Annotated in this window: 48 protein-coding genes, 4 tRNA genes and 3 rRNA genes (1 of these 55 running past the window's edge); 10 read left to right on the top strand and 45 right to left on the bottom strand. The window is 33.3% G+C overall.

Annotation, left to right across the window (positions count from 1 at the left end; translation table 11 throughout):
- The 6 genes from hisB to BXU10_RS22995 all read right to left on the bottom strand — a co-directional run.
- Positions 1-342, bottom strand: partial view of a bifunctional histidinol-phosphatase/imidazoleglycerol-phosphate dehydratase HisB gene (hisB, locus tag BXU10_RS23020; RefSeq protein ID WP_078229789.1) — the 5' portion only. 795 nt of this gene lie to the left of the window's left edge; 342 of the gene's 1,137 nt are visible here — the first part of the coding sequence; the start codon lies at positions 340-342; the stop codon falls past the left edge of the window.
- 166 nt (positions 343-508) lie between these two features.
- On the bottom strand, positions 509-1,555 hold the full coding sequence (hisC, locus tag BXU10_RS23015) for a histidinol-phosphate transaminase (RefSeq protein WP_078229788.1): 1,047 nt from the start codon (positions 1,553-1,555) through the stop codon (positions 509-511).
- Between the two features lie 83 nt (positions 1,556-1,638).
- Entirely contained in the window at positions 1,639-2,925 is a 1,287-nt protein-coding gene (gene hisD / locus BXU10_RS23010; RefSeq protein ID WP_078229787.1) for a histidinol dehydrogenase, read from the bottom strand.
- 102 nt (positions 2,926-3,027) lie between these two features.
- A complete protein-coding gene (gene hisG, locus BXU10_RS23005) occupies positions 3,028-3,885 on the bottom strand; it encodes an ATP phosphoribosyltransferase (RefSeq protein ID WP_078229786.1) in 858 nt (285 codons plus the stop codon).
- Between the two features lie 311 nt (positions 3,886-4,196).
- Positions 4,197-5,588 carry a HAMP domain-containing sensor histidine kinase gene (locus BXU10_RS23000; protein ID WP_078229785.1) on the bottom strand — a complete coding sequence of 464 codons (1,392 nt, stop codon included), beginning with the start codon at positions 5,586-5,588 and terminating at the stop codon, positions 4,197-4,199.
- Between the two features lie 3 nt (positions 5,589-5,591).
- Positions 5,592-6,254: a response regulator transcription factor gene (locus BXU10_RS22995; RefSeq protein ID WP_078229912.1), complete on the bottom strand. Its 663-nt coding sequence runs from the start codon at positions 6,252-6,254 to the stop codon at positions 5,592-5,594.
- A 206-nt stretch (positions 6,255-6,460) separates the two neighbouring features.
- Between BXU10_RS22995 and BXU10_RS22990 the strand changes: the two genes are divergently transcribed.
- Positions 6,461-8,551: an LTA synthase family protein gene (locus BXU10_RS22990; RefSeq protein ID WP_078229784.1), complete on the top strand. Its 2,091-nt coding sequence runs from the start codon at positions 6,461-6,463 to the stop codon at positions 8,549-8,551.
- A 70-nt stretch (positions 8,552-8,621) separates the two neighbouring features.
- A complete protein-coding gene (locus BXU10_RS22985; protein ID WP_078229783.1) occupies positions 8,622-9,386 on the top strand; it encodes a phosphatase PAP2 family protein in 765 nt (254 codons plus the stop codon).
- A 261-nt stretch (positions 9,387-9,647) separates the two neighbouring features.
- On the opposite strand, the gene BXU10_RS22980 is transcribed toward BXU10_RS22985, so the two are convergent.
- Positions 9,648-12,062 (bottom strand): TonB-dependent receptor domain-containing protein, encoded by a 2,415-nt coding sequence (locus BXU10_RS22980; RefSeq protein ID WP_078229782.1) that lies wholly within the window; start codon positions 12,060-12,062, stop codon positions 9,648-9,650.
- Between the two features lie 332 nt (positions 12,063-12,394).
- On the opposite strand from BXU10_RS22980, the gene BXU10_RS22975 reads away from it, so the two are divergent.
- The gene (locus BXU10_RS22975; protein ID WP_078229781.1) at positions 12,395-13,027 is read left to right on the top strand and encodes an MCP four helix bundle domain-containing protein; all 633 of its coding nucleotides are present in this window, start codon (positions 12,395-12,397) and stop codon (positions 13,025-13,027) included.
- Positions 13,028-13,091: 64 nt separating this feature from the next.
- On the opposite strand, the gene BXU10_RS22970 is transcribed toward BXU10_RS22975, so the two are convergent.
- Positions 13,092-14,093 (bottom strand): zinc dependent phospholipase C family protein, encoded by a 1,002-nt coding sequence (locus tag BXU10_RS22970; protein WP_078229780.1) that lies wholly within the window; start codon positions 14,091-14,093, stop codon positions 13,092-13,094.
- Between the two features lie 181 nt (positions 14,094-14,274).
- Here BXU10_RS22970 and BXU10_RS22965 point away from each other — a divergent pair, with 181 nt between their 5' ends.
- Positions 14,275-15,234, top strand: a complete 960-nt coding sequence (locus BXU10_RS22965) for a hypothetical protein (protein WP_078229779.1) — start codon at positions 14,275-14,277, stop codon at positions 15,232-15,234.
- Positions 15,235-15,429: 195 nt separating this feature from the next.
- On the opposite strand, the gene BXU10_RS22960 is transcribed toward BXU10_RS22965, so the two are convergent.
- From BXU10_RS22960 to BXU10_RS22865, 20 genes are all read right to left on the bottom strand, one after another.
- Positions 15,430-16,395, bottom strand: a complete 966-nt coding sequence (locus tag BXU10_RS22960) for a YeiH family protein (protein ID WP_078229778.1) — start codon at positions 16,393-16,395, stop codon at positions 15,430-15,432.
- A 74-nt stretch (positions 16,396-16,469) separates the two neighbouring features.
- Positions 16,470-17,366, bottom strand: a complete 897-nt coding sequence (locus BXU10_RS22955; protein WP_078229777.1) for a LysR family transcriptional regulator — start codon at positions 17,364-17,366, stop codon at positions 16,470-16,472.
- Positions 17,367-17,489: 123 nt separating this feature from the next.
- Positions 17,490-19,517: a hypothetical protein gene (locus tag BXU10_RS22950; protein ID WP_078229776.1), complete on the bottom strand. Its 2,028-nt coding sequence runs from the start codon at positions 19,515-19,517 to the stop codon at positions 17,490-17,492.
- A gap of 101 nt (positions 19,518-19,618) precedes the next feature.
- Entirely contained in the window at positions 19,619-20,365 is a 747-nt protein-coding gene (fabG, locus tag BXU10_RS22945; RefSeq protein WP_078229775.1) for a 3-oxoacyl-[acyl-carrier-protein] reductase, read from the bottom strand.
- 267 nt (positions 20,366-20,632) lie between these two features.
- The gene (locus tag BXU10_RS22940; protein ID WP_078229774.1) at positions 20,633-21,979 is read right to left on the bottom strand and encodes a DUF4302 domain-containing protein; all 1,347 of its coding nucleotides are present in this window, start codon (positions 21,977-21,979) and stop codon (positions 20,633-20,635) included.
- Between the two features lie 34 nt (positions 21,980-22,013).
- Positions 22,014-22,877 carry a putative zinc-binding metallopeptidase gene (locus BXU10_RS22935; RefSeq protein ID WP_031455327.1) on the bottom strand — a complete coding sequence of 288 codons (864 nt, stop codon included), beginning with the start codon at positions 22,875-22,877 and terminating at the stop codon, positions 22,014-22,016.
- A gap of 22 nt (positions 22,878-22,899) precedes the next feature.
- A complete protein-coding gene (locus BXU10_RS22930; protein WP_078229773.1) occupies positions 22,900-24,378 on the bottom strand; it encodes a RagB/SusD family nutrient uptake outer membrane protein in 1,479 nt (492 codons plus the stop codon).
- Positions 24,379-24,389: 11 nt separating this feature from the next.
- Positions 24,390-28,100 carry a SusC/RagA family TonB-linked outer membrane protein gene (locus tag BXU10_RS22925; protein WP_078229772.1) on the bottom strand — a complete coding sequence of 1,237 codons (3,711 nt, stop codon included), beginning with the start codon at positions 28,098-28,100 and terminating at the stop codon, positions 24,390-24,392.
- Between the two features lie 190 nt (positions 28,101-28,290).
- Complete coding sequence (locus BXU10_RS22920; protein WP_078229771.1) at positions 28,291-29,400, bottom strand: FecR family protein; 1,110 nt, start codon at positions 29,398-29,400, stop codon at positions 28,291-28,293.
- A gap of 84 nt (positions 29,401-29,484) precedes the next feature.
- Entirely contained in the window at positions 29,485-30,099 is a 615-nt protein-coding gene (locus tag BXU10_RS22915; protein WP_078229770.1) for an RNA polymerase sigma factor, read from the bottom strand.
- A 265-nt stretch (positions 30,100-30,364) separates the two neighbouring features.
- Positions 30,365-31,267: an IS982 family transposase gene (locus tag BXU10_RS22910; RefSeq protein WP_078227759.1), complete on the bottom strand. Its 903-nt coding sequence runs from the start codon at positions 31,265-31,267 to the stop codon at positions 30,365-30,367.
- 202 nt (positions 31,268-31,469) lie between these two features.
- A complete protein-coding gene (locus tag BXU10_RS22905; protein ID WP_078229769.1) occupies positions 31,470-31,898 on the bottom strand; it encodes a hypothetical protein in 429 nt (142 codons plus the stop codon).
- Positions 31,899-32,038: 140 nt separating this feature from the next.
- Positions 32,039-32,911, bottom strand: coding sequence for a succinate--CoA ligase subunit alpha (gene sucD, locus BXU10_RS22900; protein WP_031455321.1), 873 nt, complete (start codon positions 32,909-32,911; stop codon positions 32,039-32,041).
- 86 nt (positions 32,912-32,997) lie between these two features.
- The gene (locus BXU10_RS22895) at positions 32,998-33,360 is read right to left on the bottom strand and encodes a nuclear transport factor 2 family protein (RefSeq protein ID WP_031455320.1); all 363 of its coding nucleotides are present in this window, start codon (positions 33,358-33,360) and stop codon (positions 32,998-33,000) included.
- Between the two features lie 2 nt (positions 33,361-33,362).
- Entirely contained in the window at positions 33,363-34,292 is a 930-nt protein-coding gene (locus tag BXU10_RS22890; RefSeq protein ID WP_078229768.1) for a UDP-3-O-(3-hydroxymyristoyl)glucosamine N-acyltransferase, read from the bottom strand.
- 120 nt (positions 34,293-34,412) lie between these two features.
- Positions 34,413-34,979, bottom strand: a complete 567-nt coding sequence (gene efp / locus BXU10_RS22885) for an elongation factor P (protein WP_031455318.1) — start codon at positions 34,977-34,979, stop codon at positions 34,413-34,415.
- A 95-nt stretch (positions 34,980-35,074) separates the two neighbouring features.
- Positions 35,075-35,860, bottom strand: coding sequence for an acyl-ACP--UDP-N-acetylglucosamine O-acyltransferase (lpxA, locus tag BXU10_RS22880; RefSeq protein ID WP_031455317.1), 786 nt, complete (start codon positions 35,858-35,860; stop codon positions 35,075-35,077).
- Between the two features lie 70 nt (positions 35,861-35,930).
- Positions 35,931-37,319 carry a bifunctional UDP-3-O-[3-hydroxymyristoyl] N-acetylglucosamine deacetylase/3-hydroxyacyl-ACP dehydratase gene (locus tag BXU10_RS22875; protein WP_078229911.1) on the bottom strand — a complete coding sequence of 463 codons (1,389 nt, stop codon included), beginning with the start codon at positions 37,317-37,319 and terminating at the stop codon, positions 35,931-35,933.
- Positions 37,312-38,355, bottom strand: coding sequence for a UDP-3-O-(3-hydroxymyristoyl)glucosamine N-acyltransferase (lpxD, locus tag BXU10_RS22870; RefSeq protein ID WP_031455315.1), 1,044 nt, complete (start codon positions 38,353-38,355; stop codon positions 37,312-37,314). Before lpxD ends, BXU10_RS22875 begins: the two co-directional genes overlap by 8 nt.
- 131 nt (positions 38,356-38,486) lie before the next feature.
- Entirely contained in the window at positions 38,487-39,716 is a 1,230-nt protein-coding gene (locus BXU10_RS22865; RefSeq protein WP_078229767.1) for an HD domain-containing protein, read from the bottom strand.
- Positions 39,717-39,986: 270 nt separating this feature from the next.
- Between BXU10_RS22865 and BXU10_RS22860 the strand changes: the two genes are divergently transcribed.
- Positions 39,987-41,027 (top strand): GMP reductase, encoded by a 1,041-nt coding sequence (locus BXU10_RS22860; RefSeq protein ID WP_078229766.1) that lies wholly within the window; start codon positions 39,987-39,989, stop codon positions 41,025-41,027.
- Between the two features lie 9 nt (positions 41,028-41,036).
- On the opposite strand, the gene BXU10_RS22855 is transcribed toward BXU10_RS22860, so the two are convergent.
- The gene (locus tag BXU10_RS22855) at positions 41,037-41,870 is read right to left on the bottom strand and encodes an IS982 family transposase (RefSeq protein WP_223255545.1); all 834 of its coding nucleotides are present in this window, start codon (positions 41,868-41,870) and stop codon (positions 41,037-41,039) included.
- Positions 41,871-41,995: 125 nt separating this feature from the next.
- On the opposite strand from BXU10_RS22855, the gene BXU10_RS22850 reads away from it, so the two are divergent.
- Complete coding sequence (locus tag BXU10_RS22850) at positions 41,996-42,493, top strand: GNAT family N-acetyltransferase (protein ID WP_078229764.1); 498 nt, start codon at positions 41,996-41,998, stop codon at positions 42,491-42,493.
- Here the strand turns inward: BXU10_RS22850 and BXU10_RS22845 are convergent, their stop codons facing one another.
- The 8 genes from BXU10_RS22845 to BXU10_RS22815 form a co-directional block, all read right to left on the bottom strand.
- Positions 42,494-43,066, bottom strand: a complete 573-nt coding sequence (locus BXU10_RS22845) for a pentapeptide repeat-containing protein (protein ID WP_078229763.1) — start codon at positions 43,064-43,066, stop codon at positions 42,494-42,496. It abuts the gene before it with no gap.
- 80 nt (positions 43,067-43,146) lie between these two features.
- Positions 43,147-44,463: an MFS transporter gene (locus BXU10_RS22840; RefSeq protein ID WP_078229762.1), complete on the bottom strand. Its 1,317-nt coding sequence runs from the start codon at positions 44,461-44,463 to the stop codon at positions 43,147-43,149.
- An 83-nt stretch (positions 44,464-44,546) separates the two neighbouring features.
- Positions 44,547-45,020, bottom strand: coding sequence for a 23S rRNA (pseudouridine(1915)-N(3))-methyltransferase RlmH (gene rlmH, locus BXU10_RS22835; RefSeq protein ID WP_078229761.1), 474 nt, complete (start codon positions 45,018-45,020; stop codon positions 44,547-44,549).
- 87 nt (positions 45,021-45,107) lie between these two features.
- A complete protein-coding gene (locus tag BXU10_RS22830) occupies positions 45,108-45,437 on the bottom strand; it encodes a chromate transporter (RefSeq protein WP_223255544.1) in 330 nt (109 codons plus the stop codon).
- Positions 45,438-45,447: 10 nt separating this feature from the next.
- A complete protein-coding gene (locus tag BXU10_RS22825) occupies positions 45,448-45,945 on the bottom strand; it encodes a hypothetical protein (RefSeq protein WP_078229760.1) in 498 nt (165 codons plus the stop codon).
- A gap of 60 nt (positions 45,946-46,005) precedes the next feature.
- Complete coding sequence (locus BXU10_RS25660) at positions 46,006-46,722, bottom strand: chromate resistance protein ChrB domain-containing protein (protein ID WP_255406265.1); 717 nt, start codon at positions 46,720-46,722, stop codon at positions 46,006-46,008.
- 17 nt (positions 46,723-46,739) lie between these two features.
- On the bottom strand, positions 46,740-46,874 hold the full coding sequence (locus tag BXU10_RS25655; RefSeq protein WP_255406244.1) for a chromate resistance protein ChrB domain-containing protein: 135 nt from the start codon (positions 46,872-46,874) through the stop codon (positions 46,740-46,742).
- Between the two features lie 3 nt (positions 46,875-46,877).
- Positions 46,878-48,224 (bottom strand): adenosine deaminase, encoded by a 1,347-nt coding sequence (locus BXU10_RS22815; RefSeq protein ID WP_223255543.1) that lies wholly within the window; start codon positions 48,222-48,224, stop codon positions 46,878-46,880.
- 426 nt (positions 48,225-48,650) lie between these two features.
- Here BXU10_RS22815 and BXU10_RS22810 point away from each other — a divergent pair, with 426 nt between their 5' ends.
- Entirely contained in the window at positions 48,651-49,154 is a 504-nt protein-coding gene (locus BXU10_RS22810) for a TlpA disulfide reductase family protein (protein ID WP_078229758.1), read from the top strand.
- Positions 49,155-49,198: 44 nt separating this feature from the next.
- Positions 49,199-49,951 (top strand): triose-phosphate isomerase, encoded by a 753-nt coding sequence (tpiA, locus tag BXU10_RS22805; RefSeq protein WP_078229757.1) that lies wholly within the window; start codon positions 49,199-49,201, stop codon positions 49,949-49,951.
- An 88-nt stretch (positions 49,952-50,039) separates the two neighbouring features.
- On the opposite strand, the gene BXU10_RS22800 is transcribed toward tpiA, so the two are convergent.
- Positions 50,040-51,692: a M1 family metallopeptidase gene (locus BXU10_RS22800; protein WP_078229756.1), complete on the bottom strand. Its 1,653-nt coding sequence runs from the start codon at positions 51,690-51,692 to the stop codon at positions 50,040-50,042.
- 411 nt (positions 51,693-52,103) lie between these two features.
- Between BXU10_RS22800 and BXU10_RS25430 the strand changes: the two genes are divergently transcribed.
- Entirely contained in the window at positions 52,104-52,511 is a 408-nt protein-coding gene (locus tag BXU10_RS25430) for a hypothetical protein (RefSeq protein WP_223255542.1), read from the top strand.
- Complete coding sequence (locus BXU10_RS22795) at positions 52,501-53,253, top strand: transposase (RefSeq protein ID WP_223255541.1); 753 nt, start codon at positions 52,501-52,503, stop codon at positions 53,251-53,253. The genes BXU10_RS25430 and BXU10_RS22795 overlap by 11 nt, the downstream gene beginning before the upstream one ends.
- A gap of 3 nt (positions 53,254-53,256) precedes the next feature.
- On the opposite strand, the gene BXU10_RS24905 is transcribed toward BXU10_RS22795, so the two are convergent.
- From BXU10_RS24905 to BXU10_RS22765, 7 genes are all read right to left on the bottom strand, one after another.
- A tRNA-Leu gene (locus BXU10_RS24905) sits at positions 53,257-53,342 on the bottom strand.
- A gap of 7 nt (positions 53,343-53,349) precedes the next feature.
- Positions 53,350-53,422, bottom strand: a tRNA-Phe gene (locus tag BXU10_RS22790).
- A gap of 49 nt (positions 53,423-53,471) precedes the next feature.
- A 5S ribosomal RNA gene (rrf, locus tag BXU10_RS22785) occupies positions 53,472-53,581 on the bottom strand.
- A gap of 181 nt (positions 53,582-53,762) precedes the next feature.
- Positions 53,763-56,644 (bottom strand): 23S ribosomal RNA (locus tag BXU10_RS22780).
- A 159-nt stretch (positions 56,645-56,803) separates the two neighbouring features.
- Positions 56,804-56,877, bottom strand: a tRNA-Ala gene (locus tag BXU10_RS22775).
- Between the two features lie 142 nt (positions 56,878-57,019).
- Positions 57,020-57,093 (bottom strand) — tRNA-Ile (locus tag BXU10_RS22770).
- Positions 57,094-57,219: 126 nt separating this feature from the next.
- Positions 57,220-57,671: ribosomal RNA gene (locus BXU10_RS22765) — 16S ribosomal RNA — on the bottom strand; the annotation flags it as partial.

Genomic DNA, 57,671 nt, shown 5'->3' with positions numbered 1-57,671 from the left:
AATGTATTTTGTCAGCATTCCTGTTCTTGGCTTGCGTGTTGGCGCATTATCTTCCGGAAACGATCTGTCTACAAAAATATCATCAAACAAAACGCCTTCGTTTTCAAAAGCTCTCAGAATAAAATTCTGTGTTGGCCAAAATGTATCTTCCGGAAAACTATCCGTTCCTAATCCGTCCTGATTGGTTACCATTGCCAGTTCGTAATCCAGTTCATTGGCAATTTTAGCAAGATACTGAAACGCTTTCGGATAAAACTCCAGTTTATCTAAACTGTCTAATTGATATCCTTCCGGTTCTAAAACAATCGTTCCGTCACGATCGATAAAAAGTACTTTTTTCATATTTTAATTCTATTTTGGGCGTGTCCCTCCGGGTCGGGCTTTCGGCTATATCTTTTGTTTCGTTTCTCTTCACAAAAGGATACCGCCTATATCCCTCACGCAAAACGGTTTTCGAGATATTTATAATTTCTAATTTCATCACTAATGAATTTGTGACAAAACTTTTTTACAGTGCCTTCAATTCCCTAATCAAAACAGCATTTTCTTCAGGAATACCAATCGTAAAACGAAGGCAGTTTTCGCATAAAGGCTGCGTTGTTCTGTTTCTGATAACAATTCCCTTTTCAATCAACTGATTGTATCTTTTATTGGCATCGTCAACTTTTACCAACACAAAATTAGCTTCTGTTGGATATACTTTTTCAACAAAAGCAACCTCTGCCAAAACTTTAAGCAATACTGACCTTTGTTCGATGATAGCAGCAATTTCCTGCTTTATTTTTTCACCATCCTTCAAACGCTCAATAGCTCTTTGCTGCGTTAGTTCATTTACATTATAAGGAGGTTTAATTTTATTTAAAACTGAAATTACAGCTTCGGAGGCATAACAAATTCCTAAACGAATTCCGGCTAAGCCATAGGCTTTTGAAAGTGTCTGTGTGATGACCAAATTTGGGTATTCCTCAATTTCAATCAGCCAGCTTTCTTTATCCGAAAAATCAATGTAAGCCTCATCAATTACCACCAAGCCCTTAAAGTTTTGAAGCAGTTTCACCACACTTTCATCCGAAAATGAATTTCCGGTTGGATTGTTTGGCGAGCATAAGAAGATAATTTTAGTATTATCGTCAACCGCTTCTAAAATTTTCTCAACCTGTGGCTGAAAATCTGTCGAAAGCAAAACTTCTCTGTTTTCTACGGCATTAATATTCGCCAGAACGCTGTACATTCCGTACGTTGGCGGCAATGAAATAATATTGTCTGTTTTTGGTTCGCAAAAAGCCCTGAAAAGCAAGTCCAAAACCTCATCGCTTCCGTTTCCTAATAAAATCTGACTTTGTTTTACCTTATTATTTTTAGCTAAAATTGCCTTAACCGAATTCTGCTGTGGATCCGGATAGCGGTTCACACCATTTTGAAACGGGTTTTCATTCGCATCCAGAAAAATCATTTCGGCTGTATCAAAATCTTCAAATTCATCACGTGCGGACGAATACGGTTTCAAAGATTTTACGTTTTCACGTGTTATTGTATTTATATCGAAGGTACTCATTGGTTTATTTTTTTAATTAGAAGAAAGAATCAAGAGGAAAGACTTTTGCCTAAAATACTCTGCTATTTACTATTCTTGCTTCTTTACTTATCTAGTTCATTCAATCGAAGTGTCACTGCATTTTTATGCGCCTGTAATCCTTCTGCTTCAGCCATAAGTTCAATTGCTGGCCCAATATTCTGAATTCCTTTTTCTGAAATTTTCTGAAAAGTCATGGATTTCATAAAACTATCCAGATTTACTCCGCTGTAATTTTTCGCATAACCATTTGTCGGCAAAGTGTGATTTGTTCCAGAAGCATAATCTCCGGCGCTTTCGGGAGTATAATTTCCAATAAAAACAGAACCTGCATTTACTATTCCGTTGCAATAGAAATCATCATATTCTGAGCAGATGATAAAGTGTTCCGGACCGTATTCATTGATTAAGTCTAAAGCAATTTTATCATTTTCAACAAAAATTAATTTAGAATTGGCAATGGCTTTTTGGGCAATCTCTTTTCTTGGAAGTGCTTCAAGTTGAATTTCTATTTCTTTTTCAACAGCATCAATCAGTTTTTTCGAAGTCGAAACCAAAATTACCTGACTGTCAGCTCCATGTTCTGCCTGTGACAGTAAATCTGACGCAACAAAAGCAGGAACGGCTGTATCATCAGCTACCACCAATAATTCTGATGGCCCTGCAGGCATGTCAATCGCCACACCAAATTGTGTTGCCAATTGTTTAGCCACCGTTACAAACTGATTTCCGGGACCGAAAATTTTATACACTTTAGGGATTGACTGTGTTCCAAACGTCATTCCGGCAATGGCCTGGATTCCGCCTACTTTTAATATTTTGGTTACCCCGCATAAATTGGCGGCATATAAAATTGCAGGATTTATTTTTCCATTTTTATCCGGAGGCGAGCATAAAACAATTTCTTTACTTCCGGCAATTTCAGCAGGAACAGCCAGCATTAAAACCGTTGAAAACAAAGGAGCTGTTCCGCCTGGGATATACAAACCAATTTTTTGGATTGGCCTTTTTTCCTGCCAGCAGTTAACACCTTCAATCGTTTCAATTGAGATTCTTTCTGTTTTTTGTGCTGAGTGGAATTTATAAATATTGTTTTTAGCCAGCTGAATCGCTTCTTTCAATTCGGATGAAACTAAATTAATTGCTTCCTGAATTTCTTCTGAAGTAACTTCATAACTGTCTAAAGCAATTCCGTCGAAAATAGAAGTATATTTTGCAACAGCTTCATCTCCTTTTTTCTGTACTTCCTTAAATATTTCTTTAACCGTAACTTCGATATCATCGATGGTTTTCGTAGGTCTTTTTAATATTTCTGACCAGGTATCCGGTTTTGGGCTATTTATTTTATTCATTTTTTTTATGCTTTAAGCTTTAAGCTATACGCAATAAGCTTTATTAACTTTATGTTTTTTTGGCTTAAAGCATATTGCCTAAAGCCTAAAGCGGACGAAGTCCTAAAGAACCATTTTCTCAATTGGGCAAACCAAAATTCCTTCGGCTCCGGCTTCTTTCAACTGATCGATTACGTCCCAAAAAGTATCTTTATCGATTACGGAGTGTACGCTGCTCCATCCTTCCTGAGCCAATGGCAAAACAGTAAGACTACGTAAAACCGGTAAAATTCTGCCAATTTCATCAATCTTGTCGTTTGGTACGTTCATCAAAATGTATTTTGAATTTCGGGCTCTCAAAACTGACTGAATTCTGAATTTTAAGGTATCAATGTGCTTTTGAATTTCAGGAGAAACTTTTGGTGAAACCGCTAAAACTGCTTCACTTTTCAAAATTACCTCAACTTCTTTCAAATTATTTTTAAACAAAGTACTTCCACTGGAAACAATATCAACAATGGCATCAGCAAGACCAATATTAGGCGCAATTTCTACCGATCCTGAAATCTGGTGAATATCAACCGTTAATCCGAATGAACCAAAATATTCATTAACTGTATTTGGATAAGAAGTTGCAACTCTCAAACCTGCCAGATCCTGAACCGAATTATATTCAAAAGTTTTAGGAACTGCTACAGAAACTTTGCATTTTGAGAATCCTAATTTCTGAACTACTTCAATACCTTTTCCTTTTTCTACCAAAAGATTGTCACCAACAATTGCCAAATCTACCACTCCATCAACTAAATATTGAGGAATATCAGAATTTCTTAAATATAAAACTTCAAGAGGAAAGTTGGAAGCTTCAGCTTTTAACTGGTCGATTCCGTTGTTGATTGAAATACCACAGTCTTTTAAGATCTGAATGCTGTCTTCGTTTAAACGACCTGATTTTTGAATTGCAATTTTTAAAGTACTCATTTTTCTTTTTTTGTTTAATTAATAGTTTTGAGTACAAAGAATAGGTAATAAAAAACCCGTTTGATGTACTCAAACGGGTTTTAAAATATGATGATTTACATCCATACATTAACACATCGCCTGAGAGCAATTATGAAAATGATGATGATGTAATTTATTTATAAACATTGTTGGTTGTTTTTATTCTTTGATTCGGTTGCAAATATACAGGTTAATTTCATAAAAAAGCAATTTTTATTTTAACTTAACTGTAGTTTATTGTTAAAAAAAAGCTTTAGTCCTTATTTTTAATAGATTTTATAAGTACAATACTATTTCATTTCTTCGTTAAATTCTAAAAGCACTACAGTTCCGGTATTAATTTTACTTTCCATTTGAAATGTAATATGAAGCAATTCCGTAAAGCGTTTCACAATAGATAATCCTAATCCCGTTCCTTTAATTTCAGGGTGTAGAGATGAATTTGATCTAAAAAAAGGATTAAAAACGGTCTCTAAATCTTCCTTAGCAATTCCTATTCCGTTATCTGAAATTTTACAAATTATTTTCCCGGTACGTTTAGAAAGAGAAACAGATACCTCACCGCCCTCGTTTGTATATTTGACAGCATTCGAAATAATATTTCTAAGAATGGTTACTACCAGATAATTGTCTGAATTGATATAAAAATCTTCATCAGCATTAAATTTCATATTGATTTTCTTGTTGTTTATTTTCTCTGAATTTAAGGTTATAACATCCAAAATCAATGCATTCAAATAAACAGATTCCCGTAAAATATTTTGTTTTTGATTCTCGAAACGGGCAAGCATGAGAAGCTCATCAACTAATATATTTAAATGATCTACTTCATTAATACAGTAATTTATTTTTTCTTCATATTCCTTGTGGTCCCGTGGTTTTCTAATTAGTACTTCGAGAGTTCCTTTTATGACTGTTAACGGTGTTCTTAGTTCATGAGAGGCATCCGAAGTAAACTGTTTTTCACGTTCAATCGCATCTTCAATTCGATTTAATAAGCTATTTATGGTTTCTGAAAGTGTGTGCAATTCGTCATGTTTTTTAGGCAACGGAATCCTTGATTTTAAATTATCTTTTGTAATCATTCCTGATATACTGGTAATTGCATTTATAGGTTTTATGCTTCTGCCTGCAAAAAAACGTGCAATAAAAAACAGTACTAATAAAATTATAGGAAAAGCCATTATCATAATATCGAATAATCTATCCAAGACTAATATTGAATCATTTAACGACATTGCTATTATTAAGTACCCTATTTTCTTAGATCGAACAATCAGGGGTGCCTGAACCTGGCGAATTGTATTGGCTCCAATTTTTGTATCAAATATTTTAAAATTTTCGACATTTTCATGAAATACAAGTCTTTTATTCTTAAGATTTGGTGATTTTTCAGAGATCTTTTTGTCTAAGTCTAAAAATTCAACAAAAACCGGATTAATATCTACCGTATTATGTTCACGTTCCTCCCATTCTTCTTCATCAACCAGGATTACAGCATTATTTACAACTTTGATTTCGTTAAAATGATTCTGAAGCTCAACCTTAATACCAGTATCAATATGACTGTAAACAGCATGTTTCACTATATAATACAGCGTAAAAAAAACAACCAAGATCAACAAACCGGTTGTAATAATGTAATTTAAGGCAATTCTGTTTTTAAAAGAAAGCTGTATCATTCTTTAATCATTTGCTATATATCCAACACCGCGGATTGTTTTGATGTAATCTTCCTCAATTTTTAATTTCAGTTTTTTTCGGATGGCGTTCATAAAAACATCAATAACACCGGTATCATATTCAAAATTTATATCCCAGACATCTTTTAAAATCTGGTTTCGGGTACATACTTTTCCTTTATTTTTAATCAAATAAACCAACAATTCAAATTCTCTTTGTGTAAGTGAAATTTCATGATCGTTTTTTAAAACCGTATACTTCGATAAATCAATTTTAATAGTTCCTAAAGTCAATATTTCTGAATCTTTTTGAACTCTGAAATGAACTTTTATACGTTCTACTAATTCTTCAAAACTAAACGGTTTTTTGATATAATCATTAGCTCCTGCTTTTAGACCTTCTATAGTTTCCTGAACTGTATCTTTTGCTGTCAAAAAAATAATTGGGGTATTACGATTTTTAATTCTGATGGATTTACATAAATCTAAACCACTAATTTTAGGCAGCATCCAGTCTAACAAAATCAAATCAAACTGCTGGTTTTGAATCAATTCAAAACCTATTAAACCATCACTGGCGGTAGTTATCTCATATCCTTCTTCCTCCAGACCCTGTTTCAAAAACTGAACAATACCCAGCTCATCTTCAACTATTAAAATATGCATTTCATTTTTTTTTATTAAGATTTTATTTATATATCTATAATTGATTTTTATCAAAGATAAAAAAAATTATATGGTATAAATGTTCAAAAACATCACAATAAAAAAATGCAGTCATCTTAAGTAAACTTTAAGACTGCACTAAGGAAGGAAATAGTTTTTCTTAATCTGGAATTAATCAATCGAAATTAATTTTACAAAAAAAATACATGATATTTTACAAGAAACTTTCCCCATTTTACAATCTTGCTTTATTCTATTTTATTGTCAGTTTCATACTGCGGATTGTTTTGCTTTTACATCCCATAACACAGAGCTCATTCAGTTTTACTGAAAGCCTTAAAATCTTTGGTTTAGGATTATTATCTGATTTTTTTGTCTTTGTAATTGCCAGTGTTTTTTTATGGCTTTATTTAATATTTATCTCAAATTCCAAATATAATAAACCGTCCGGATATATTATTCTGGGTGCTTTTATCATTTTATTTTTATATGTTGCTTCAGGTAAAAGTATTTTAGACGAGTACGGAGGTGGATTACCCAGGATTGCACTTATTTTCATCGGAATCAAAACTGCTTTATTTGTCGTACTATTATTTGTTCCAAAATTGAGAAACAAAATCAGGTTTTGGCTGTTTGCCTTTGTTATCTTCCTTTATGTTTTATTGATTCTCCAAAACGGAATAAGTGAATATTTCTTCTGGAATGAATTTGGTGTAAAATACAACTTCATCGCTGTAAATTATCTGATTTACACCAATGAAGTTATCGGAAACATTATGCAGTCTTATCCTGTTGTTCCAATATTTTCGGGGGTGTTTTTGATAACCGGTATTGTTACTTATTTTATTCTGAAAAAGTCAAGAATTTATATTGATGAGATTCCGTCCTTCAGCCAGAAAATAAAAATTTCGGTACTTTATATCGTTTTGTTCTTAGTTTCCTTATTTGTAATTCCAACTCTGGCTAAAACAGAAAATTCCAGAAATGTTTTCGTTAATGAATTACAGTCTAACGGGTTATACAAATTTTACTTAGCATTTAAAAACAGTGATCTGGATTATTTCAAGTTTTACAAAACGATGCCAAATACAAAAGCTTTTGCAATTTTAAAACAGCAGTTTCCAGCTATTTCAGGAGAAACTACTATCCGAAAAATAGAAAGTGATTCTGCAGAAAATCATAAAAATGTAGTTCTCATTACTATTGAAAGTTACAGCGCCGAATTCATGAAAATGTATGGCAACGAAAAGAACATAACTCCCTTTTTGGATAGTTTAGCACAAAAAAGCCTGCAGTTTACCAATTTATATGCTGCAGGAAACCGAACTGTACGCGGACTTGAGGCCGTAACTTTATGCCTTCCTCCAACTGCTGGTGAGAGCGTGGTAAAAAGAGAAGACAATAAGAATAAATTCTCAACCGGTGCTATTTTTAAACAAAAAGGATATAATGTAAAATTCATGTATGGCGGCGATGCTTTTTTTGATAATATGCAGGATTTTTATTCAGGAAATGGATATGAAATTGTTGACAAATCAAGCTTTACATCCGGGGAAATCACATTTTCTAATGTTTGGGGTGTATGTGATGAAGATATGTACAATAAAGCTATAAAGGTTATGAATGCTGAAGCTAAAGAAAATAAACCTTTTTTTAACCATATCATGACAGTGAGCAATCACAGGCCTTTTACTTATCCTAATAATAAGATTGATATTCCCGGCGATATAAAATCACGTGACGGAGGGGTAAAATATACTGATTATTCGCTAAGAAAATTCTTTGAAATGGCCAGCAAACAATACTGGTTTACCAATACTGTTTTTGTAATTGTTGCAGATCATTGTGCATCAAGCGCAGGGAAAACGGAATTACCAATGGATAAATACAGAATTCCGGCTTTTATTTACACTCCGGGAATCAAACCTGAAAAATGTACAAAGCTAATGTCGCAAATTGATCTTATGCCAACGCTTTTCGGATTATTGCATTTCGATTATCAAAGCAAGTTTTTTGGTCAGGATGTTTTAAAATCAGATTATAAACCAAGGGCATTTATTGCTACCTATCAGGATTTAGGATTCATAAAAGACAATGTTTTAACTATTTTATCGCCTAAACAACGAGTAAGACAATTTGAATTGCATTTGAATCAGAAAAAAGGTATTGCTCCGGAATATCAAATTTATTATGATGAAAAGCCATTAAAAACAGAAAGAACTGATTTGGTAAATGAAACAATTTCATTTTATCAAACAGCTTCCGATATGCTGAAACAAAAAAAATATCAGAAATAAAACTTCTATTTAATGAATTATAATCCGTAAAAATAATAATCGCTTTTATTTTTCATAACTAATAAAAAAGATGTTTTATAAAACTATTTTCCTTGTATTTTTATTGAGTGTTCCAGATGCAAATGCACAGCAAACAGACAGCATTGCAAAAATTGACACTACCGCTAACCATCATTTAAAATTTAATTATAAACAATTAATCATTCCGGGTGCGTTAATTGGTTATGGTGTAATTGGTCTTGAAAGCGACCAATTGCTGAGTTTCAATTCGCAAATTAAAAAAGAGGTGACCGAAGATATTGATCAAAAAGTCACCATTGATGACTTCTCTCGATATACTCCTGCAGCTTCTGTTTATGCGCTAAATGCTTTTGGTGTAAAAGGTAAAAATAATTTCAGAGATCGCTCAGTTATATTTGTTACATCATATGTGATAATGGCGACAACGGTCTTGAGTTTAAAATCAATTGTAAAAGAAGAGCGCCCCGACGGAAGTTCTAATAACTCTTTCCCATCAGGGCATACCGCAACCGCTTTTGCCGGGGCCGAATTTTTATGGCAGGAATACAAAGATAAATCGATTTGGTATGGAATTGCAGGTTATGCAGTAGCAACAGGAACAGGCCTTTTCAGGATTTATAACAATCGCCACTGGTTAACCGATGTAGCTGCCGGAGCCGGAATTGGTATTTTGAGTACCAAACTGGCTTATTGGATGAATCCATATATAACAAAAAAGATATTTAAATCTTCTTCTGAAACTAACTCAACATCTATGATTATGCCTTTCTATAACGGTCATCAATATGGGTTGTCTTTTGTAAAGGTATTTTAGGTTTAAACTGAAACAATTCATATTTATAAGATATCAGCTGAGTCCATTCCGGCTTCACTCAGAATAAACTTAGTCTAAACCTGTTCCAATTGACAAACCTTCGACTCCGCTCAGGATGACACTTGATTTAAAGAGATATTTAGTAATGACATTTGTCAGGCTGAACGGAGTCGAAGCCCTTTCAAAGTAAAAAACCTTCAACTAAATCCTAAGCGAAGCCAAATGACTCGCCTAACACCTATGTTGAATTATACCCGTAAATCAATACTCAGGGGTAAACTGATTTTCTAATAATTTTTCCCTGAATGCCGATTTAAAAGTATAAGCAAAAGTAACCATCAAAGCACGTGTATCTGATTTTGAAGTTCTGTTGTTTGTAAAATTGTAAGTGTTGTTTATATAACCGCTTTTTAACGTATTAAAAATATCAGTGACAACTAAGCCTAAACGTGCATTTCCGGAACCCAGTTTTTGCTGAAAACCCATATCAACATTATAAAGAGCAATTCTTTCTCCTTGTGGAGTTGCCAGTGCTGAATTATAATTTCCAATTATTTGAATTTTCCCTCCTGACCACGGTACAAAATTATTTATGATTTTTCCATACCAGTTAAAGGCCTTGCTTGCCAGATCCTCTGCTACATTTGATCCGTCAATATTTTGTTGAAAAGCTGTTAAACTAATATTTGCATCATAAAAGCCATCTGTCTTAAGACTAAAAATAGATTCTAATCCATAAGTAATTGTTTTTCCAAAATTCTTTGGTGATAACAACACAGAGCCATCATCCTGAAGTTCTGAATACTGTTTGATTGTATTTGTTGCATTTCTATAAAAAGCATTCATAGAAAAAGAATATTTAGACCATTCTTTATTATAATTTGCCTCTGCGATATTGATTATTTCAGGTTTAAGAAAGGGATTTCCAGTATGAGGATTCAGCGCATCAGTAATATCTACGAATGGATTAAGCTGACCTAATTGAGGGCGATTAATACGCTTGCTATAGGCGAATTTAATAAATTCATCCGTTTTCAAATTATACTGTAAGGATGCTGATGGAAACAATTTTAGATAATTATTTGAAAAACTATTACTATTCTTTTGTATTTTACCATCATTTGAAGCCTGTTCTGCGCGAATGCCTAAGTTATATTTCCATTGTGAAACTTCAGCATTGCCAATAACAGAATTAAACATTCCATAAACAGCATTTATTTGTTCATGAAATTTAAAAATATTGCTCGATGCCGGATTAACAATATATTCGCCATTGCTATTATCTGCACTTTCAAAATCAGAATTAAAAAACCGGAAAGTTCCTTTGTATCCCGTTTCAATAATTGATTTTTCAAAAACCGGGAAAGAATAATCGAAAATAACATTTGACACATTTCCGTTTTCATAATTGTGTGTTCTTTGTAAAAAAACATCACCTGTCTGATCCTTACTTTCATTATAATTATAAGTATCAATAGCTGTATTTTCGTGATCTCTGTTAAGGGATGAAGTGATACTGGCAGTAAGACTTTTTCTTTCATCTGAAAATTTTCGATCATAATTAAGTGCAAATTCTGCCACTTTTGATCGTTCGAGTTCCAGAGAATGTCTGGTATTATTTGAAAAAAAGTTGTTATTTTCTCTTTTCATCAAAGTCTTTAACGTCTCATCATTATTCTGACCTTCCATATTCCCTATAGCCTCAAAAGAAAAATTATTTTTTTCGTTGGGTGAGAAATCAATATTGAATTTTAGGTTCTGTAACTGTTCCGTTCGCTTATCATTCCTGTTTTGTTCAATATTATGTTCATCTTCAATAAAATAATTGGTCCTGCTTCCTTTTATTTCTTTAGTTCTACCTGCAAAACGATTATCATAGCTCAAACCAAAATTCCATTTATCAGTTTTATGATTCAAAATTGCCGAACTATTAAATCTGCCTTTAGCTCCAAAACCACCCCCCAGAGCTACAGCACCGTTAATACCGCTTTGATTGTTTTTTTTAAGCTTAATATTAATGACACCGCTTTCAGCATTGGCATCATATTTTGCAGTAGGGTTATTAATTACTTCAATGCTTTCAATACTTGTTGCCGCAATTTGATCCATATTTGTAATAGTCGAATTTTTCCCATTAATCAGGATCAGAGGCATTTTTCCTCTCATAGAAATTGCTCCATCTGCATCTACAACTATAGTTGGAATGCTTTTCAGCATATCAATTGCTGTTCCGCCAGTTTGAGAAATATTAGAGGCTGCGTTAAAAACAAACCCCACGGCTGTTTTTTGAATAAGTTTTTTTTGAGATGTAACCACAACACTATTCAATAAATTTGTGTCACTATGTAAAACAATAGTACCTAATGATATAAAATTATTGGATTCAGAAATCATTACTTTTTGACAAACTGTTTTATAGCCAATTAAGTTAAACTGCAATCCATAATTCCCGGCAGCAATTGATTCCATCATAAAATTTCCTAAGCTATCAGTTACTTTATGATTTATAACTTTTGTTGAATCATTTAAATTTTTCAAAATGACATCAACATAACCTAAGGGTGTTTTTTCATCTGAAATTGTTCCTTTTATCATTCCGGTTTTTTGGCAAAAAGATATTTGGCTAATAGTTAATAATAGAAAGGCTAAAGCTGTTTTCTGTATAGTAATTTTCATGACACAAATATATTTATATCAATAAATAGGCTTATGGAAGCTCCCTTAAGATATTATTAAATTATTCTTAGAAGTTGTTAAGCTAATTTTTTAATCAATCAAGATTCCCACTGTATTACTTTTATTTGTCTAATAAATCATTTAGCTCTTATGAAAGTGACATCCTTTTTTTGTACTGGTTTTTGAGACGAGTGTGCAAAAAATACAACGAACAGCAGGAAAATCTGCTTAAAAAAAATGTCTTATATATTCTAAATTACTGTATTCTAAAACCTTATCTTTATGTATCTTTTTAGATAACAGCTACACATTAATCATTATCATTATTTATAATGAAGAACGTTTTAAAGAAATACAGCAACAAGGCAAAAGCCGCTTTTATTTTACTGATTGTAATGCTGATTATTGTATTAAGTAACTTTAATACGCTGCGAAATTCTAAAAATATCAACGAAAATATCAACACTATTTATAATGACAGACTCGTTGTGGCTTATTATATCTTTCAATATGCAAATGAGCTCCACTATATAAAAGCGGAAGCACAGAAAGAGAATTTAAATGATATAACGAAAAATGACGAAATAAAAAATGCCCTGAAAATAATACATACAATTGATGATTTGTACTTTAAAACGGTTTTGACCCCGAAGGAAAAAATTCATTTTGACAATTTTCTGGCTTCCTGTTCTGCAATTAGTAGAGATGTGCAAAATAAAAACTGGAATCATATTGTACCTCTATGCGACAAGGCTTTAAACACACTGAATCAGCTTTCGGAAATTCAGGTAAAGGAAGGAAAAGTCAAACTCGCAAGTGCAAATGCGATGCATAGCGGTAACAATACACTTGGGCAGCTGGAAATTGCTTTGCTGATTGTTTTGGGTGGAATTACTTTTTACTTATTGATTATAAAAAAGCATAAAAGAAATATTAAAATTCCGGGATCACCGAGTCTTAATTAAAAACAGAAAGCCTGTGAAATAGAACTTCACAGGCTTTCTGTTTTATTGAATTATAATAAAATCCTTAATCATTTTGATTCTGCATTCCGAAAAGATTTCCTTTCTGAAATAACTTTAAATCCTGCTTTAAAGCTTTGCTGTTACGTTTTGTAAGTTCCTTTGAATCTAAGTCGTTTAAATCCGGTTTTCCTGCATTTACCCACGCTGTGTACCAAAAACTGGCTGTTGCTGTGATGGCCTTTTTCATCTGGCTTTCCACCATTCCGTTTAATTCCGTGTGCAATTTGGCAGCATATTCGTCTGAGAATTTAGCCGAATTGTATTTGCTCTTTACAATTTTGCCTTTAGCATCTACAACAAAAATCTGGTTTTCTGGAGTTGAAGTTCTTAACTTTTTGTCAACTGCCAATAGTGGCTCAACCAAGTTGTGTGTATCTCTGATCATGTCCCAGGTTGCTTTGTGAACATCATCATAATACTGCGCTTCAGGAACATTTAATTTATAATTTTTAACGAACAGCTCAGGCAGCCTGCTTTCCCAAAGTGAATGGATTCCTTTTTGATCCGTTAACTGACCATCATGATTGGCAGAAGTATGTAATGGCATGTGCGCATCTCCGATGTAATGACCTAAATCTGCAGCAAGAAATAAGATTTCGGCTCTGTTTTTTTCTTTGAAAGCTTTGGTTAATTTGGTCATCATGTCTTCAATGTACCAAGGTAAAATTCCGTTGTCGTTCAGGAATTTTGTATCGTACTTTTTAGTTGCTTCGTCCAGTGTTTTAGGTAAACTGTCAATTGGTACTTTAAAGTTCTCAAGATCAACATAATGTCTTGGGTTTTCATCTTTATACTTTAAGGCATATTTACGAATATCCGGAACAGAAGCTTCCTGTGTAATAAAATCAATATGATTATAAAAAAAGACTTGTAATTGTTGAGGCAGTGCCATTACAGCAGCTTTATTGATGCGTTCATGTCCCACAATTCCCCAGGATAAGGTCAAAAATCCAATTCCAATGGCAAAAAAAGCAATTAGTTTTGGTTTCATTTTAAAATTTTTCATTTGAAGTTTTATTTGAACTGCAAATTTATTTCTTTTAAAGATAATTTAAAAAAATACTAATTAATATTGTGTTAATTTAATTTTTATGATTTTTAAAACCTTTTAAATAATATAAATTTACATTTAACTCACGATGAAGTTTTTTCATAATTTTGTACTATTTTTACTTAAAAATTGCTGTATGCGCCTAATTCACTCTATTCTTTTTTCACTGATATTCATTTCAATTAGTTCTGCACAAGATGATATTGTGCAATTAAAAAATGTTAGTGATACGATTCTAAATCCTAAAAGAATATTAAAAATATCCGATTCTATGAATGGAATAAAAACCATGCAGCAGTTATTTCCCGGAAGATTATACAAGAAGTCTTCATACAACACTTTTATAAGCTGGAAATGCAATACCTGCAAACCCATAACCTACACAGATGTTAATGGCGTTGAAGAAGATCCATTATTTCCTTACAAAGAAGGAGTTGCAACACGACTTGATACCACAATTAATTATACAGATTCAAAAGGAAATCAATTCAAAATGTTGGTTTTTAATCATTCTGTTTATGATGCCGATGGATCACAAACCGGGCGCTTTAGCGGAGGACTTTTAGGATTAGCCAAATTTGCAAAAAATGAAAATGTCTGGGAAATGAAGTCGTATCAACCAGCAATTGCTGCCTTTGGTGCTTTCTCTCATATACCTGCTTTGAAACTTGTTGAAGTTGGTGAAGATCAATATGCTTTTTCGCTTATACATGCCAACGGAGGTGCTGGCGGACCTTACAACGCATACTTGTATCTAATTGTAGGTTTTAACGGCAAATACCAAACATTGATGGAACTGGGAGATTACAGACTTTCTAATAATGCCGAAGGCAGTACAGAGTGGTCAAGTACATACAAAGTTGTGAATGATGGCAAGAAAAAGTTTTTTAGGGATTTTGCCATTACAACCACCGGATTCTACAAAAAAGCAAAAGGAACTGAAGAAGACTTTGAAGTAGAAATGCCAAAGGAGTTAAGCGAAATGGTTAAAACGAAAAAACAATTTAATTTCACAATCGAAAAACGCTTTTCATTTGATGGTAAATGGTACACTATTGTTGGTAAACCTGTTGTCAAATATTATAATATTAAGTAATACTCCATTAAACCCTAACTTTAAAAGTTTAATTTAAACACATAGAATCATAGATTTTGTAAACGTAAGAAGGCGTTTCACTTGCTTTAAAACACATCGCTATGTGTCTTTTAAATTAGTGAAACGCCTTTTTAAGCTATGAAAAACTATGATTCTATGTGTTTAAACAATTTTAAGTAAGTAAATGAATAAAAATCATTTAAGATATAAAATCGACATCAAACCTAAACCTGCAATAAATATCCAAAGAAACACACCCTGCAATAATGGCTTTACTCCTACTGATTTTAAAGCATTACTATTTAAAGTTGCCCCGATTAGAAACAAAGTAATGGTTAAACCGATTTTTGCAATTCCAACGACATTTGGTGTAAAAATGGCTATTTGCGGCACATAAGAATTTAGAAGCATTGCCAAAACAAACAATCCGATAAAATACGGAATCTTAATTTTTGAGTTTTTATTTTTAAAAATAATTGCTGTCAAAATCGAAATAGGAATAATCCATAAAGCTCTTGCGAGTTTTACAGTAGTCGCAATCTGCAAGGCTTGGGCTCCATATTTATTGGCCGCCCCTACTACAGAACTGGTGTCATGAATGGCAATGGCACACCATAATCCAAAATCTTTCTGGGATAAATCAAGCTGATGCCCAATGAACGGAAACACAAACAGGGCAACCGAATTCAGAATAAAAATCACCCCCAATGCAATAGAAGTCTGATTTTCATTTGATTTGATTGTTGGAGAAATCGCCGCAATGGCACTTCCGCCACAGATTGCAGTTCCACACGAAATTAAGTGAGAAGTTTTTTTATCGGTTTTAAGCCATTTCCCTAAAAGTGTACCGAAAATTAATGTGCTGAAAATAGACAGGACTGTCAGCAAAAAACCTTCTTTACCAGCTGAAATTGCTGATGAAGTGTTCATTCCGAAACCTAAGCCTACTACAGAAAACTGCAATAAAAAAGTGATTGCTTTATGATTGAATTCTAAAAACGGGTTTCCAAAAACATTTACAATCAAAACCCCTAACAGCAAAGCAATTGGCGGTGAAATAATTGAAAACACACATAACAGGATTACTGCACCAAAAATAATTTGCTGAAGAAAAAGATTAACATCTATTAAATGCGACGCTGTATTTTGTTGTGTTTTCAAAATAGGGTACTTGATATTTACCCTGCAAAGTTCTGCCCTTTATTTTGAAAACACCAATCGTAAAATACAATCGACTATAACTTCAGGTTATAGTAAGAAGAAATATTCTGAATAAACAGTTCAGATAGAGCATTCGATTTTCCGAGTAATGTAATGATGTAAAAGTATCTTTCGATCGTTAAATTTTCTACATCTAAAACTATCAATTCATTATTTTTAAGCTCCTTGCCTACTGCGTGTATTGACATGAAAGCAAAACAATCTGAATTTAGTAAATAAGACTTGATACTTTCTGTATTTCCTAACTGCATTTCGATTTGAAGATTGGATAATTTTACACCTACTTGTTTCAAAGCATATTCAATAACTTCTAGTGTTCCTGAACCACGCTCGCGGGTGATAAATTTCATTGCTTTTAAATCCTCCAATGAAATTTCATTTTGCTTCACAAAAGGATTTTGAGTACTGCAGACCAAAACCAGTTCGTCTTTTATAAACGGAACATATTTAATCGACTGATTTTTAGATTGTCCTTCTACAATTCCAATTTCGATTTCTTTATTAATTAAGGCATTTTCAATCTGTTCGGTATTTCCGTTCAGTAGATTGACTTTAATTTCCTGCTGTTTTTGGTGAAATCTTGCTAAAACCGGCGAAATAATATATTGTGAAATGGTGGTACTTGAACCTAATCGCAGCAACCCCTGACGCTCGTTGCGAAACGAACTCATCTCAAAGTCGATGTCGCGATAAATTTCGAAGATATTTTTGGTATGTTCTAAAAGAATTTTTCCTGCAGGTGTTAAGGCTATTTTAGAACCGTTACGTTCAAAAAGCTTGGTTTTATAAGTTTCTTCGAGTTCCTGAATGTGTTTTGAAACTGCTGGCTGGGTAATGTACAATTCTGTTGCCGCTTTAGTAAAATTAAGGCGGAGTGCAACAGTGTAGAAAACTTTTAGCCTGAAGTCCATTATTACTTATTTTTAAATTCTTTGCGAATCTCTGTGAAATCTTTGAGAAACTTTGTGTTATAATTATTTCACTGAGATTCACAGAGCTTTCGAAAAGTTTCACTGAGATAAAATAAATATAAACTACAACATCCCATTATACTTCCTAATAAACCATTCCGTTGTCAATAAAACAGCAATTAAAACCAGTAGCCAAACCCAGTCAATTATTGGTGTTTTGGTTGAGATATTCTTTTCTATTGATTTGTATTCCTTATTTTCTAAAAGTGTCTGAATCAAATCATCTGCCTGATTTTCGAAAAAGGCTTTTCCATTAGTTTGTAACGCCAGTTGCTTCAGTTTTTGAACATCCGGATTTACAAATTGCTTTTCGATATCAAAATCCAAAATCTCAAAATGACTTGCATACGAAGTATTTGAATTTAATTCTTTTACTGTAAAATTATATTTTCCGGCAGCCAGACCGTCTAAGTTGACCGAGAAAGAATTGTTTCCCTTTAATAAATCGTAATTTTTGCTTTGCTTCGTTTTGGCATTTGTAACCGTGATGGTTAATCTGGCTTTTTCATCAAACTCATAGTTTTTATTGAAATACTGCGCATTGATTACAATAGCCTCTCCCGAATTGTAAAAACTTTCGTGCGTTACAACCAATGATTTTTTTGAAGCCGATGTTGCCAAATACTGAATGATCTTGTCTACAAAAACATCATATTTCTCAAACGACTGATTGTCAATATGACTTTGCAAACGCCATTTCCAGCTGTTTTCTCCTAAAAGAAAAGCAGTTCTTTTGCCTTGATTTTCGGCGAAAGCCAATAAAGGCGCATTGGTCGAAACATTCCTAATTTTAGACGAAAGCAAAACCGATACATTTCCACTGGTTGAAATACTCCCAAATAGATTTTGTAATGGCGGAAAGTTCTCAAAAGCAATATTTTCAATCGCAAACAAATTAAACTGCGACTGAAATTCGCTTAAATAATCTTCTCTTTGACCGCTCATTTTAAAAACCAGATTATTCTGTTTTTGGTTTAGGAAATTAAAGTCGGTATTGTTTCCGGTAATGATAAAACTATTTGTTCCGGCCAGTTTATTGTTGTCAAAAATAGGTTTGAAGGATCCATTTGGCTGATATAAAACCAAAACCGAGACATCGTTTAATTTATCAATTTCATTTGGTTTTGCCAGAATGACTTTTCGCTGTGCATTTGTTTCAATCGAACGTTTCAAAGCTCCGACGTCCGGATGGTTTATAGTGGAAACGATCGCGATAGTTGACTTTTGATCGATTACTTCAACTGCAAAGTTCTTGATATTGTTGTAACTGTTTTTCTCTTTTACATTCGATGAAATATTGGCTCTGAAAATTTGCAGCCCAACTTTATCAGCCGGTAACAATACATTTAAAGATGCTGTTTTTTTAGAGGGAGAAAAAGAAACTTTCTCTCTTGCTACAACAGAATTTCCCTGCGAAATTGTAAAATCGGCATTTACTGCTTTAGTACCTGCATATTGCAGAAAAACTTCAACCGGGAATTTATTTTTATGAAAAGCGTATTTGTTTACGTTTAACTGATTGATTTTTAAATCAAAAAAAGTGGTTGTATCTCCCACAACTAAAGGATACACTTTATTGACAGGATCAAAACGATATACGTAATCGTTTCCTGTAGTCTGATTTCCGTCGGTGATTATAACCGTTGGAAAAATCAGGTTTTTATTGATGCTTTTTAAATTCTTTGCAACCTCATCCAGATTGGTCTGTTTTCCTTTAAAATCAAAGTTGTCCGAAGGCCTAAAATCGGCATCAAACTGATAGGACTGGATTTCAAATTTATCCTGAAGGGCTGGATCCGAAATCAGTTTCTGATACAATTCAGTAACTTTTTTATCAGATTTCAAAGCGGTAATAGAACTCGAATTATCTACCGCAATTGCCAAAGGGGTTTTGGTTACTTCCAGCGAATTCTTAGTCATTACAGGATTAATTAGTAAAATCAATAATCCAAAAATGACTGAAAAACGCAAAAAAGCCAAAAGCATATTCACATTCGAATAACTTTTGGCTTTATAAAAATATTGAAAGTACGACAATCCACCAGCTATTACTAAAGAAAGTAATACTAATAGAATCGTGTTTGTAGTCATATAATTAATTTAAAGATTGAAAAATTAGAAGATTGAAAAATCAAAGTAGCTACGAATATAAGAATCTTTTAATTTTTAAATCATTAAATCTTTTTAATTATCTAAGTAAGCATTCCTCCGCAAACATTAAGCACTTGTCCGGTAACATAAGCACTCATATCAGATGCTAAGAAAAGACATGCATTAGCAACATCTTCAGTAGTTCCGCCACGTTTCAACGGAATTCCGTCTCTCCATCCTTTTACTACATCTTCAGGTAATTTTGCCGTCATTTCGGTTTCAATGAATCCCGGAGCAATTGCGTTACAGCGAATATTACGCGAACCCAGTTCTAAAGCTACTGATTTTGTAAAACCAATCGCACCAGCTTTTGAAGCTGCGTAGTTCGTTTGTCCCGCATTTCCTGAAACTCCAACTACAGAACTAATGTTAACAATAGAACCTGCACGTTGTTTTAAGAAAGTTTTCTGAATTGCTTTTGTCATATTAAAAACCGATTTCAAATTGACATCAATCACCTGATCAAAATCAGCTTCAGACATACGCATCAATAGGTTATCTTTTGTAATACCGGCATTGTTAATCAAGATATCAACTGTTCCAAAATCTGCCAGAACAGCATCAACAAAAGTCTGCGCTTCATTAAAATCCGCTGCATTCGACTGGTATCCTTTTGCTTTAATTCCCAAACCGTTCAATTCTGCTTCCAAAGCCTGAGCAGATTCTACAGATGAGCTGTATGTAAAAGCTACATTAGCACCATGTTTAGCAAAAACTACGGCAATTCCTCTACCTATTCCACGGCTTGCGCCTGTAATGATGGCTACTTTTCCTTCTAGTAATTTCATATTAAAAATTAATTTTATAATTATTTGTAGCTAATCCTGCTATCCGCTATATCTTTATTATCCGCAAAAAAGCGGCTAAAAAAGGATACCGCTTCTATCAGGGCTAAAAACGACTCGTCAAATATAGAAAAATTCCTTTTTTTAAAAAAATAACAATTACAATAACATTTTAATATCATAAAAAAACAAATCTTCCTAAATCTGATACAAATCAAAAAAGCAGTCCAAAATGAACTGCTTTTCCTATATAAAAATTAAACTATATTTTTAATTTAATGCATATGTAGTAATTCTAAAATTACTATTAGCACTGGTAAATGTCCAAATAACATTGCTGTAAGTAATTTTAAAATTTTCTCTTTTAACATATAAACCTTTAGAATTTGTTAATTCATCATCAATTTTTTTCAATAAGGCTGGTGCCGGAATTAATGCTGTTGCAGTCTGCCATGAATCATGAGTTAACACTATTGTTTTATCTACAGCATTTTCGCTCGTAGTCACATTGTGGTAAAGTGTTGGTCTTCCTCCTGAGAATCTGTATTCAATGTAATTCCATCCTCCATCATTAAAATAAAGCTGTACCCTTGTTAATTGCTGATTAGCAGGCAAGTTTGCATTAATCTCATTTAACAAAGACTTACATAAAGTAGATGTTGTAGGAGCATTTGTTAAAAAAGGAGAAATATATCCATAGACCTTGAAAGGATTTCCGTCTAATAATACCTTATAATCATCTGTCAGGATGAGTGGCTTATTTGTATATTTAATAGTTGCGCTCACTCCGCCAGTTCCAGTCGCAGTAAAACTTCCATCGGATTCATTATAAGCAAAATTAGTTAAGTTTTGACCTTTAACAACCACTGCCGGACTAACAGTGATTCCTGTTGGCGTGTAAGCAATCCCCATGTTATAGCTCATATTGTAGCCTGTTTCTACAGAATTTGCTGTTGCGAATCGAGGCGCTTCATCAAAAACAAAATCTAATTGGTGTTTTGTTGTACCATCATTCGTTTCTAACATTCTAAACAATGGACGATCATCTCCTCCTACAACATTTTCTGCCATAATAATGTTCTCAGATAAATTATTCCAGTCATCAGCGGTTGCTTTTACGAATCTTAATTCCTGAAAACTTCTATTGGTTTTAAAAATGATATCCCCGTTTTCCTGGCCGTAATACAAAAACTGAAAATCACCTTTGTATCCCTTACCTTCTAATGCTGCAGTTGGAAAATTATTTGAGTCCGATAAAAGATGAATTCTGTTTTTTGTAGAAAACAATAAACTTACCGTACTGCTAAGCTCTACACTGTAATCACTTACATACGAATCTGTATCTTCATCAAAATCAGAAGCCATTTCTACTTTTCCATCATTAGAGAATTTGAATAAATGAGTAAATCCTCCCAATTGCGTATTATCTGTAAAATATACTGCTTTCCAGCCATACTGTGATGTCAGCAATAAATCACTCAATTCTTTTTTCTGAGCATTTAATCTTTCAGTTGGTGTCTGATCAAACTTTTGTTCTGCATCTGTATTGGTACAAGAACCTAATTGTATTGCAATAAAAGCAAAAATTAGAAACTTAAATGTATTTTTTATTTTCATGATGTTTCTTGTTAAATTAATTTTTTAACTAATTTTAATTGCCATTAACAACCGCTGTGGTATTTTTTTCAGCTTCATCTCTTAAAGCATAAAAATCTAGATTAAAGGCTTCCTTGAAATATTTAACTACAATAGCTTCCTTAGCTCTAATTGCTGCCACTGCTTCATCACTATCAATTCCTGCTAAAATTGCATCATATTCAGCTTTAGAATTAATAAGCATAATAGAGGCCATTTCTGCAAAATCTTCATTAATGTTGGATCTTGCATAAGCAGTTATAAAGCCTTCTTCATTTGCTACGGCATCATTAGATGCGTACCAGTTTGCCGTATATCCGGAAGGTGTAATTTTAGACAGTGCTTTTTCGTCGTAAGGCTTAGTCTGATTTAAAATATGAATATATTCGTGCTGTATGGTATGAATAAACCTTTTTACATTTTCTCTATCTGTTTTATCTACATAATCTGTTTCAAAAAGTGTAACTCTTTGTCCACCTTCTGCCAAACCTAAAGTAATCGTTCCGGTTGAATTTAGGTTCACACCACCCACCAATACAATTTCTCGGGGTGCTATTTTTTTAACAAAATCCGGTCCTGCAATGGTTTTATAACTCTCTAACCAAATTTTTTGAATGATTTCCAGTACCGGTTTTACCTTGTCTTCTTGAGGTGGATATAAATAACGATTAAAATCAACTGTATTTTGATTCCACTTATACTGAACCTTCATATTGTAAGGATTCAAATAAGCTGTTGTAATCCATTTATCTAAATCAGTTTGAACAGGGTTACTTAAATCTAACTGACTCTCTTTTAGCAAATCTTCATGAGAACATCCGCTAAAGGCAATAAAAGCTAATGCTAAAATTGCAATTCTATATTTTTTGATGATTTTCATATTTTATATTTTATATTTTATATTACCTTGGATTTTTTTCAACACCATTTGATGATGCATGTAATGGAATTTGTAACGCTCTGCGTTTATCATTCTTGGTCAAGATATTTGTTGGATTATTATAGATTTCATGTCTAACTTCTAAATTAAAACGTTTAATATCAAACCATCTGATTCCCTCATGAATAAAATCTACTCTGCGAATCTGCGCAATTGCTTTTATATATGATTTTTGCTCATCTGAAGTATTATAAAACGGTGTATATTCATTTTGAATTACAGGATATGTATCAACAACTAACTCGTTTGTTACAATATCTGTTGCAGGATTGAATCCTTCAGTGATTGTCGATAAGTAATATTGTAATTCAATATTTGCTTCGGCAAAATTATTTTGCATAACAAGAGCTTCAATTCTGTTTAGATAAAACTCATTGTTGCTTATTAATACTTGCGAAACAAAACCATTTCCAATACCTGCATTCGGATTCGTATATTTAAAATATTCATCAAATTTTGGCACAAAAACTGTAATCTGGCCATTATACGATAAAATATCGAAAAGCCAATTTTTATTAAAAAGATTAGTCGAAGCCCCTACAATTTCATCTTGTCTGGCTCCTGTAAGCTGAAATCTATTTTGGTAAAAAGATCTTTTATACCAGGATTGCGCAGAGGTTACTAATAAATTGGTTTCTTCAGTTGCTTCACCATAAACCCTAAGACGTGTATTAAAGTCAAATGCTAAATAGGACTCATAATTTCTCAGCTTTCCATCAGGGTTAGCTGCTAATTGATCTGAAAGCGAAACGACTTTGGCCCAATTTCCTTTAATTAAGTAAAAACGGGATGCAAAAGCTTTCGCTGCTTCTACATTAAAATGAAATTTAGGTTGTTTATATTCATTTGTCACATATTTTAAACCTTCTTCAATATCTTGCTCCAGATATGAAAAAACTTCTGCCATAGAATTTCTTTTATACTTTTTAATCAGTACATCTTCGGGTTCTGTTACATATGGAATTCCTAAATCTGTATCAGCAGTAGCCGGATTATAACGATTAGCCCAAAAAGTAACCAACATAAAATGTGCATACGCCCTTGCCAATAATGCCTCCCCTTTTTGTGGATTAAGGCTAGCCGGACTGCCTAATTCTTCAATAGCCTGTAAGGCTTTATTTGCATGTGCGATGGCATTATAACAAGCATCCCAATAATTTGCCTGAGTATCTGTATCCACTGCCTCATTCATTTCCCAATTATAATTTTGCGTGTTATTGGGCTCAAACAAACCTGGATCAGCACTATCAAAAACATTATCCGACATCGTTTCAGCAAACTCCATATAAGAACCTTTTGGATAAGCATTAACAAGCAATTCAGTTATTTTTTCTGGTGTATCTATTTGTGTTCTATTATCCGGAGTTTCTGATAAGAATTCATCACAACTACTGATACTTATAAGTAACAATAGTGATAGTGTTATTTTTATTTTTTTCATAATACTATAAATTATAATGAAATGTTTAATGTAAATGTATATTGTGTTGTAACCGGTAATGCCACACCTCCTGTATTACGAAATTCAGGATCCTGACCATTTAGTCTTTTATCTGAATAAATCAATAATGGGTTAACCGCAGAACCTTTTAACGTAAAAGTCGATAATCCTAATTTTTTCTTGAAATCTTTAGGAAATTCCCAACTTAGGGATACATTTTTTAATCTGACAAAATCTCCGTCTGCGATACGTGCATCCGAAAAATTATAGGTATTATAAGCAATTTCAAGATCTCTTGACTGTTCATCATAATTAGCAATTAATCTTTTATCGGCTATTACAGGTATATTAGTAACATTTTCATCGCCAGGATTTATCCAACGGTTTGTATAATCTTTTGTAAATACTGTTAAGTCATCATATTCACTATCAAATATCGGGTTTAAACGGACTTTATTTCCGGAAGATGCTACTACAAAAACATATAATGACCAGTTTTTATAAGTAAAAGTGTTTGAAAGACCGAAAGATTTATTTGGCTCAATTGATCCTTCATATTTTAAATAGTCCGTAACATTTTCGGTGTCCTGAAAATTAGCACCTGCAATATTATCAGTTTCTCCTTCTTTCATTTGAAATGTTGGTAAACCCTGATTATTTAAACCTGTAAAATGATACGAAAAAAGTGAGTTTCTTGGGCGTCCTAATGCATTTCCTCCGGTTCCTTCAATCAAATCAAAAGCAGTAGGCTGATTTCCTAACTTTGTAACTTCCTGGTTGTAAACTGAGAAATTAAAATTAGTTGACCATTTAAAATCTTTAGCGTTGATATTAGTAGTTGTTAAACTAATCTCAAGACCTTTTGTTTCCATATCGGCATTGTTTCCTTGTTTTATTTTTTGTCCTCCTATTCCGGATGTCACTACATAATCTACCAGGTCAAATGCTTTTCGGCTGTAAATATCTGTTGTTAATTGTATCCTGTTATTAAACATTCCAAGATCAAAACCTAAATTGGTTTCAAATTGTTTTTCCCAAGTCAAGTCTCCATTCTGAAGTTCATCTATTTCAATACCAGATTCTCTGTCATCTAAGTTTAAACGGTCAGTAATAAAACTTTTATAAATAGCTAATGAATTTGTAGCAGGCCCCGCTGTAGCAGTAAGTCCATAAGATGCTCTTAAAGCAAGATTATTTATTACAGAAACGTTTTGCATAAAATCTTCCTCCTTCACATTCCATTTTCCACTAAAAGTATAAGTAGGAAGCCATCTTGAAGAATCACTATTACCTTGTCTGTTTGATCCGTCATAACGCCCGGTAAGAGATCCTGTATAACGACGATCATAAGTGTATCCTACTTTTCCAAAAAATCCCATTGTTCTTTCTCTTTCTTCATTAAAACCAAAATAAGAGCCCCCTTCCGTAATGATTTTTTCTAATAGTCTTGGGTCTGTAAAACCGGTAAGACCTTTATCATACTGCACACCAAAAGCAGTGAAATTATCGCTGTTTCTGTCTAAAGACCTTAATTCGGTACCAAATAAACCTTCTAATTCATGTGTATCATTTAAAGTACGTCTGTAATTAACACTATTTCTAATATTATAAGATGTTAAATCATTTGTAAATTTTCTAAGCATTCCCCCATTTGGCAGAACTGAAACTTTTGGTGCAGTCAGATCATCAGGATCTTGATATAAAAAAATATTTTCATCTCTGACAACTGTTGTTTCGGCAGCATTATAAGCACCTACTATATTCGAATTTTCAAGAATTTTGTGTTCTCTGCTTGTATTAGCATATCGGGCAGCTGCAGTCAGATTATAGGTCAAATAAGGATTTATTTTATAATCTAAATCCATTTGAAAACGTATATCTTTTACCTTAATCTCCATGAAATTATTCTCTAATTCATTTAAGATATTTATTGGTGCCCAATTGTTTCTGTAATATTCTAAATTGCCGTTATCATCATAAGGTCTTAAAGTTCTGCTTGTATTTAACACATAATTGAACGGATTAATATCAAAAGCTCTGGTAGTTGTTCCAAAGTATTCATCCTTTTCACTATCATAACTTCCAGGAGCTCCCTGATCTCTAATAGAAGCTTGTGTTGTTAGTGTAACATTCAATCTGTCATTAACATAAAAAGTTCCCTTTAAATTGGATGAAAGTTGTTTAACATTATCCGCAATACTCCAACCCGGATCAGTATAATAGGCTAATGATCCATAAAATGTATTGTTTTTTCCTCCTCCTGAAAAACTTAATGAATGATTTTGGGTAATTGAAGGTCTGAACAACGTTTTAAACCAATCTGTGTTTGCTAATTCATATTTTTTTAAAAAAGCATTACGACTAGCCGGATCATTATTTACTAAATAACTATCTGTTTCAGGTATATAGGTAGAAACAGCTCTTTCAAGAATATTATAAACTCCGCCATAACGTCCTTGTGTTGTTAATGGTCTTTCTAAGAATCCTTTTGCTTCAACCTCTTTTAAAATACTCATTGTTTCCTGAGAATTCAAAATATCATATTGATTATAATTTGGCACAGTTCTTACTGAATTTTCAACTGAATAAGTAACCTTTAATGGCGAATCTCTTCGTCCTTGTTTTGTAGTCACAACAATAACACCGTTTAATGATCTTGACCCATATATAGAAGTTGCCGATGCATCTTTCAAAATTTCGATACTTTGTATGTCATTCGAATTTAAACCCGCAACCGAAGAACTTAATAATGTTTCGGAATTTCCAGAGGCCAAGTCTGCTACAGAAACATTAATAATATCTTCCTGAACAACTCCGTCAATAACCCATAATGGTTTAGTATCTCCAAAAATAGATGATGATCCACGTACTGTAATTTTTGGTGCTGTTCCAAAAGTACCTGTAATATTCTGAACAGTTACCCCCGCTGCTTTACCTTCAATCATTCTACTGATATCCACTACACCGTCTACTTTAAGTTCAGAACCCGAAATTTTACTTATAGCTCCTGTAAAAGTTCTTTTAGAAGTTTTTTCATAACCTGTAGTAATGACCACTTCTTTTAAGTTTTGTCCTTCTTCTGTTAAGGCAATTGTTGGAGAAGTATTTTCTATCCCAATTTCTTTAGTTTCGAAACCTACATAAGAAATTAGTAACCTATTGCTGTTCGTTGGCATTTCAATAGAAAAATTTCCATCAAAATCAGTCAGCACCGATATCTTTGATCCTTTTGCAAGTACAGTAGCTCCAGGTAATGGACTACCACTTAAATCTGTTACTTTACCTCTGATAATAGGACCAGCCGATAAAATTTCGAATAATGGATTACGAGACTCATCGCTACTAAAACCATCTAATTTTGTTTTTTTTTGTAAAATAATCTGATTACTTATTTCTGCATAAGTAATATTGAATGGTTTTAAAATTCGGCTAAGTATACTTTCTAAAGTTTCCTGATTAGCTTCAAGACTAACTTTTTGATTTAGCTGTGGTAATCTGGAATTGTATGAAAATTTTACGTGTGCAGACTTTTCAAGTTTAGACAATGTATTATCCAAACTTAAATTTTCAACTGCAATGGTAACTTTCGTATCTAATTTTCTTTGTCCATTCACACTGTTTGCCATGGTAACACTTGAAAACACAAGTGCTAAGGCGAACTGAAATAGCGTTATTTTCATGATTCGATGGAGTAATCGTTGTTTAACAACTGGTTTTTTCATAATTTTGGTTTGTTTTGATTAATACTGTTCAAGGGTATTTTAGAAACGCAATAAATAACTCTTTACAGAGAGTCATTTAACTTTATTAAGTGTCGGATATGTTACAGCATTTCGGCACTTTTTATATATTTTCACATAGGCAACAATTGAATTTTATTTATACTTACTATTAAATCTGGTTATTAAAAATTTAATTACAACCTTGTGAGGTTATTGTAATTTGATTTCCATTCATTTCAAAACTGGTATCATTTCCAATGCTTTTGCAAATAATTTTAAGCTTCTCTGATAATGGCTGATCACTTAATGAAGTAGTTAAATGACAATCTTTTAATTTATCTTTAGGAAAGTCAATCTCAACCAGATAGGCTTGTTCTATCGTCTTCAAAATCTGTACTACAGGAATATCGGTAAATTCAAAACTTAATTGTTCAATATTTCCAACATTACTAACCAATGTTTTATCTTCTGTAATATTGGTTATCTTGGTAAAAATCAAATCTTCCCTCAAAAAACGTAAAGCTTCATTAGGCAACAAAACAATCTCTTTATTTGAGTTTCCGATTAATCCATTTGAACTTACCTTTACTTTACCGGTGCGAACAAGAATTTCAACATTTGGCTGGTCTGAATAAGCCCTTACCCGAAAACTAGTACCAACAACTTTTGTAATAATTTCGTTGGCATAAACAAGAAAAGGTTTTTGGGGATTTTTACTAATTTCAAAGAAACCTTCCCCGGATAAATAAACCTTCCTTTCGTTTCCTGTAAAAATTTTAGGGTAACTTAATTTACTATTTGGCTGTAATAAAACCGAACTGCCATCAGACAAAGTTATTATTTGCGGTTTGCCTGAATTATTTGTCTGTTCAACAAGTCCTTCGCTATTATCTTCAATAAGTTCTTTATAGGTAACCACTGTATGGCTTACATCAAATTGACCATGGTAAAACCAAATCGATAAAAAACCAAAAAATAAAGTAGCAGCAATTCCAAGCCAGTAATGCCTTAAATATTTAACTGGATAATGTTTAGTGGTTTTATTGTCTTTTTCTTTTTCTTCAATTTTAACCCAGGTCGATTGAAGTGCATTAGTAAGTTCTGATGAAGAAATTTTTTTAACAGGTGCTTTCATAGCCAGCAACAAAAGCCTGGAATCTTCTACTAATTTTGCTCGTTGCTGATTTTCTAAAGTCCATTCTTCCCAGCCTTGCTCATCAATTTTAGACAAAACCCACAATTGAAATGATTGATCGGCTAAAAAATCTTCAATTTCGATATAATAATTACGTTTTTGCATCTATGAAATAAGGTTACAAAAACATAGAGGACAGTTTTCTTATTATATACTCACTGATTTATGATTTTTTTTTATTTTTTTTAACTAAATATTAAAAATGCATGAAGATAGTAATACTAAAAGAGGAAAACTTCCTTTCCATTCCTTACGAAGCTTAAGTAAACCGCGGTGTAATAGATTATTTGCTGATTGATAATTTACGTCTAACATTTCTGCAATTTGTTCAACTGACAATCCTTGGTTATATCTTAAAAAAAGTGCTTCTTTTTGACGGGAAGGCAAATCATTTAAAAGTTTATTGAGATACAATACACGTTCTGCAGTTGCTTCATCATCTATAAAATCATGTTCTACTGAAAAATCAAAAAGAAATTCAATTGAATCAGTAGTAGTAATTTTTTTAAAAATATGATCACGCTCATACAACCTTGCAATTCTCTTTCGCACACTTGACAATAAATAAGCTTTTACCACATTAGGTTCTTGCAATGAATCCCGATACAACCAAATATCAGCAAATACATCCTGAACACAATCCTGTACTTTTTCTGCAAAGGGCGAAAATGAATTTCCATAATTAATTAAATCCGCATAGTACTTTTCAAAAAGTAACGAAAATGATTTTTCATCACCTGCCTTCAGTTTACTCCAAAGTTTATGGTCATCGTAGGTTTTTATTGTTAAGATTTGGGTTTTCATAAATATTCAGTATTTATATTAGAAACAACCACCCAACGTGCTTTTAAAATTTATCATTTTTTTTGCTTCAATAAATTATGTAAAAAATATTTTAAACTAATAAATAATAATTAAAACACAATATTGTGAGTTATTTTTTACAAAAAAAAAATATAATTTAACATTATTTTGTGTTTTTGTTTTATAAATATATGAAGCCCAAAGTTTAAAAACAATTTTTTTACAAAAAAGAAATGTTTTAACGTGAGTTCGATGTAAACAATAATTAAGCTACAAGCCTGTTGTTTTCAAAATCAATATTTATAGAAGGCTTTTTAGGGAAGAAAGAATAGGCTATTAGTGCTGATAATAAATTAGTTATAAAGTTATCAAAACTTCTGTGTCTTGTATGTTCTATTTGACAAATATTTTTCAATTGATCATAAACAGTTTCAATTAATGAGCGCTTTCTTAGCATAATTTTATCTTGTAAAAGCATCATACTATTTTTCATGTTCTTTTTGATTTTAGTAATCAAATGCACACCATCTATAAAAAGCTGTTCAAACAAATCTTTTCCAATATATCCTTTGTCACCAAAAAGTTTTCCAAAAATTCTTTTGTGAAAGTTATTGCTTTTTAAAGGTTCTCTATCATCAACATTGGCTTGAGTAAAGATAAAATCAAGAATTTCTCCCTTATCATTTATAATTAAGTGTAATTTAAACCCAAAGAACCATCCCGTTGAAGTATGCCCTTTTGTAGCTAAATCTTTGAATGTTTTATGCTGTTTTTCCCGTCTAATATGGCATGCTCTCAAAGGGGTAGAGTCAATTATAGAAATTCCTGTGCATTGACCTAAACAGCAGGTTTTCAAAAATAGGGCCATTGGTACAGCGGTTCTTTTTTGAAGTTCCACAAATCTATTGTAAGACACAAGGTTTGGAAATTCGTTATTCAAATGTTTTCCTATATAAAACAAGTAAAAATGTTTTAAGTTTTTGAAACCCATAGTGTGAAATAGCACTAAAATGGTTATAACTTCACTATCTGACATAATAAATTTTCGGTTTCTTTTCTTTGGAGCCTCTTTTTCTTTTAAGCTATGAGCAGCTATAGTTTTATCAAATTCTTTACAGAATTCGTCTATAAGAAAGTAAATTTCAGTAATTTTATTCGCATCTAACATAGAGGTGGTTTTAAATGTAATTAATTGTTTGTCAGGCTTTAATATACATAAACCATCTCTATTTTTCAAATATATCCTTCCTTTTTTATGTCGAACTCACGTTGTTTTATTTACAAAACAAAGAAACAAGTACAAAAAAGCACAAAAAAAGCCTTACTAAAGTTAGTAAGGCTTATTATGAAAAGTTTATTTAAAAAAGCTTTTAGAAAGCTACATTCCATCTTGGTAATTTACCATTATCATCTAAGAAATTTTGCAAAACTTGTCCTTCAACTGCAGTTGGAATAGCTTTAACATCTGCATTAAAAGTTTCATACCAAACAACTTCAAGAGCTGAAATACTTTCCAGTTTCATTTGTGCCGGCCAAGAGTATTTTCTTCCGGTTTTGGCAAATTGATGTCCGTTTACAATTTTATCATATAACCCGCCATTTTTGCTTTTCAATGTCCCATCATTTTGAACAGTTCCGGTAGAAGCTACCATGATTAATTCTTTTGCTTCAGCTTCAACAGCATACACAACAAAAATCCCTGCACTTCCTTCGGGAGCATTACAAACTTGCTCTAAACTGTCTTCTATCGCAAAAGTAAAACTATTGCTTACTTTAAACTTTTTTAATTCTTTACTCATTTTTCTTATTTTTAAGCTACTGCTATTTGAGAATTTCAGTAGCCAAGTTTTTAATTATATTCCAGCCATTTTAAAAATATAAAAAAGTCTCAACAAAATATTGAGACTTTTTTGGAATTTATTATTTTAAATATTGGAGATTATCCTAATACTTCTTTTACTTTTTTACCAATTTCAGCTGGTGAATCAACAACGTGGATTCCGTTGTCTCTCATGATTTGTTTTTTAGCGGCAGCGGTATCATCAGAACCACCAACAATAGCACCTGCGTGCCCCATTGTTCTACCTGCAGGAGCAGTTTCTCCGGCGATAAAACCAACAACTGGTTTACGGTTACCATCTGCTTTAACCCATTTAGCAGCATCTGCTTCTAACTGACCACCAATTTCACCAATCATGATGATGATTTCAGTTTCAGGATCGTTCATTAATAATTCTACAGCTTCTTTTGTAGTAGTTCCAATGATTGGATCTCCACCGATACCAATAGCAGTAGTAATTCCTAAACCTTGTTTTACAACCTGATCAGCAGCTTCATAAGTTAAAGTTCCAGATTTAGAAACGATACCAACAGTTCCTTTTTTGAAAACGAAACCTGGCATAATACCAACTTTAGCTTCACCCGGAGTAATGATACCAGGACAATTTGGACCAATTAATCTTGAATTTCTTTCTTTAACATAATTATTAGCCTTAATCATATCTGCTACAGGAATTCCTTCTGTAATTGCAATAATTACTTTAATTCCGGCATCAGCAGCTTCCATAATTGCATCAGCAGCAAAAGCCGGCGGTACAAAAATGATAGAAGTATCAGCTCCGGCCTGATCTACAGCATCTTTTACTGTGTTAAAAACCGGACGGTCCAAATGACTGGTTCCTCCTTTTCCAGGAGTAACACCACCCACAACATTAGTACCGTACTCAATCATTTGAGAAGCATGGAAAGTTCCTTCGCTTCCTGTAAATCCCTGAACAATTATTTTGGAATCTTTATTAACTAAAACACTCATGATATATATTTTATGTAGTTTTTAAAATTGTGATGCAAAAGTAAGGTTTTGTAACTTATTTTCACCTTTTTTATCGGCAAAAAATATCACGAAAATTGACTCATTTGATAACCCCTATACAATTTACCGTCTTTTATCTGCCAAATCGTAAAAAAATGTGCCAACAACATTTCTTCACGAGGATTTTCAATCGTTTTTACAAAGTGAGAATAACGTACTGAAACCAAATCATCTTCAGCTATTATATGACTAATTCTAACTTTTGAACGCACATAAGCGCGATTTAATTCATTTGCCATGTTTATTATCGAATCGTAATCCATGTGGATTAATCCTTTACTGCTATTCCACTCTATAGTTACATCGGGATGCAGATAGGTCTTAAAAATTTCACTATCAATCAGGGCATCCGATTTATAAAATTTTTGAACAAATTCTTTAATAGACATAGTTATTTTAATTTACTTAAAATTTCAGGAATCTTTTTGATATTAGCTAATTGTTTCAACTTTTCTCTTGATTCTTCGATTGGAGTTCCAAAATAAGATTTTCCTCCTTCAACCGATTTAGTGACTCCTGTCTGTCCCATAATAACTGCCTTCGTTCCTATTGTGATACCACTTGTTGTCCCAACTTGTCCCCAAATAGTTACTTCATCTTCAATAATAACACATCCGGCAATACCTGTTTGAGAAGCAATTAAACATTTTTTTCCTATTACAGAATCATGCCCAACGTGTACCTGATTATCGATTTTGGTTCCTTCACCAATTTTCGTATCACCTGTTACACCTTTGTCAATTGTACACAGAGCACCAATACCAACATTGTTTTCAATAACTACTCTTCCTCCGGAAATTAACTGATCAAAACCATCAGGACGTTTTTTATAATAAAAAGCATCTGCTCCTAAAATAGTTCCGGAATGAATAATTACATCATCACCAATTACAGTATGATCGTAAATAGAAACATTAGAATGTATCAGGCAATTTTTACCAATAGTAACGTGATTTCCAACAAAAGAATTTGGCTGAATAACAGTTCCTTCTCCTATTTTTGCAGATGGAGCAATAGCAACATTCGCATATTGAAAAGGCTTAAAATGTTTGGTTAAAGTATTGAAATCTCTGAAAGGATCATCAGAAATTAAAAGCGCTTTACCTTCAGGACAATCTACTTTCTTATTAATTAAAACAATAGTAGCAGCTGACTGTAAAGCTTTGTCATAATATTTGGGATGGTCAACAAAAACAATATCACCTGGTTCAACTACATGAATTTCGTTCATGCCTAAAACATCAAAGTCTTTGTCACCAATAAATTCGCAATTAAGCAAATTCGCAATTTCTTCTAAAGAGTGAACTTTTGGAAATTTCATATTTTATAATTAGAAAATGTGCCAATTAGAAAATGAGTCAATTAGAATGTGAATATACAAAATTATAACAATTCACAAATTACCTAATTGACTCATTGTCAAATTATCTCAATTAAAAAGTTACTCTTTTACACGCTCCATATAAGAACCTGAAGCGGTATCAATTTTAATTTTATCACCTTCATTGATGAATAACGGTACGTTTACAGTTGCTCCTGTTTCTACAGTAGCTGATTTTGTAGCATTTGTAGCTGTATTTCCTTTCACTCCAGGTTCAGCATAAGTTACTTCTAAAACAATTGAAGCTGGCATATCAACTGACAAAGGCAAATCTGTTTCTGTATTAACCTGAACCATTACGTTTGTTCCTTCTTTTAATAACCCTGGAGCATCTAAAATACTTTTATTCAAAGAAATTTGCTCGAAAGTTTCAGCATTCATGAAATGAAACTCTTCCCCTTCAGCATATAAAAACTGATACGTATGTGTTTCTACACGTACGTCTTCAATTTTGTGTCCTGCAGAAAAGGTATTATCCAATACTTTTCCTGTTGTTAAGCTTTTTAATTTTGTTCTCACGAAAGCGGGGCCTTTTCCTGGTTTTACGTGAAGAAATTCGATAATTTTATAAATATCGTGATTATATTTGATACATAATCCGTTTCTAATATCTGATGTAGACGCCATTTGTTTTTTATTTTATTTACTTTGGTTGAATCGTTGAATCGTTTAACTGTTTTTTCGATTTGAACGATTAAACAAATAAACAATTAAACTCTATTTTAATAATTTCCTGAATATCCTTTCATTACCCCTCTTGATGAATTTCGAATAAAATCTAAAATTTCATCTCTCTCCGGAGTAGCTTCCATTTCACCTTCAATAATACTCAAAGCTTGTGTTGTATTGTAATTTTTCTGGTAAAGAATTCTGTAAATATCCTGTATTTCTCTTATTTTTTCAGTGCTAAAACCTCTTCTTCTAAGTCCTACTGAATTTATTCCCACATATGATAATGGTTCTTTCGCAGCTTTAGTATATGGTGGAACGTCTTTTCTTAATAATGATCCTCCAGAAATCATAGCATGATCTCCCACACTGATAAATTGATGAACTGCTGATAATCCTCCAATAATTGCATAATTACCAATAGTAACGTGGCCTCCTAAAAGAACTCCGTTAACAATAATAGCATTATTACCTACATGACAATCATGAGCAATATGTGCAGTTGCCATTATTAAACAATTATTACCTATAACTGTCTGACCTGAAGCTATTGTTCCTCTATTGATAGTTACACATTCTCTTATCGTGCAATTATCACCAATGATAGCCAAAGAATCTTCTCCTCCAAATTTTAAATCCTGAGGAACTGCTGAAATTACTGCACCTGGAAAAATATTACAATTTTTTCCAATTCGGGCACCTTCCATAATGGTTACATTTGAACCTATCCAGGTACCATCACCAATAACAACGTTATTATGAATTGTTGTAAAAGGCTCAATTACAACATTTTTAGCGATTTTAGCGCCAGGATGAACATATGCTAATGGTTGATTCATCTGTATTTTTTATATTTTAATTTAAAATAGTCTAATTTGGGCAACAAACGTAAACAATAATTTTGATTAATTATTGTTTTCTTGCAATTTGCGCCATTAATTCTGCTTCAGCAACTAATTTTCCATTAGCATATGCGTTGGCCTGCATGTGACAAATCCCTCTTCTGATAGGAGAAATCAAATCACACTTAAATATTAAAGTATCACCTGGTAAAACTTTATGTTTGAATTTAACATTATCTATTTTCATGAAATAAGTCAAATAGTTTTCAGGATCCGGAACTGTACTTAGAACTAAAATTCCACCTGTTTGTGCCATTGCCTCAACAATTAATACACCCGGCATAACCGGAGCATCAGGAAAATGCCCAACGAAGAAATTTTCATTCATGGTAACATTTTTCAATCCCACAACATGGCTTGATGACATTTCAATAATTCTGTCAATTAACAAAAATGGAGGTCTGTGAGGCAAAACAGCCATAATTTTATGGATATCCATCAATGGCTCCTGGTTTAAATCGTAAACAGGGATATGGTTTCTTTGCTCAATTTTTATAATTTTTGCTAATTTTTTGGCAAATTGTGTATTCACATAATGTCCAGGTTTATTAGCAATAATTTTTCCCTGAATTCTAACTCCAATTAAAGATAAATCACCAATAACATCTAAAAGTTTATGTCTTGCCGCTTCATTTGGATAATGCAAAGTTAAATTATCAAGAACACCATTTGGTTTTACAGAAATTTCATCTTTACCAAAAGCTCTTTTTAAGTTTTCCATTGTAGCATCGGAAATCTCTTTATCTACATAAACAATAGCATTATTAAGATCACCACCTTTTATTAATCCATTTTCTAATAAAGACTCTAATTCATGCAAAAAACTAAAGGTTCTTGAATTTGAAATTTCATCTTTAAAATCAGTAATGCTTTTCAAAGTAGCATTTTGAGTACCTAAAACTTTAGTGCCAAAATCTACCATAGTTGTAACCTGATAATCATCGCTTGGCATAACCAAAATCTCGCTTCCTGTAGTTTCATCTGTAAATGAGATTACCTCTTTTACTACATAAACATTACGCTTTGCATCCTGCTCTTCGATCCCGGCTTTTTCAATAGCCTCAACAAAATATTTTGAAGAACCATCCATAATAGGAAGTTCTGAAGCATTTAATTCTATAATAACGTTATCCAGATCACAACCAACTAATGCTGCTAAAACATGTTCAGGAGTTTGAATTTTTACACCTAATTTTTCTAGATTGGTACCTCTTTGTGTGTTAACTACATAATTGGCGTCAGCCTCAATTACCGGTTGGCCTTGCAAGTCAATTCTAACAAAAGTGAAACCATTATTTATAGGAGCAGGTTTAAAAGTCATTGCAACTTCTTTTCCTGTATGTAATCCAACTCCTGTTAGTGAAATTTCATTCTTGATGGTTTTCTGTTTAACCATTATTTCCATTTTTTGGGTTTATTATTTGTTTCTTTAATTCTTCTAATTCCGCAACAATTTTAGGCAAGTTCTTGAAATGAACATAGGATTTACTAAAATCGCTATAACCAAATGTTGGACTTCCCTGCAAAACTTCGTCATCTTTAATGTTTCTTCCTATTCCGGATTGAGCCTGAACCCGAACATTATTTCCAATTACTAAATGCCCTGCAATACCAACCTGTCCGCCAATCATACAGTTTTCTCCAATTTTTGTAGAGCCTGCAACTCCTGTTTGAGCTGCAATTACTGTATTTTTACCAATCTCAACATTATGGGCAATCTGAATTTGATTGTCTAACTTTACGCCCTTTCTAATAATTGTAGATCCAAGTGTAGCTCTGTCTATTGTAGTATTCGCTCCAATATCTACATTGTCCTCAATAATAACATTACCAATTTGCGGTACTTTACTATATTCCCCATCTTCATTTGGAGCAAAACCAAAACCGTCTGCACCAATAATAGTTCCTGAATGAATGGTACAGTTATTACCAATTACAGTTTCAGAATAAATTTTAGCCCCTGCAAAAATGCACACATTATCACCAATAACAACATTATCACCAATAAAACTGTTTGGATATATTTTTACATTATTACCTAAACTCACATTTTGACCCACATAACTAAAACTTCCCAAATAAAGGTTTTCACCATATTTGGTTCCTTCAGTTATAAAAGCTTGCGGCTCGATTCCGCTTTTATTTAATTTTACCTGATTATAAAACTCTAAAAGTTTAGAAAAGGATACATATGCATCTTCTACTTTAATTAAAGTAGTTGTAATTTCAGATTCAGGCATAAAAGAATCATTGACAATCGTTACAGATGCTTTTGTAGTGTAAATGTGATTGATATATTTAGGATTTGCCAGAAAAGTAAGTGATCCCTCCTCTCCTTCTTCAATTTTAGACAGTCGAAAAACCTCGGCATTAGGATTCCCAACTACTTCGCCTTCTAAAATCCCCGCTATTTGTTCTGCTGTAAATTTCATCTTATTTGATTCTATTTTTTATACGAATAAGATGGAACTCTATATTAACGTTCTGCTTATATTCAAAAAAAATATACTAATTTGTTTTTATGTCCGACAAAAATATAAAAAATAGGTTTTAAATGTTAATTTTAGATAAGTTGTTTTGGAAAACATATGTAATATTTTGTAACCAATTTAGATAATGATTTCAAATTCAACTGGTCAGAAGCTTCAACAACATCTTCAATTGTTTTATCTTTTTTAAGTATTCTTATAGGTTCTGCTTCTTTACTGTAGGCCTGATTTTTAATTTTGCCCCTAAAAATAAAGTAACCTGCATCAAGAGCTGATATATGGTGTTGTTCTGCAAATTCTTCTTTTAAGGATTGCGATTCTTCCATCGGAATTTTTTCTGCACTTAATTTAATTTTCAATAAATCCCTGTTAATAATCATTTTACTTAGAGTGGAAAGAATAAAATCATCCTGTTTTTGCCAGGCTTTCAGAGCACTGATAATATCAAAATCATCCAATTGTGAAAATAAATCTAATTTTTCTGCATCAAAATATTCGAGGGTAATTTTGTTTTGCATAAAATAACGAAGAGGCTCACTACAGGGTAAAGACAAACCTTTTAAAGTTAATTCTTTGGCTCTTTTTAAAACTTTCATCAAAATCAATTCAGCTACAAGGCTGGTTTTATGCAAATACGCCTGCCAATACATCAATCTTCTTGACAACAAAAATTTTTCTACTGAATAAATTCCTTTTTCTTCAATAACCAAAATATCTTCAACGACATTCATCATCTGAATCAGACGTTCAGAATTGACATTCCCTTCTGCAACGCCTGTGTAAAAACTGTCACGTTTTAAATAATCCATTCGATCCATATCTAATTGACTGGAAATCAGCTGAAGCATAAACTTTCGATGATATTCACCCTTAAAAACCTGAATTGCCAGGCTTAATTTTCCGTCAAACTCATTATTCAACTGATTCATAAACAAAAGAGAAATGGCTTCGTGATGAACATCTTCTACAATGCTTTTCTCCATTGCATGCGAAAAAGGTCCGTGGCCAATATCATGCAGTAAAATAGCAATATACAATGCATTTTCTTCTTCAGATGAAATAGCAACATCTTTAAAACGAAGTGTGTCGATTGCTTTTTGCATCAAATGCATACAGCCCAATGCGTGATGAAAACGTGTATGATTAGCTCCCGGATAAACCAAATACGACAATCCCATTTGTGAAATACGTCGCAAACGCTGAAAATAAGGATGCTGGATTAAATCATAAATAAGCTCATTCGGAATAGAAATAAAGCCATAAATGGGGTCATTGAATATTTTTAACTTATTGATATGATTCACTATTCTGGTAATTTTTTAAGTCAACAAATATAAGTAATTAACTATAAAGAGTTTTCTGTTTTATCTTAAAAAACAAAAAGAAAATCATTCATCAAAAAAAGAAAAAAGCACTATTTACAAACACTTTTAACAAAACACAAATATATCTTGAAATTTCTTAAACTTTCATTTTTGTGAGATGTTGATAACTAAGGATTAGTTTTCATGTTGTTATAAAGCGTTTCATTTTCAAAATTAATATATTTGAAAGTAACAAAAATTTGGAAAATCATGAGAATAGAAACCGATATTAAATTAGGCTTTAAAGATGTAATGATCAGACCCAAAAGATCGACTTTAAAAAGCAGATCTGAAGTATCTTTAGAAAGAGGTTTCAAATTTTTGCATAGTACTACAGCATGGACAGGAATTCCAATTATGGCTGCGAATATGGATACTGTAGGTACTTTTGAAATGGCTGCTGTTTTAGCAAAAGAAAGGCTTTTTACCGCTATTCATAAACATTATTCGCTTCAGGAGTGGAATGATTTTTCACAAACCGTTTCCTCAGATTTTTATAATTATATTGCCATTAGCACAGGAACAGGGAAAGAAGATGCTGTTAAAATTGCTGAAATTATTAAAGCGAATCCCTCTCTGAAATTTATTTGTATTGATGTTGCCAATGGATATTCAGAACATTTTGTTCAGTTTTTAAAAAAAACCCGCGAACAATATCCAGACAAGGTTATTATTGCAGGAAATGTAGTAACCGGCGAAATGACAGAAGAATTATTATTAGCAGGAGCTGATATTGTTAAGGTCGGAATTGGACCTGGTTCCGTTTGTACAACACGTATAAAAACCGGTGTGGGCTATCCGCAGCTTTCAGCTATTATTGAATGCGCTGATGCAGCTCATGGCTTAGGCGGACATATCATCAGTGATGGAGGCTGTACAACTCCCGGTGATGTGGCAAAAGCTTTTGGTGCGGGTTCAGATTTTGTAATGCTTGGAGGAATGCTCGCCGGGCATACAGAAAGTGGCGGTGAACTGATCGAAATAAAAGGCGAAAAATTCAAACAGTTTTACGGAATGAGTTCTACAACTGCAATGGACAAACATTCCGGTGGAGTTGCTGAATATAGGGCCAGTGAAGGAAAAACGGTTCAGATTCCTTTTAAAGGCAACGTAATCAACACGGTTTTGGATATTTTAGGCGGCTTACGCAGTACATGCACTTATGTTGGTGCTTCCAGACTAAAAGAATTAACTAAGCGAACAACATTCATAAGAGTCAGTGAGCAGGAAAATCAAATTTTTACTAAATAATTTAAGTTGCTAGTTAATTGATTTGTTTAATTGTAGTGCGAATACAAAGAGTGTAAGCTTTATAATAAACCCATCGAGTGTCACCGCGTGTATTGTTCTTGGGAAAAGTTTTTTGATATCGCTAATTGTTGTTTCTACTCTTTTTCTCATTTTTAATTTTTCCCTTTTTTGTTCTAAAGTATCATTTCTTTTAGAATTCGACTTTCTTTGAATTTTCAATAAAATTGCTTTTCGTTCCAAAGCTTTATCTTCTAAACTATAATCTAAATAAGCACTATCGCCATATATTGAAGCTTCGGCAGGTAATTTGTCAATCATTCTTCCTAATGATTTTACATCAGCTGTTTTTCCTGGTGTAAAATGAAATGCTATTGGAATACCTGATTTTGTTGTTACTAATTGTACTTTGACACCGTAAAAGTAATTGCGCATACTTGCCGTGTAACCTCTCCACTTTTTATCTTTAAGAATTTTGCATTTTGAAATTCTCATATTATGGCATACCGCTACTGGAAAAGAATCAATTATATAATGCATTTCGCAACAAAAGTCTTTAAAATAAGAACTTATAATTTCAAATAATTCATAAAGAAGCTTACCTATTTTATGAAGCCGCCTATTGAATCTGCTTTTCTCAAGCATATTAGGGATATACCCATATTGCTTCATAAATTGAATTGCAGAACAATGATTACCATAAAAACTTGTCGAGGAAACTATGGCTGTTATTATTATTTCACTGTCACTTACTTGTCTTCTAATATCGTCTTTGTGCTCAATTCCTTGTAAAATATCATCCATTAAACAAAAAATTGAAATAATTTTGTCTTTTGTAAGCATCATATCTGTGAGTCTTTAGTTGTCGTAAACCAAATTTCTCACTTTTGATGCTTACTTTTTATATTTTATAACTAGCAACTTGAATTAAATAATTTAACTATTTTAGAATACATTTTTTCAAATTCAATATGATTACAATTTTAGAAGCAAAAGCAGAAAACATCAAAACCATTCAGGAAATAACCAATACAACCTGGCCAATTACGTATGGTAAAATCCTATCCGAAGAACAATTAGATTATATGTTGGATTTATTTTACTCTGATAAAGCGTTAAATAATCAATTGGAGAAAAAAGAACAATTATTTTATATGATTTCAGAAGACAAAACAACTTTGGGTTTTATTGGAATTGAGCATCATTACAAAAATGAACCTGCAACCCGAATTCATAAAATATATCTTTTGCCGGAGACACAAGGAAAAGGTATTGGCAAAAAAGTAATTGAATGGATTGAAAAAATGGCTTTAGAAAATCATTCAAACAGTTTATCCTTAAACGTAAACCGATTCAATTCAGCATTAAGTTTTTATAAAAAAATAGGATTTGAAATCATCGATGAAGTCAATATTGACATTGGAAATGGTTTCTTAATGGAAGATTATTTTATGGCGAAAAAGTTATAATCAGCTCACAATTATATCGTGTTTAAACAATAAGCCCTTTACTTCATTCAAAGCAAAAACAGCTTTTTTAAGTTTCGTTTTGGATGGATCAATGGTGTAATTATAACTCGTTTTGAAATCGGCTTTGTTGGCAATTGTCTTATCAAACTCTGATCGATATAAATCACAATTATCAAAAAGTACGCTTGTAAGATCGGCAGCCATAAAATCGACAGCAACCAGACTGCAGTTTGTAAATGTTGTTCCTTTTATTTTTAAAGTATAAAATTTCGAAAAATCTAAAATACAATCATTAAAATGAATTTCAAAAATGAGTTTGTCGCACATGGCAAAATTTACATCTTTGATTTTACATCGATTAAAAGATGCTGTTCTAAAAGCCACATAATTGATTTTTGCTTCAGAAAAAATGCAGTCATTAAAAACGCAGTCAATAAATGTAACGGCTAAAAAAGTACAGGCAGAAAAATTGCAATTATTAAAAACACAACATTCAAATTCCTTAAAATTAGCCCCATCCCTATCATAAATGATGCTATTAAATTCTTTATCAAGGAAATACTGACTAGTCATTAAAGGTTAATGTTATTAAATAAAAAACGCAAGAATCAAATGTATGATAATTGCGTTTAGACTGAAATATTATTTACTGATTATTTTCTATGTACCCTTCTTAAAAGAAAAATTGCAATCACAAAAAAAGCTGCTAAAAATACAATTGCCAACCGAGGGCTTCCTGTAATTTGATCGATAATTCCATAAAGACACATTCCTATAACGATTCCTATTTTTTCGGCAACATCATAAAAACTAAAAAATGATGCTGTATCTTCGGTCTCAGGTAATAACTTTGAATACGTTGAGCGTGACAAAGCCTGGATTCCTCCCATTACAAATCCGACTACCGTAGCCATTACATAAAAATGTATTGGTAAAGTAATAAAAAAGGCAAGAGCACAAAAGACTGCCCAGATAGTATTGATTACAATTAATGTTGGAATATTACCAAATTTTGCTGACGCTCTTGAAGTTAAAAAAGCACCAATAACAGCCACTAATTGAATAATTAAAATACACTTAATTAACCCAATAGTACTTTCTTCTTCAGATGCCCATTGAATTTCCTGAGCTCCAAAATAAGTCGCTACCAGCATTACAGTCTGAACTGCCATACTTGAAACAAAAAATCCTCCTAAATATCTTTTTAAAGGTACATTATCATTCAATAAACCCCATACCTTTTTCAATTCCTTGAAACCATTAAAAACAACAGATTTAGTTAGTTTTTCACCATTTTCTTTACTCCCTTTTGGTAAATAATAATACGTATACTGGCTAAATAAAATCCACCATGCACCTACCATTATAAAAGAATATCGCATCGCTATATCGCTAGCCGATTGAGTTCCGGTTCCTGTAATTTTGAACCAGTCAGGCTTCATAATCATCAACAAATTAATAACCAATAAAACAACACTTCCAATATATCCTAAAGAGTATCCTTTTGCGCTAATTTTATCCTGCTGCTCAGGAAATGCAATATCCGGCAAATAGGAATTATAGAAAACTAAACTTCCCCAATACCCAATAAGCCCCAGAAAGTAAAACAATAATCCAACATAAATATTTTCAAGATTAAACCAATACAATCCCATGCAGGATAAAGCTCCAAGATAGCAGAAAAACTTCATGAACATTTTTTTATTCCCAACATAATCTGCAATACCTGAAAGAAACGGGGAAAAAAAGGCTACAAATACAAAAGCAAATGCGGTTACAAAACTAATCAGGGCTGAATTTTTCAATTCTAACCCAAAAACTTCTATATAATGACTTCGCTTCAAAAATAAAGCTCCATAAAAAATAGGAAATACAGCGGATGAAATAGTAAGTGTATAAACTGAATTTGCCCAATCATAAAAGGCCCAGGCATTCAATAATTTTTTACTCCCTTTTTGCAGGTTTGTCATGGTTATGGTTTTGACGGCTAATTTATTTATTTTTTCTTATAAACATCATAAATCTTCATTAATAAATAATCAATGATTTATTTTTATTGATGATGATAAGGTTCGTTTCTTAAAATTGTAAAACCTCTGTATAATTGCTCTATAAAAAATAAACGTACCATCTGATGTGAAAAAGTCATCAATGAAAGCGAAATTTTTCCTTGTGCTTTACTATAAACCGTTTCTGAAAAACCATAGGGTCCGCCAATTACAAAAACTAAAGTTTTAATTCCTGAATTCATCTTTTTTTGTAATTCTTCAGAAAAACCAACGCTTGAAAAGTTTTTGCCATTTTCATCCAATAAAATTAATTGATCGGTGGGCGTTAATTTAGATAAAATCAACTCACCTTCTTTTTCTTTTTGCTGGCTTTCAGATAAGTTCTTTACATTCTTAATATCGGGAATGATTTCTAAATCAAATTTGATATAAAATGAAAGTCTTTTTGTGTAATCATCGATTAAAGTTTGCAATGATTTATTATCGGTTTTGCCAATGGCGATAAGTTTGATGTTCATATTAAATTGATTTATGAACAGCAAAGATAAAAATGATTCGTAGTTTCTATAGTATTAATTTTATTAGTATGCCTAAAAAAGCTGCTATCAAAATGATAACCGGCTAAGATATTTTTTTATAAATAGTAAACCTAAAATGGTCAGAATAGCAATTAATGCTGTCCATACATCAATAATACTTTTTGAAGCAATTATAATCACAGCTCCAACTAATGCACCAATGACCGCTGCTGTAATACCTGTAGCAAAATTTTTTATAGAATCATTTTTTGCAATCTTATGAAAGTAAGGAGCCGGAATAACTGTAAATAAATAACATGGCAAAAATGTCGCTAACGAAGAGACACATGCGCCTGAAAATCCGGTTGTTCCTAATTTTAAAAAATAATAAAAATTATAAGTTGGTTTTTCTGTCATGTCAATTCTTTTAAAATAAAACTCCTAATTGAAATCCAACAGTAAATGTTGCCGGTTTATCATTTGCAAATCGGACAGGCAAAGGCAAAGCAGCATAATAACTGCAATTTTCACTTTTGATGAGTGTTTTATTGAAAACAGGAGTAAAACCATATCTGCCGGAAGTTTCAAAAGCGACTCTGCCTGCAAAAGAAAATCCGCTTCCGAGAGGTACCAGAACTCCCGGATGAAAGGTTAAATTATTTGATTTACTTACTCCGTCTTCATCTTTGATTGTTGGAACAATTTCGAAGGAAAATCCTATTTTAGAAGTTTTCCATAAATTGATTCCTATTGGAAAAGCTACAACATAATGACCATCAAAGTTCGTTGTTGTTTCATCTTCACTGAAAGTAACAATTGGGTGCATAATCCCTATATAACCATTTATTTTTGGATAAGTAGTTTGAGAATAAGCTGTTCTAAAAAATAATAAAAAAAGAAGAATATTTTTTGTAATCCGTGTCATTGTTGTTTGTTTAATTAATTTAAACAAAGCTACGGAGCTTAAAAAGCAACAAATAGGATACTATCTACTTTTTGTATCTGAATTACTTTTTTGCTGTTTTTTTCTAAATGAAGAAGGATTTTCACCAGTATAAAGCTTAAAAATTCTGGTAAAATGACTTTGATCTGAAAAACCTGTTAAGTAAGAGATTTCAGTTAACGTATAATTTGAATTCTGAATAAGGTTTATAGCCTTTTCAATTCTGATTTTCCTAATATAATCCCCAAAATTGAGATCTTCAAAATATTTAGAAAATTCTCTTGATAAATAAGAAGGATTTAACTCTAAATCGGTTGATATTTTTTTGAGGTCAAATGTAAATTGAGCATCAATCTGATCCTGAATCATTTCTTTTAATTCGTTTACCCAACCCGGAATTTTCTTTTTCTCCGTTTTGTTTGCCTTTAAAAATTTGATATACACTTCATGAAGCAAATTTTCAAAAGGACTATTCTGTAAATGTTTTTGATGATATAAATAAGAAGCCCAGCTATATAAAGCATCATAAATCACCATTCCTATTTCTAAAAGTTTAGAATCATCAGTAATATTATGTGTCAATCCTGCTGAAATAGCCCAAAGTCCAGCCGACTCATTAGCAATATCATGCCTGTCTGTATCGGCTCCACGAACTATTTTTGAAATTACAGTAATAGCAGGGTCATCAATTTTGTGTTTTTTAATCATATAATCAAAAGTACATTGATCCTCATAATGCGTATATTCGACTCCCGGAATATCAAACGGAATTGCATTTAGTTTTTTGCTTCTTCAATAACATTATCAAAAGGAACATAAAAAAATTCTGCCTCAGAATCGACAAATTTCTGAATAAGCCACGAACAGGCTAATCGGTCTATTTTAGGGCGTTCACGCGTGATCCATTTCATTTGTTACTTTTTAGAAAATTGATTTTCGAAGATTTTAAATCGAACATCTAAATCTTTCAGTAATTCTTTTTTAACAGATACATCCTGAATAAAACTGTAATTAATACTGTTGTAGACATATTGTTTTATCGTTTCGTATGAAACATCCGGATATCTTTTTGCCAATAAAACATATTGTTCTGTCATATTAGTTCTTAAGATTCCTGCATCATCCGTACTAATTACAATCGGCACATTAAACTCTTTATAAAGTGAAAAAGGATGTCTCCCCTCTTTTACTTTTAAAATAAATTCGTTACTGGCCAAATTAATTTCAATAGGAATATTATTTTTTGACATATAACGCAATAAATCATACGAATTTGCTTCATAAGCAATATCAACTCCGTGACCAATTCTATTGGCTCCGGCTATATAAATCGCCGAATTAATATGCCAGGTTAAATCTTCTGGCTGAACCAATCCTAATGTCAATTCACCTGCGTGAAGCGTGAATTTTACGTTAGGAAATTGAGAATGGCAATATTTAAACATCATCATATGCAACCAATAATCTTTCATGGAAGTTTCTCCATCTTCAGGAGAAACAATGTTTACGCCAGCAACCAGTTTACTTTCATTTCCAGAAATAAAAGCAATCATAAGATTTTTAAACAAATCAACAGGTTCCATAAAACGCAATACAAAATTTTGATAACGCATCGTAAATCTATCATCATCAATTTTTAAATCTTTGTGAAGCTTTGCTATAAAATTGTTATTAAAATCTTCCGCATATTTTTTAGCATTTCTTTGTTGGATATTTTTATACAAATCATCCAGAAGTTTTAAAACAGCCTTTTCATCTTTTTGAACCGAAGCCTTACGAAGTTTTAAATTGAAATCATTCAGATCATCAACTTTCATATCACATGGAATTGTAGACAATTGTGTTTCAATATAACTTACATTTTCAGAAAGTGCACGGTTCTTTAGTTCTGTCAAGCCTTCTGCAAAATGACCTTCGATTGCAGGAGAAAACTTTTGAAAAGAATTAAAAAACAAATCATCAGAAGGAACTGACATACCATTAAAGTCCTTAGCAGACCAGGTTTGCAAAATTTTTTGTTTATAAAAAGACAGTTTACCTTTATTTTTAAGATATGACAATCTTTCCCAATTACCTTTTAATGATTCCACTTTCGAAACTTCCATCGTTTCTAAATTAAGATAAAAATCTTCTGCAATAACCCTTTCCAAAAGAGGTTCTGCATAAATAGATCCGGAAAAATGATGATGTAAATCGCCTCCTTTTGGCATTTGCTGAAAAAAAGCAGTTAGCGCGGCTTCATTGTTTCTTATTTTTTGCAAATAATTTTCAGCTGATTGAGAAAAATTTAATTGGGTTATCAGGAAGCAGAAAAGTGTAATTATCCTCATCATATTCTAAGTTTAAATTACAAGCAAATATAGTTATTTTTGAAAAAATCCGGAAGAATTAAATTTCATAATCAATATTATAAAATTTTGGATACCTAAAGAAACATTTTAAGCAGGATTTTTGATGTTTATTTTATAAATTATTGGATGAAAAACCAAATAAACAACCATTTGTCATTAGAATGATTTATAGAATTATCAAAAAATTAAAATTTAAGGGATAACTATTACGATTTCACTTTTCCTTTAATAAACAATTTTTCTCTTTTTCAATGCATTTCTGAACGTTTCCTGAATTTTTATAATCTGTATTTCTGTTTCAAATTGTTTGTTTAACTTTGTTTAAAACATATAAAAATGAAACAATTAGTTATATTACTTATTGCTTTTGCTACTTTTTCATGTACAAATGCGCAAAAAACAGAGAAACAAAGTTTTTCTGAAGAAGCTTTATCTCAAAAATTACTATCTGTTGACGAAAGTCAGGTTGTATTCAAGGATATTTTAAAAAGATATAAAGGAAAGACTCTAGTAATTGAAGTTTGGGCCTCTTGGTGCGGTGATTGTGTAAAAGCAATGCCTAAAGTAAAAGAACTTCAAGCCAACAATACTGGCGTATCCTATTTATTTATTTCTGCAGATAAAACAGCTGATAAATGGAAAATAGGAATTGAAAAACACGAATTAAAAGGTGATCATTACATGATGAATGACGGAATGAAAGGTGTTTTTGGAAAAGCAATTGATTTAGACTGGATTCCAAGATATATCATTATTGACAAAACTGGAAAAATTGTACTCTATCGTGCCATTGAAACCGATTTTGATAAAATTAACGAAACATTAAAAAGTCTAAAATAATATAAAAAAAATCTATAAAAAACAAAAAATTAATACTATCCAAAATGAGAAAACAAATTATTGCAGGAAACTGGAAAATGCATAAAAATGCTAATCAAACTGAAGAATTATTAAACGAATTAATTACAAAAATACCAGCAAAAACAAATGCTCAGGTTATCGTAGCACCAACATTTGTAAATTTAGCTGCTGCCGTTAATAAATTGAAAAATACTCCTATTGGAGTTTCAGCGCAAAATGTTCACCAAGCTGAAGGCGGAGCTTTTACGGGAGAAATTTCTGCTGATATGCTAAAAAGTATTGGAGTTGATACCGTAATATTAGGTCACTCAGAGCGCAGAGCTATTTTTAACGAAACTGATGCTTTAATTGCTAATAAAGTTGATACAGCCTTAAAGCATGAAATGACTGTTATTTTTTGTTTTGGAGAAGAATTAAAAGACCGTCAATCTGACAATCATTTTAATATCGTTGAAAATCAATTACGTGATGGATTATTTCACATTTCAAAAGAATCATGGTCAAATGTAGTTTTGGCGTATGAACCAGTTTGGGCTATTGGTACAGGTGAAACAGCTTCTCCTGAGCAGGCACAGGAAATGCACGAATTTATCAGAGAAACCATTCGTAAAGCTTTTGGAAATGATATAGCTGATGAAGTTTCTATCTTATACGGTGGTTCAGTAAAACCTGAAAATGCAAAGGAGATCTTCTCTAAACCAGACGTAGATGGTGGATTAATTGGGGGGGCTGCTCTAAAAGCTGATGATTTTCTTGCTATTGTAACAGCTATCTAAACATTCAATAATATATATTAAAGAATCCCGATTAATTAAAATTTATCGGGATTCTTTTTTTGGTAATATCTTTTTTTCTATTGAAAATCTATTCTGTAATATTAGAACTCGTTACATAAAAATCTTTACTTACTTCAATCGTTTTATTATCACCAATAATTTTCTCAGACTTCCATTCTGTTGTTGGTTTTAACCAAGTCTCCACTCCATTCAGTTTCACCTTTATCGGCATATCGAATTTAGCCACACAATTAGACCAATGATAACCAAAAGATCCGTCTTTAAAAATATATTCTAAAACCGGAATTTTAGTCGTCGTTAGATATTGTGCAAATACTCTGTTAAAATTAATTCCAGACTGGCTGTTAATATAATCTTCAATCTGTTTAGATGTAACCGTCTGATGATAAAATGTAGTGTTTAGTCCTCTTAAAATAGATTTCCATTTCGCATCATCATTAATTACTTCACGAATCATGTGCAGCATATTTGCTCCTTTCGGATACATATCACCTGATCCTTCGTTATTTACATCATAATGCCCTATAATTGGAATATCATTTTTAATATTTTTTCTACAACCTATCACATATTCAGCTCCAGCCTCTTTACCGTAATAATATTCCACAAAAAGGCTTTCCGAATAATTAGTAAAGCTCTCATGAATCCACATATCAGCAATGTCTTTATAGGTGATATTATTTGCAAACCATTCATGCCCAGATTCATGTATAATAATAAAGTCGAATTTTAATCCCCAGCCAGTTCCGCTCAAATCACGTCCTAAATATCCTTTTTTGTATTGATTCCCATAGGTTACACTACTTTGATGTTCCATTCCTAAATAAGGAGCCTCCACCAGTTTGTAACTATCTTCATAAAACGGATAAGGCCCGAAGCAGCTTTCAAAAGCTTTCAACATTTTTGGAGCATCTTTAAATTGTTCTTTTGCTAATGCTAAATTATCTCTTAAAACATAATAGTCACAATCTAAATTCCCTTTCTCTCCTTCATATTTTTCCGAAAAATTAACATAATCACCAATGTTAATATTTACACCGTAATTATTTATAGGATTAGAAACATACCAATTAAATGTTTTTGTGCCATCTTTTTGTTTTTTGACGCTTTGCAATCTTCCATTTGAAACGTCTGTTAAATCTCCCGGAACATTTACACTAATTAACATATTTTCTACTTCATCATACATGTGATCTTTACATGGCCACCAAACACTGGCTCCTAATCCCTGACATGATGAAGCTATAAAATCTTTTCCATTTTTATCTTTTTTCCAGGTAATTCCTCCATCCCATGGAGGATTAACAGCTTCTTTAGGTTTTCCTCCAAATGAAATAATAATTTCTTTTGTATCTCCTACTCTCTGATCTTCAGTTAACTGAATAAAAAAAGCATTTCCATCTCTTTTAAACTTCAATTCTTTTTCCCCTTGTATTACTTTATAAATTTGCATAGGTTCTTGCAAATCAATTTGCATTTTGTCATACTTGTTTAATACTGTATATCGAACTGTATTTGAACCTATAATAGTCTTATTAAATGGGTTAACTTTTACATCTAAATGGTAATATTTTAAATCCCACCAACTTCTTTCTTTAGTAATACTGCCACGCAAAGTATCCTGATGTGTAAATACTTTTTCAGATTTATTAAGAAGTCCTTGCGAGTACGATGAGGAGATAATAAAAAAAGTGATAAAAACGATTAGATATTTTTTCATTAATTTAAAATTTAGAAATTAAAAGGTTCAATTATTGAACAAAAGTAAACATTCAACTTCTGTTTAAATAAGATATTTTAATATTTTTATGGTGTTTCCCTGCGGGCCGGGCTGTACGCTTTATCTTTTGCGATTGGGTTTCGGGTTTAGAAAGAGGTTCAGTAAATCACAAAAGAATATCTCTGCCATCCCTAACGCGATTCATGGCAAACAAAAGTACTGTTCTCAGAAGAAATTACAAATTTTAAATTCCAATTCCAATTGTCTGAAACCTAAAATACTCCATTTCATAAAATAAAAAAAAAACTCCAATCAGCCATAGCCAATTGGAGTTTTCAGTAATCAGAGCAGGACTTGAACCATAAGTGTTCGAAACCTCAAAGTTATTATATTTGAGTCTAAAACAGACTTATGAAATTAGAAGAAGTTTTAGGTTATATTCCGAAAGGAGAATTAGAGAAACTATCACTTGCTTACAACGTAGATTATCAAGTAAAGAAACTTCATGGACAAACGATGTTTCAATTGTTACTTTTTTCTATGCTGAATATCAAACACAATAGTTTGAGAGTAATGGAAGAGTTTTATCATTCGTTGGCATTCAAAAGTATTGCAAATACTAGCTATCAAGGCGTAAAATATAATTCAATTAGGGATCGATTAGTAAATATAAATCCTGATTATTTTGAAGCAATATTCAATAGTTGCCTAAAAAAATATCAAGTTAAATATTTGAAGAAAAAGCATAATATTATTTCTTTTGATTCCACGCTGGTTAGTATTTCTTCTAAATTATTAAAAGTAAGGTATGCAAATTAATAAACAAGGAGACAAGAAATTTGTAAAATTCAGCATAGCTTTTTCCAACATACCAATCCATTCAAAAATCTTCACAGAACAGTCATTCGTTTCGGAAGATTTTGCATTAAAAGAGTTGGTAAAAGAATGTCCGCTAAGTGCAGACAATATTTTGGTTTTTGATAGGGGGCTTCAAGCAAGGGCAACATTTGAAGAGTTCAACGAGAATAATTTAACCTTTGTAACAAGATTGAATAATTACACTGGTTTTGAAACGGTTAAAAAATTTGAAATTGATGAAAATCAAACAGAAAGATTAATATTAGAACAAGATTTAGAGGTAAAATTATATGATAAACGAAATAAAAAAACTCAAAAATTCCTGCGTTTAATCATTGCAAAAGAAAAGGAAGATGGCGAAGTTTTTTATTTTTTAACCAACAGTAAAACCTTAACAGCAAAGGATGTGGCAGAAATTTATAGACAACGATGGGAAATTGAAGTGTTTTTTAAATTCATAAAACAGAATCTAAATTTTAGTCATTTGTTAAGCAGAAATATCAATGGCGTAAAAGTAGTAATGTATATGACTTTGATAACGGCTATTTTATTAGTGGTTTATAAAAAACTCAATGAACTCAAAGGATATAAAATTGCAAAATTGAAGTTTGCACAAGAATTAGAAGTTTTAATTATTAAAGACATAGTTGAAAAATGTGGAGGAGATCCAAACAAAGTAAATACAATTTTAAATCCGGAATGAGGTTTCGAACACTTATGGACTTGAACCCGCACGAACATTTCTGTTCACTGGATTTTAAGTCCAGCGTGTCTACCAATTTCACCATCCGAGCATTTGTGGTACCTCCAGGGATCGAACCAGGGACACATGGATTTTCAGTCCATTGCTCTACCATCTGAGCTAAGGTACCTCATTTTAAAACAAAAAACCCTGTTTCATCAGAAACAGGGTTTTCAAAAGAAAGGCGACGACATACTCTCCCACATAACTGCAGTACCATCTGCGCAGGCGGGCTTAACTACTCTGTTCGGGATGGGAAGAGGTGAGCCCCGCCGCAATAACCACCTTAAGGTTGTTAGTCTAAAGTCTAAGGTCATAAAGTCAAAAGTTTTCACTTTACGACTCTGGACTTTCGTCTTTAAGACTGCCCGCGACGGGCAAATATCTTAACATACTGAGATAAAGAAAAATATTTTTATTTACTATTTTTAGAAAGTTTCTTCCTCCGGGTTGACCCGGAGGAAAAGGGTGTACATAAGCTTACGGATTATTAGTACTACTCGACTATGACATTACTGCCTTTACATCTATAGCCTATCAACGTGGTCATCTTCCACGATCCTTAAAAGAAATCTCATCTTGTGGTGGGTTTCGCGCTTATATGCTTTCAGCGCTTATCCCTTCCCAACGTAGCTACTCTGCGGTGCCCCTGGCGGGACAACAGATACACTAGAGGTTAGTCCAATTCGGTCCTCTCGTACTAGAATCAGATCCACTCAAATTTCTAACGCCCACAGTAGATAGAGACCGAACTGTCTCACGACGTTCTGAACCCAGCTCGCGTGCCACTTTAATGGGCGAACAGCCCAACCCTTGGGACCTTCTCCAGCCCCAGGATGTGACGAGCCGACATCGAGGTGCCAAACCCCCCCGTCGATATGAGCTCTTGGGGGAGATCAGCCTGTTATCCCCGGCGTACCTTTTATCCTTTGAGCGATGGCCCTTCCATGCGGAACCACCGGATCACTATGCTCTACTTTCGTACCTGATCGACCTGTATGTCTCTCAGTCAAGCTCCCTTATGCCATTGCACTCTACGCACGGTTACCAAGCGTACTGAGGGAACCTTTAGAAGCCTCCGTTACTCTTTTGGAGGCGACCACCCCAGTCAAACTACCCACCAAGCACTGTCCCCCACAAAGCGGGGTTAGGCCTCAGATAAACAAAGGGTTGTATTTCAACAATGACTCCACAACGCCTGGCGACGCCGCTTCATAGTCTCCAACCTATCCTACACATCATTTATCCAAGGTCAATACTAAGCTATAGTAAAGGTGCACAGGGTCTTTTCGTCCCACTGCGGGTAAACGGCATCTTCACCGTTACTACAATTTCACCGAGCTCATGGCTGAGACAGTGTCCAGATCGTTACACCATTCGTGCAGGTCGGAACTTACCCGACAAGGAATTTCGCTACCTTAGGACCGTTATAGTTACGGCCGCCGTTTACTGGGGCTTCAATTCAATGCTTCTCCGAAGATAACATCTCCTCTTAACCTTCCAGCACCGGGCAGGTGTCAGGCCCTATACTTCATCTTACGATTTTGCAGAGCCCTGTGTTTTTGATAAACAGTCGCCTGGACCTCTTCACTGCGGCCAGCATTGCTGCTGGCGACCCTTCTCCCGAAGTTACGGGTCTATTTTGCCTAATTCCTTAGCCATGAATCTCTCGAGCACCTTAGGATTCTCTCCTCGACTACCTGTGTCGGTTTGCGGTACGGGTACTAATTACCTGAAGTTTAGAGGTTTTTCTTGGAAGCCCTTAGGCGCACTATCTCTTTGTCCGAAGACTCCGAGTACTATCGTATTTCCCCAAAACCCGTGGATTTGCCTGCGGGTCTTATAGGTAGGTACTTCAACGAACTATTCCGTCAGTTCGCGGCGCTTTCATCACTCCGTCACCCCATCACAGTAATCAGTAGTACGGGAATATTAACCCGTTGGCCATCGACTGTCCCTTTCGGGTTCGCCTTAGGTCCCGACTAACCCACAGCTGATTAGCATAGCTGTGGAAACCTTAGTCTTTCGGTGTGCGGGTTTCTCGCCCGCATTATCGTTACTTATGCCTACATTTTCTTTTCTAACCAGTCCAGAATACCTTACGATACACCTTCAACCCTGTTAGAATGCTCCCCTACCACTTACAATTGCTTGTAAATCCATAGCTTCGGTAATATGTTTATGCCCGATTATTATCCATGCTCGTCCGCTCGACTAGTGAGCTGTTACGCACTCTTTAAATGAATGGCTGCTTCCAAGCCAACATCCTAGCTGTCTGGGCAGACAAACCTCGTTCTTTCAACTTAACATATATTTGGGGACCTTAGCTGATGGTCTGGGTTCTTTCCCTCTCGGACTTGGACCTTAGCACCCAAGCCCTCACTGCTGGGAAACATTATATAGCATTCGGAGTTTGTCAGGAATTGGTAGGCGGTGAAGCCCCCGCATCCAATCAGTAGCTCTACCTCTATATAACTATCGCCAGCGCTGCACCTAAATGCATTTCGGGGAGTACGAGCTATTTCCGAGTTTGATTGGCCTTTCACCCCTACCCACAGGTCATCCGAAGACTTTTCAACGTCAACCGGTTCGGACCTCCACACTGTGTTACCAGCGCTTCATCCTGCCCATGGGTAGATCACACGGTTTCGCGTCTAACACTACTGACTAAAGCGCCCTATTCAGACTCGCTTTCGCTACGGATCCGTGGCTTAACCACTTAACCTTGCCAGCAACGTTAACTCGTAGGCTCATTATGCAAAAGGCACGCCGTCACCCCACGAAAGGGCTCCGACCGCTTGTAAGCGTATGGTTTCAGGATCTATTTCACTCCGTTATTCACGGTTCTTTTCACCTTTCCCTCACGGTACTGGTTCACTATCGGTCTCTCAGGAGTATTTAGCCTTAGCGGATGGTCCCGCCAAATTCAGACAGGGTTTCACGTGCCCCGCCCTACTCAGGATACCACTATCTATTATACTTGTTACCCATACGGGGCTATCACCCTCTATGGCCCGACTTTCCAGTCAGTTCCGGTTCCGTGTACATAAAATATCGTGGTCCTACAACCCCAACATTGCCGTAACAACATTGGTTTGGGCTAATCCGCGTTCGCTCGCCACTACTTACGGAATCACTTTTGTTTTCTTCTCCTCCGCCTACTTAGATGTTTCAGTTCAGCGGGTTTGCCCACCTATCGGTGTACTATGTCTTCAACATAGTGGGTTGCCCCATTCGGGTATCTACGGATCAATTCGTGTGTGCCGATCCCCGTAGCTTTTCGCAGCTTATCACGCCCTTCATCGCCTCTGAGAGCCTAGGCATCCCCCATACGCCCTTATTTTGCTTATTGTACCAATCATAAATTAATATGACCGTTTTTTTTTGTTTCTTGTTGTTTGTATCTCTACTATAACAAAAAACGCTTTCTACTTTTTATTATTTCTTATCTCAATATGTCAATGAACTTTAACAATTAATAATTATCAATTGATAATTGTCAATTATTTCGTGGAGAATAACGGAGTCGAACCGTTGACCTCCTGCGTGCAAGGCAGGCGCTCTAGCCAGCTGAGCTAATCCCCCATTTTTTAGTTGTCAGTTAACAGTTTTCAGTTAACAGTACTTAAAACGGTTACTCAACCTCTAAAATTTCCTTTTAATTAAGCTAATCAGTCTTTTTAATTATCAATTGTCAATTAATAATTGTCAATTTGATTTTAAAAAGTAGTCCCGGGCAGACTCGAACTGCCGACCCCTACATTATCAGTGTAGTACTCTAACCAGCTGAGCTACGAGACTCTGTTTTACTTAATTTTCATTTTTTTTTAAATTAACAGCAAGAGTAATACAATCTTTCAATTCAGAACTTTAAAGATCTTCATCTTTTTTCCTCAGCGTGCACAAATGCTAACACTAAGGCTCTAGAAAGGAGGTGTTCCAGCCGCACCTTCCGGTACGGCTACCTTGTTACGACTTAGCCCTAGTTACCAGTTTTACCCTAGGCAGCTCCTTGCGGTCACCGACTTCAGGCACCCCAGCTTCCATGGCTTGACGGGCGGTGTGTACAAGGCCCGGGAACGTATTCACCGGATCATGGCTGATATCCGATTACTAGCGATTCCAGCTTCACGGAGTCGAGTTGCAGACTCCGATCCGAACTGTGACCGGTTTTATAGATTCGCTCCTGGTCGCCCAGTGGCTGCTCTCTGTACCGGCCATTGTAGCACGTGTGTAGCCCAAGGCGTAAGGGCCGTGATGATTTGACGTCATCCCCACCTTCCTCACAGTTTGCACTGGCAGTCTTGTTAGAGTTCCCGACATGACTCGCTGGCAACTAACAACAGGGGTTGCGCTCGTTATAGGACTTAACCTGACAC

This window comes from Flavobacterium sp. LM4, assembly GCF_002017935.1.
Lineage (GTDB): Bacteria > Bacteroidota > Bacteroidia > Flavobacteriales > Flavobacteriaceae > Flavobacterium > Flavobacterium chungangense.
The sequence above is the reverse complement of the archived record's forward strand: the minus strand, read 5'-3'. Positions and strand labels throughout refer to the sequence as shown.

Bases quoted from the DNA above. Each gene is read 5' to 3' on its own strand.
- BXU10_RS22875 (WP_078229911.1), bottom strand. From the start codon at position 37,319: ATGGTTAAACAGAAAACCATCAAGAATGAAATTTCACTAACAGGAGTT.
- BXU10_RS22955 (WP_078229777.1), bottom strand. From the start codon at position 17,366: ATGGACTTCAGGCTAAAAGTTTTCTACACTGTTGCACTCCGCCTTAAT.
- hisC (WP_078229788.1), bottom strand. From the start codon at position 1,555: ATGAGTACCTTCGATATAAATACAATAACACGTGAAAACGTAAAATCT.
- efp (WP_031455318.1), bottom strand. From the start codon at position 34,979: ATGGCGTCTACATCAGATATTAGAAACGGATTATGTATCAAATATAAT.
- rlmH (WP_078229761.1), bottom strand. From the start codon at position 45,020: ATGAACATCAAACTTATCGCCATTGGCAAAACCGATAATAAATCATTG.
- BXU10_RS22905 (WP_078229769.1), bottom strand. From the start codon at position 31,898: ATGAGTAAAGAATTAAAAAAGTTTAAAGTAAGCAATAGTTTTACTTTT.
- tpiA (WP_078229757.1), top strand. From the start codon at position 49,199: ATGAGAAAACAAATTATTGCAGGAAACTGGAAAATGCATAAAAATGCT.
- BXU10_RS22930 (WP_078229773.1), bottom strand. From the start codon at position 24,378: ATGAAAAAAATAAAAATAACACTATCACTATTGTTACTTATAAGTATC.
- BXU10_RS22800 (WP_078229756.1), bottom strand. From the start codon at position 51,692: ATGAAAAAATATCTAATCGTTTTTATCACTTTTTTTATTATCTCCTCA.
- BXU10_RS22860 (WP_078229766.1), top strand. From the start codon at position 39,987: ATGAGAATAGAAACCGATATTAAATTAGGCTTTAAAGATGTAATGATC.
- BXU10_RS22915 (WP_078229770.1), bottom strand. From the start codon at position 30,099: ATGAAAACCCAAATCTTAACAATAAAAACCTACGATGACCATAAACTT.
- BXU10_RS22845 (WP_078229763.1), bottom strand. From the start codon at position 43,066: ATGACTAGTCAGTATTTCCTTGATAAAGAATTTAATAGCATCATTTAT.
- BXU10_RS25430 (WP_223255542.1), top strand. From the start codon at position 52,104: ATGAAATTAGAAGAAGTTTTAGGTTATATTCCGAAAGGAGAATTAGAG.
- hisD (WP_078229787.1), bottom strand. From the start codon at position 2,925: ATGAATAAAATAAATAGCCCAAAACCGGATACCTGGTCAGAAATATTA.
- BXU10_RS22895 (WP_031455320.1), bottom strand. From the start codon at position 33,360: ATGTCTATTAAAGAATTTGTTCAAAAATTTTATAAATCGGATGCCCTG.
- BXU10_RS22825 (WP_078229760.1), bottom strand. From the start codon at position 45,945: ATGACACGGATTACAAAAAATATTCTTCTTTTTTTATTATTTTTTAGA.
- BXU10_RS22950 (WP_078229776.1), bottom strand. From the start codon at position 19,517: ATGACTACAAACACGATTCTATTAGTATTACTTTCTTTAGTAATAGCT.
- BXU10_RS23000 (WP_078229785.1), bottom strand. From the start codon at position 5,588: ATGATACAGCTTTCTTTTAAAAACAGAATTGCCTTAAATTACATTATT.
- lpxD (WP_031455315.1), bottom strand. From the start codon at position 38,355: ATGAAATTTACAGCAGAACAAATAGCGGGGATTTTAGAAGGCGAAGTA.
- BXU10_RS22995 (WP_078229912.1), bottom strand. From the start codon at position 6,254: ATGCATATTTTAATAGTTGAAGATGAGCTGGGTATTGTTCAGTTTTTG.
- BXU10_RS22940 (WP_078229774.1), bottom strand. From the start codon at position 21,979: ATGAAAATAAAAAATACATTTAAGTTTCTAATTTTTGCTTTTATTGCA.
- BXU10_RS22920 (WP_078229771.1), bottom strand. From the start codon at position 29,400: ATGCAAAAACGTAATTATTATATCGAAATTGAAGATTTTTTAGCCGAT.
- BXU10_RS22890 (WP_078229768.1), bottom strand. From the start codon at position 34,292: ATGAAATTTCCAAAAGTTCACTCTTTAGAAGAAATTGCGAATTTGCTT.
- BXU10_RS22965 (WP_078229779.1), top strand. From the start codon at position 14,275: ATGCGCCTAATTCACTCTATTCTTTTTTCACTGATATTCATTTCAATT.
- BXU10_RS22990 (WP_078229784.1), top strand. From the start codon at position 6,461: ATGATATTTTACAAGAAACTTTCCCCATTTTACAATCTTGCTTTATTC.
- BXU10_RS22910 (WP_078227759.1), bottom strand. From the start codon at position 31,267: ATGTTAGATGCGAATAAAATTACTGAAATTTACTTTCTTATAGACGAA.
- BXU10_RS22925 (WP_078229772.1), bottom strand. From the start codon at position 28,100: ATGAAAAAACCAGTTGTTAAACAACGATTACTCCATCGAATCATGAAA.
- BXU10_RS22985 (WP_078229783.1), top strand. From the start codon at position 8,622: ATGTTTTATAAAACTATTTTCCTTGTATTTTTATTGAGTGTTCCAGAT.
- BXU10_RS22970 (WP_078229780.1), bottom strand. From the start codon at position 14,093: ATGAAAAATTTTAAAATGAAACCAAAACTAATTGCTTTTTTTGCCATT.
- BXU10_RS22855 (WP_223255545.1), bottom strand. From the start codon at position 41,870: ATGATGCTTACAAAAGACAAAATTATTTCAATTTTTTGTTTAATGGAT.
- fabG (WP_078229775.1), bottom strand. From the start codon at position 20,365: ATGAAATTACTAGAAGGAAAAGTAGCCATCATTACAGGCGCAAGCCGT.
- BXU10_RS22975 (WP_078229781.1), top strand. From the start codon at position 12,395: ATGAAGAACGTTTTAAAGAAATACAGCAACAAGGCAAAAGCCGCTTTT.
- BXU10_RS22935 (WP_031455327.1), bottom strand. From the start codon at position 22,877: ATGAAAATCATCAAAAAATATAGAATTGCAATTTTAGCATTAGCTTTT.
- BXU10_RS22830 (WP_223255544.1), bottom strand. From the start codon at position 45,437: ATGACAGAAAAACCAACTTATAATTTTTATTATTTTTTAAAATTAGGA.
- sucD (WP_031455321.1), bottom strand. From the start codon at position 32,911: ATGAGTGTTTTAGTTAATAAAGATTCCAAAATAATTGTTCAGGGATTT.
- BXU10_RS22840 (WP_078229762.1), bottom strand. From the start codon at position 44,463: ATGACAAACCTGCAAAAAGGGAGTAAAAAATTATTGAATGCCTGGGCC.
- BXU10_RS22850 (WP_078229764.1), top strand. From the start codon at position 41,996: ATGATTACAATTTTAGAAGCAAAAGCAGAAAACATCAAAACCATTCAG.
- BXU10_RS25655 (WP_255406244.1), bottom strand. From the start codon at position 46,874: ATGAAATGGATCACGCGTGAACGCCCTAAAATAGACCGATTAGCCTGT.
- BXU10_RS22980 (WP_078229782.1), bottom strand. From the start codon at position 12,062: ATGAAAATTACTATACAGAAAACAGCTTTAGCCTTTCTATTATTAACT.
- lpxA (WP_031455317.1), bottom strand. From the start codon at position 35,860: ATGAATCAACCATTAGCATATGTTCATCCTGGCGCTAAAATCGCTAAA.
- BXU10_RS22810 (WP_078229758.1), top strand. From the start codon at position 48,651: ATGAAACAATTAGTTATATTACTTATTGCTTTTGCTACTTTTTCATGT.
- BXU10_RS22795 (WP_223255541.1), top strand. From the start codon at position 52,501: ATGCAAATTAATAAACAAGGAGACAAGAAATTTGTAAAATTCAGCATA.
- hisG (WP_078229786.1), bottom strand. From the start codon at position 3,885: ATGAGTACTTTAAAAATTGCAATTCAAAAATCAGGTCGTTTAAACGAA.